Here is a 57671-nt window from a genome sequence, read left to right as displayed (position 1 = left end):
GCCCATCTCCGATGCGACCAAGAGAAAAGTTCTGACTGCGCTCGGCGTTGAACTCGACCCGGGAGCGGACCCGCCCGGGAGGCGCCGGAAGCCGACCTCTGCCAAGAGGAAGAATCCCAAATCATACGTACCGAATTTCCTCGAGGCCAGCCGGGTGTGGGGAGTGAGCCTGCAACTGTATGAGCTTCGATCCGCGCGCAACTGGGGGATCGGCGACTTCGAAGACCTTTTGGCGATGGTCGACCTCGCGGGATCACTGGGCGCTGATTTTATTGGGCTCAATCCGCTGCATGCACCCTTTCTCGCCGATCCCGACCGCTGCAGCCCCTATGAGCCGTCGAACCGCCAACAGCTCAACCCGCTCTATATCGCTGTCGACAAGGTGCCGGGCTTTGTGAGCGCTCCCAAACTCGAAAACCGGTTGGAAGAGCTGCGGCGAACCGACCTCGTCGATTATGTGCGGGTAGCGGAAACCAAGCTCGGGGTGCTTCGTGATCTTTGGCAGGCGTGGCGAAACGCGGGAGACGATGATCGGCGTGCTTTCGAAGCTTTTGTCAAGGAACGCGGTGACCCGCTGCGGCGTCATGCACTTTTCGAGACTATCTCGGCATCAATGGCAAAACGCGGCGCCGGCGCCGGCTGGCTTGCCTGGCCGGAGGAATTTCAGCGCCCGGACAGTGCCGCTGTCGCCGACTTTGCCGGGGAGCATGCCGACGAAGTGCGCTTCCACATGTGGCTGCAATGGCTTGCTCACCGGCAGCTGACGCAGGCCGCAGACCGCGCCCGGAATGCCGGTCTTCGGATCGGGCTCTATCTGGACCTCGCCGTCGGCGAGGCCATGGACGGTTCGGCCACCTGGAGCGAGCAGGGCACCTATATCGCGAAAGCGACCATCGGGAGCCCGCCGGACCCGTTCGCCACGCAGGGCCAGGACTGGCATCTGGCCGCCTTCCATCCCTCGGCGATCGCTTGCGGGAAAGAACCTCCCTATCGGCAGATGCTACGTGCCGCAATGCGTTACGCGGGAGCCATTCGGATCGATCACGCCGCCGCACTGAGGCGTCTGTTCCTGGTGCCGCTGGAGAGCCGGCCTGACGGCGGTGCTTACGTCGATTATCCGCAGCAAGACCTCCTGCGGATAATCGCGGAAGCTTCCGCCGAATATCAGTGCCTGGTGATCGGCGAGGATCTGGGGATCCTGCCGGAGGGACTGCAGGACGACCTGGCGCAGGCGCAGATCCTCTCTTACCGTATCCTTTCCTATGAGCGCGACGGGGACAGTTTCAAGCCGGCGCAGGACTATCCGGTCCTGGCGCTGGCATGCATCTCAACCCACGATCACCAGACGCTTGCGGGCTGGTGGCGAGGCGCCGACATCAAGGTTCGCGCCGAGCATGGCATCGTTCCACCCGACGTCACGGAACGACATATCGAAGAGCGGAAACACGAGCGCGCGGACCTGAAGGAAGTGCTGCAACAGGCAGGAATGGCGTCTCCCCAACAATCTCGGCATGACACCAAGGAAAAGCTGGAGAGCCTGGTGATCAGCGCGCACCGCTTCATTGCCAGGACACCGTCGCTCCTGGCCGCTGTCCGCCTGGCCGACCTGACGAGCGAGAAGAAGCCGACAAACGTGCCGGGTACCAGTGATGGCTATCCGAACTGGAAACCGAAGCTCTCGGTTTCGATCGAGGCTCTGAAGGAGGTGCCGCTTCTTCAGGCGATTGCCGAGGTGATGCGGGAAGAGCGCCCCCGCGGTTGATCTTTCAATTACCTTCGCCCCACGCCAAAGCCCCTGCCGCTGCGGCAGAACCGCATTCCTTATGCTTGTGCCTCCGATCGCTTTGTATCCAGGCTTGGGCGTGGTCCGCAGCGTGCCTCGCGGCTCGTCGAGGTGATCCTGCTACTGCGCTGGATTAGCGGAGTTTTTCAACTTCGACGCATTTTGGGCGCCGCTCGGATCGGGGCAAAACGGCCTCGGCTGATGCGTGAGGCAGCGCGTGCCCGACCAGTAGTCTTTTCGGAATCGTGCACTAGATTAAACGGCATTTCCAGGCAGGGGGTTGCGGTGAGTAGACAGGGTCATGATGTTCAGCGTAGCGGTCCGGAATCAGGGGACCTGTCGGAGATAGATGTCGGGGCGATGGCGGCAGAGGATTCTCGTGCCTTGCTGGAAGCGCTCCTGGCGATGAAACGGGGAGACTTTTCGGTCCGGATGCGGTCCGATCTGACTGGCGTCACCGGAAAAATTGCGGACACGTTGAATGATATCATCGCCGCCAACCAGAAGATGGCAGCCCAGCTGGAAAATGTCGGCCAGGTGGTCGGACGCGATGGCCGCACCAGCACACGCGTCAGATTTGGACTGTCCGATGGCGCCTGGGCGGACATGGAAGGATCGATCAATACCCTGATCGACGATTTGTTGTGGCCGACGACAGCCGTTACCCGGACGATCACCGCGGTCGCCAAAGGCGACCTCCTGCAGACGGTGCCGCTGGATGTCGACGGGAGACCCCTGAAAGGCGAATTCCTGCGTTCGGCCGAGATCGTCAACACGATGATCAAGCAGCTCAGCGTATTCACATCCGAAGTGACGCGTGTCGCCCGTGAGGTGGGCACGGACGGCAAGCTGGGTGGCCAGGCTCAGGTCCCGGAAGTGACCGGCGTCTGGAAAGACTTGACCGAGAGCGTCAACTCGATGGCTTCGAACCTGACCGCTCAGGTCCGCAATATCGCCGACGTCACCATCGCAGTCGCTAACGGCGACCTTTCCAAAAAGATCACCGTCGATGTTCGCGGCGAGATCCTGCAGCTGAAGGAAGCCATCAACACGATGGTCGACCAGCTCCGCTCCTTTGCGTCGGAAGTGACGCGCGTGGCCCGGGAGGTCGGGACGGAAGGAAAGCTCGGCGGCCAGGCGCTCGTCCCGGGTGTCGCGGGCACATGGAAAGACCTGACCGACTCGGTCAACGCAATGTGCGGCAACCTGACGGCGCAGGTGCGAAACATCGCCCAGGTCACGACCGCCGTTGCCCGAGGCGACCTTTCACGCAAGATCACCGTCGACGTATCGGGCGAAATCCTCGAACTGAAGGAAACCATCAACACGATGGTGGACCAGCTCAACGGCTTTGCCGGCGAGGTGACGCGTGTCGCCCGCGAGGTCGGCACCGAAGGTCGCCTTGGAGGCCAGGCCCAGGTGCCGGGCGTCGCCGGAACCTGGAAGGACTTGACCGACAACGTCAACTCCATGGCGTCCAACCTGACGGCGCAGGTGCGCAACATCGCCGAAGTGTCGACGGCGATCGCCAATGGCGACTTGTCGAAGAAGATCACGGTTACGGTCTCGGGTGAAATCCTGGAACTGAAGGAAACCATCAACACGATGGTCGATCAGTTGAACGCCTTCGCGTCCGAAGTGACGCGTGTCGCCCGTGAAGTGGGAACGGAAGGTCGGCTTGGCGGTCAGGCAAACGTACGGGGTGTCGCCGGCACCTGGAAGGACCTGACCGAAAACGTCAACTCCATGGCCGGGAATCTCACGGCGCAGGTGCGCAACATCGCCGAGGTATCCACGGCGATCGCCAACGGCGACTTGTCCAAGAAGATCACCGTCGACGTGAAGGGCGAAATCCTGGAGCTGAAGGAAACCATCAACACGATGGTCGATCAGCTCAACGCATTCGCCTCGGAAGTGACGCGCGTGGCGCGCGAAGTGGGGACGGAAGGCCGGCTTGGCGGCCAGGCGAATGTGCGCGGTGTCGCGGGAACGTGGAAGGACCTGACCGACTCGGTCAACTCCATGGCGTCAAATCTCACGGGCCAGGTGCGAAACATCGCCGAAGTTGCGACCGCCGTCGCCCAGGGCGACCTGTCGAAGAAGATCACCGTGACGGTTTCCGGCGAAATCTTGGAACTGAAGGAAACCATCAACACGATGGTCGACCAGCTCAACGGTTTCGCCGGGGAAGTGACGCGTGTCGCCCGCGAGGTCGGGACGGAAGGGCGGCTCGGCGGACAGGCGAACGTTCTGGGCGTTGCCGGGACCTGGAAGGATTTGACGGACAGCGTCAACTCCATGGCGGGCAATCTGACGGCTCAGGTCCGCAACATCGCGGAAGTATCGACCGCGATCGCCAATGGTGATTTGTCGCGCAAGATCACCGTCGACGTGAAGGGTGAAATTCTGCAGCTCAAGGAAACCCTCAACACGATGGTGGACCAACTCAACCGGTTCGCCTCGGAAGTGACGCGCGTGGCGCGTGAAGTGGGCACCGAAGGCAAGCTCGGCGGTCAGGCGCAGGTTCCGGGTGTCGCAGGCACCTGGAAGGATTTGACCGAGAACGTCAACTCGATGGCGTCCAACCTCACCGGTCAGGTGCGAAACATTGCGGAAGTAACGACCGCTGTGGCGCGAGGAGACCTGTCGCGCAAGATCACCGTCGACGTGAAGGGGGAAATCCTGGAGCTGAAAAATACCATCAACACGATGGTGGACCAGCTCAACGCATTCGCCGGCGAAGTGACGCGCGTGGCACGCGAGGTCGGCACCGAAGGCAAGCTCGGCGGACAGGCCCAGGTTTCCGGTGTTGCCGGCACCTGGAAGGACCTGACCGACAGCGTCAACTCGATGGCCGGCAACCTGACGGCCCAGGTCCGCAATATTGCCGAGGTCGCAACCGCGATCGCCAATGGCGACTTGTCGCGCAAGATCACCGTCGACGTGCGCGGCGAGATCCTGCTCCTGAAGGACACCCTCAACACGATGGTGGACCAGCTTCGGTCGTTTGCGGGCGAAGTCACCCGTGTGGCGCGCGAGGTCGGCACAGACGGCCGGCTCGGCGGCCAGGCCGTTGTGCCGGGCGTTGCCGGTACCTGGAAGGACCTGACCGACAACGTCAACCTGCTTGCCGCAAACCTGACCACGCAGGTCCGCAACATCGCCGAAGTAACGACCGCCGTCGCGCGAGGCGACCTGTCGCGCAAGATCACCGTCGACGTAAAGGGCGAAATTCTCGAGCTGAAGAACACCATCAACACGATGGTGGACCAGCTCAACGCCTTTGCAGGCGAAGTGACGCGCGTGGCGCGCGAGGTCGGCACCGAAGGCAAGCTCGGCGGCCAGGCGCAGGTGCCCGGGGTCGCCGGGACTTGGAAGGATCTAACCGATACGGTCAACGTCATGGCCGCCAACCTGACCGAACAGGTGCGCGGTATCGTCAAGGTGGTGACGGCCGTCGCCAACGGCGACCTCAAGCAGAACCTCACCGTGGCGTCCAAGGGCGAGGTCGCAGCACTCGCGGAAACCATCAACAACATGACCAATACGCTCGCGACCTTCGCCGACCAGGTCACGACGGTTGCTCGCGAAGTGGGCGTCGAAGGCCGGCTCGGCGGGCAGGCGAACGTGCCGGGTACCGCCGGTACCTGGAAAGACCTGACGGGTAACGTCAATCTGCTGGCCGCCAACCTGACCACCCAGGTGCGAGCCATCGCGGAGGTCGCGACGGCGGTGACCAAGGGCGACCTGACGCGGTCGATCCAGGTGGAAGCGCGCGGCGAAGTCGCCGAGCTCAAGGACAACATCAATACGATGATCGGCAACCTGCGCCTGACGACGGAACAGAACACCGAACAGGACTGGCTGAAGACGAACCTGGCGAAATTCACGAACATGCTCCAGGGACAGCGAGACCTGACCCTGGTCGGCAAGATGCTGCTTTCGGAACTCGCGCCTCTCGTCGGGGCTCACCAAGGCGTGATCTATCAGGTGGATGCCGCGGATGGCCAGGCGACGCTGTCGCTGCTGTCAAGCTATGCGGGCGGGGTCGATGCCGGACATCCGCAGCGTCTGGAATTCGGCCAGGGGCTGGTCGGCCAGTGCGCCATTGATGCCCGCCGGATTCTCGTGACCAATCTTCCCGACAATGTCGTTCCTATCAGCTCGGGGGTTTTCGCGACCCTTCCGAAGAGCGCCATCGTTCTGCCAGTCCACTTCGAAGGGCAAGTCAAGGCGGTGATCGAACTTGCGTCGGCAGGTGAGTTCACCGAACTTCAGCTTTCCTTCCTGGATCAGTTGACGACGTCGATCGGCATCGTTCTCAACTCGATTGAAGCGACCATGCAGACGGAAGGCCTGCTGAAACAGTCCCAACAGCTTGCGACCGAGCTTCAGACGCAGCAGAGAGAGTTGCAACAGACCAACGAACAGCTCGAGCAGAAGGCGCAACAGCTCGAAGAACGAAACGTCGAGGTCGAGGCGAAGAACCAGGAAATCGAGCAGGCCCGTCGCGCGCTGGAAGAGAAGGCGACCGAACTTGCGCTGACGTCGAAATACAAGTCCGAGTTCCTCGCCAACATGTCGCACGAGCTGCGGACGCCGCTCAACTCGATCCTCATTCTCGGCCAGCAGCTGGGAGAAAATCCGGACGGCAACCTGTCCGGCAAGCAGGTGGAGTTCGCAAAGACGATCCACGGGGCCGGAACCGATCTCCTCAACCTGATCAGCGACATCCTCGATCTCTCCAAGATCGAATCCGGGACGGTGTCGGTCGATGCCGAGGAGATATTCATCGCCAATCTCCTGGAGATGATGTCGAGGCCGTTCCGGCACGAGGCGGAAAATCGGGATCTGACCTACATGGTCGAGATCGGCGAGGACGTACCGAGGAGCATCATCACCGACTCCAAGCGGCTGCAGCAGATCCTCAAGAACCTGTTGTCCAACGCATTCAAGTTCACCGCGCAGGGCGGCGTCACGTTGAAGGTCGTTCCGGTGACGGAAGGCTGGTCTTCGGATCATTCGTCTCTCAAACATGCTCCATCCGTGATTGCCTTCGAGGTCACCGATACGGGGATCGGCATACCGCCGGAAAAACAGCGCATCATATTCGAGGCGTTCCAGCAGGCGGATGCTTCGACCAGCCGGAAATACGGAGGCACGGGCCTCGGCCTCGCGATCAGCCGTGAACTTGCCAACCTCCTTGGCGGCGAGATCCAGCTGCGCAGCACGCCCGGCGTCGGCAGCACGTTCGTGCTCTACCTGCCGATGACATATGTGGGTGCCTCCCCCGCCTCGAAGCCGCTGCCGGCACAAACCAACGTCGTGCAACTCGCCGAGGCCGCCGCCGCACGGCGGGCCGACAAATCCGCGGAACAGGTCGAAGACGATCGCGGCGACATAATGCCCGGGGATGCGGTTCTGCTGATTGTCGAGGACGATCCTCACTACGCCCGCGTGCTTGTCGATCTGGCCCATGACAGCGGGTTCAAGGTTCTGGTGGCCACCCGCGGCAGCGAAGCGCTGAATTTCGCGCAGGAATACAAGCCTGCCGCCATCTCCCTCGACATCTTCCTGCCCGACATGCTTGGCTGGACAGTGCTGAGCCAGCTCAAGCAGAGTGCGGCGACGCGGCATATTCCCGTCCAGATCATCAGCCTGGATGAGGACCGCCAGCATGGTCTCACGCGCGGCGCCTTTGCCTTCATGAGCAAGCCCACGACCACGGACAGTCTGGGCAAGGCGTTCCTGCGGCTGAAGAACTATGCCGAACCGCGCCGCAAGCGGCTTTTGCTGGTCGAGGACAGCGAGGCGGAGCGCGTGAGCGTGACCGCTCTGCTCAGCCATGACGACATCGACATCGACAGCGTAGGTTCCGGGGCGGAAGCGTTGGCCGCCCTGAAACAGGATCCGGCCGACTGCGTCGTTCTCGATCTGACCCTGCCCGACATGTCGGGTTTCGAGGTTCTGGAAAAGATGCGGGACGACACCGATATCGCCGAGGTTCCGGTCGTGGTGTTCACCGGGCGCGAGCTCTCGCCGGAGGAGGACGCCCAGCTCCACACGATGGCGCGCAGCGTCGTCGTCAAGGGCGTCGAATCGCCCGAGCGTCTCCTGGATGAAACCGCGCTGTTCCTCCATCGGGTGGTGTCCGATATGCCGCCCGCCAAGCAGGCGTTGCTTGAGGAGCTTCACAGTTCCGACGAGGATCTGATCGGCGAGACCGTTCTGCTGGTGGACGACGATGCTCGCAATATCTTCGCTCTCAGCAGCGTTCTGGAACGCCGCGGGATGAGGGTTCTGACTGCGACGACCGGCAGCGAGGCGATCGATGTCATCCAGAAGGAACAGGCGGTCGCAATCGTCCTGATGGACATCATGATGCCCGGAATGGACGGTTACGAAACGATGCAGGTGATCCGCTCGGATCCCAAATTCCGCCGCCTGCCTATCCTGGCGCTGACCGCAAAGGCGATGAAGGGAGACCGCGAAAAGTGCCTGGAAGCGGGCGCGTCGGATTATCTGGCAAAACCGGTCAACACGGAGCAATTGCTTTCCGCGCTCCGTATGTGGCTGCATCGCTAGGAACATGGCCATGAACCCTGTGAATATCCTTCTCGTGGATGATCAGCCGGCAAAACTCCTAAGCTATGAGGTCGTGCTTCAGGAACTGGGCGAAAATCTCATAAAGGCCCAGTCCGGCCGGGAGGCGCTGGAACACCTCCTGCGCAACGAGATCGCCGTCATTCTCGTGGATGTCTGCATGCCGGAGCAGGACGGCTTCGAGCTCGTCAGCATGATCCGGGAGCATCCGCGCTATCAGCATACGGCGATCATTTTCGTCTCGGCCGTGATGATGGCGGAGCCGGACCGCTTGCGCGGGTACGCGGCAGGCGCGGTCGACTATGTCTCCGTTCCCATCGTTCCGGATGTTCTGCGTGCCAAGGTCCGGGTATTTGCGGACTTGTACCGGAAGACCAGGGAGCTTGAGCGGCTGAATGCCGACCTAGAGGACAGGGTTCGGGAAAGAACCGCCGAGCTCGAAGCATCCTCGAAGCAGCTGCGTCAGCTCAATGAAGAACTCGAGGAGCGGATCGAACAGCGGACGCGTGAGCGGGAAGAAGCGCTCGCTCAACTGTTCGAGGCGCAAAAGCTCGATACCATCGGCCAGCTGACCGGCGGCGTCGCCCACGACTTCAACAACCTGCTGATGGCGGTGCTGGGCAGCTTGAACCTCCTGAAGAAACGGCTTCCCGCCGACGACAAGAGCGAGCGCTTGGTCGCCAATGCTATTCAGGCGGCAGAGCGCGGCGCCGCCTTGACCCAGCGGCTGCTGGCATTCGCGCGCCGCCAGGAATTGAAGCCGCAGGCCGTCGATTTTGCCGAGCTTTTCGAGAACATTCAGGACCTCCTGAACAAGGCGTTGGGACCTGGCGTCGATATCAGAAAACATATCCCGCCACGGCTTCCGCCTCTGTTGGTCGACAGCAATCAGCTTGAGCTTGCGCTCCTCAATCTGTTTGTGAACGCGCGGGACGCCATGCCGGGGGGCGGGACGGTCATGGTGTCCGCAGAGGAGAAAGACGTCTCGCGGCCCGGCGGTCTGACTGCCGGTCGCTACGTGCGGATATCGGTTTCCGATACCGGTGAAGGCATGGACGAAGCGACCGTGACGCGCGCTGCCGAACCATTCTTCACGACGAAGGGGCCGGGAAAGGGAACGGGTCTCGGCCTTTCCATGGTCCACGGCCTTGCGGCGCAATCAGGCGGCATTCTGGACCTGTCGAGCATCAAGGGGGAGGGGACGACGGTGTCTCTGTGGTTGCCGGTGGCCGAAAACATCGCGGCGGCCCCGCCGGCACCGGAAACCATACCGCAGGACCCTGCCCCCAGCCTGCCGCACGCACTGAACGTGCTCGTGGTTGATGACGATCCGCTCGTCAGCCTGGGAACGTCGGCAATGCTGGAGGATCTCGGCCATCTCACCACGGAGGCGTCCTCGGCGGCCGCCGCACTTGAGATCCTCGGCTCGCCTCAGAGGTTCGACCTGGTCATCACGGATCATTCCATGCCGGGCATGACGGGCGCGGAACTGGCGCGGTTGATCATTTCGGCCTATCCGGGTCTGCCGGTAATCCTCGCTTCGGGATATGCCGAACTGCCAGAAGATCACGGGCTCTCGGAACTCTTGCGGATGACAAAACCGTTCACCCAGGAACAGCTGCAGACGGCAGTCCACCGCGCGGTCGCCGAGCGGGCTACAGCCGCCTGAACCGGCGGCCGATAATCGCCGGTCATCAAGGCCTCGTCGATCAGCCAGGCAGCCAGCCCGCGTCCAGGGGATGATCGGCCGAAAGCGGCAAGCGCACGACCTTTCCTTCCCTAGCGGATGCGTAGATTGCCGTCACCAGTTCGATCGAGTGATGGCTTTCCTGGAGCGATGGGAGATAGAGATCCTGTTTGCCTGTGAGCCGGGCATGGACATCGGCGAATAGTCCCGGAAACCGTGGAAGAACCTCCGGCAAGTCTCGAGTTGCCGCATCGATCTCTGCCTGTCGCGAAGGGTTGGTGGCTTCGAATTTCCACGGACCGGCCCCTATCTGATAGGGTTCGGTGCCCGACGTGATGGTGACATGCTCGAAACACATCCTCAGCCGCGAACTGTTTCCGGCCGCGCCCAAGGTGACCGAGGACGTGATCAAGCCACCTTTCTCGGTGCGCATGGAAAGCGCTGCGCAATCTTCCGTCTCGATGGGATTGACGCGTGTGTCGAGGAATGCGGCGACCTCCACGACATCTCCGACGAGATGAGTCATCAGGTTGTGGATGTGACATGCATGGCTGACAAGCACCCCGCCGAGTTCACCTTTCCAGGTGCCCCGCCAGCGCTCGGCATAATAGGCTGCTCCCCGTTGCCAATGCGTCTCCAGCGCTACCACATAAGGCCTGCCGAGCAGCCCGCGGACCTTCAGTTCATGTGCAGCCCGGTAGCCGGCGCCATAGCGATACTGGAACACAGGAAAGACCTGCCGCCCCGTTCGTGCGGAACGGTCGGCAATCTGGCGCACCTGCGCGATTGAACCGGCCAGAGGTTTCTCGCAGACGACGTGCTTTCCTGCTTCGAGGGCCGCAAGCGTCATGGCCGCATGCAGTTGAGGCGGCAGGCAGATATCGACCAGATCCACCAGAGGGTCGGCGAAAACCTCTTTTATATCGGGAACAGCCCGACTGCCCGGCGCCTGTTGCGCCGCCTCTTCGGCTCGAGGAAGATTGAGGTCGCAGACGTAACGGACGTCGAACAGATCGGCCAATTCCGCATAGGCGGCGATATGGGCCTTGCCTATGCCCGCGCCGATGACGGCGACACGGATGCGCTCGGTCATCGCGCTGCTTTCTCCTCCGCGATGAGTTGCGCCTGCAGCGCCAGCCGGGTGGCGAGGAACGCATGGGACTGGGCCATGGCCGTTTCGGTTCGCCTTTCCACATCGGCCGCCAGTCGGGCGAAGAAGGGTTTTCCGGCACCTTTGGCTTCGAACCGCTGCACGCCCGTCCTGTCGGCCACGAACACATGGTCCTGGCCGTCGTGGCCGGCGATATCGATGTATTTGCGAAGTTCGATGTAACCTTCCGTCCCCAGAATGGTGATCCTGCCATCGCCCCAGACGGGAAGGCCCGCCGGCGTCAGCCAGTCGACCCGGGCATAACCGCGCCCGCCATTGCCCTCCAGCAGAACCTCGCCGAAATCCTGAAATGCCGGCCGATCCGGATTTGCGACATTGGCCACATGGGCGGAAACCACGCTCGCCTCGGTCGATCCGGTGAAATGCAGGAACTGGTCGAATTGGTGGGCGCAGATATCGGCGAGAATCCCACCGCAGCGTGCCCTGTCCCAGAACCATGCCGGCCTGAGATGGGCATTCATGCGATGCGGCCCGAGACCAACCGTCTGAACCACCTTGCCGATCCGGCCCTGCGCAATCAACTGATCCGCAAGGGTGGCGCTCTCGACGGAGACGCGTTCGGAAAACGACACGACCCAGCGTTGCCCGGTTTCGCCGACGGTGCGTTGGATGTCCGCCAACTGTTCCAGGCTGGTACAGCCGGGTTTGTCGACTAGAACATCCTTGCCGTGCGACATCGCCGCCACCGCGACATCGGCGCGCTCGCTGTTGATCCCGGACGACAGGACAAGAACGATGCTTTCATCGTCGAGGATGGCCTGCATCGACCGGGCCGGCAGATCCGGATAGGTTTCCTGGAATGTCTTGCGAACGGCTTCCGGGGTCTCCTCGCCCGTTGTCCACGCAACGAGTGTGGCGCCGGCATCCAGCATGCCGTTGATCATGCCGTAGATGTGCCCATGGTCTATGCCGATGACGCCGATGCGAAGGTTAAAAGCCATGGGACTACCTGTTAAGGTGGATGCCGCGCGCGCGAAGCATGGATTGGATGTTCACCAACGAGCCTGTGTCTATCGACGCGTTGGCGGCGATGCCGGTGAGGATGGACCAGGCGCCAGCGACATGGTCGGAAGCTCGGCCATAAGGGTCGGGCTGCATGCTTTCGGGATCAAAGATATAACCCAGCATGACCGGATCCGCGCCGCCGTGATCCCCCGTCGCTTTCGGAACCGCGAGCTGGCGCGCAGGCTCGCCGGCCAGATGGAGCTCCGTCGTGATTGCATCTTCGTCCGCATGGGCACGTTTACCGCCGAACACCCCGTGGACCTCGACATGGCGATGGGTAATGTCGCCCTTAGTGCCCTGGAACTTGATCTCCAGTCCTTCCCAGGGCGAATAGGCCGTCAGCGTGTAATTGGCAGTGACGCCCGAGGCGTAGCGGATATGCGCCTGCATCGTATCCTCGATGCCGATCTCTTCGTCGAACACGCAGAGATCGCGGAAATAACCGTCTTCGTGCTCGGCCTCCACATAGAGTTTGCGCAGGTTCTCGTCGGCCGCGAGGTCGAGGCGGAAATCGCATTTATGGGCGACGGGACAGTCGCTGCAGCGTGGGCCGCGGCCGGCGAGACCGAGCTCCACCGCCATTTCGGGGCGATAGAAGACACGGCGGCCGGAGGCCAGGACTTCCGTCGGCACCGTTCCCAGCCACCAGTTGAGAAGATCGAAATGGTGGGTCGATTTGTGGACCAGCAGCCCGCCGGAATTCTCCTTCTGGCGGTGCCAGCGGCGGAAGTAATCGGCGCCGTGAACCCGGTCGAGATGCCAGCGGAAATCGACCGCCGTCACCGTGCCGATCGCTCCCGATGAGATTAGTTCCTTGATCTGGGTGCGTGCCGGCGAATAGCGATAGTTGAAAGTCACGGTGACCTTTCGGCCGGTACGCGCCTGGGCATCGACGATCTGCTTGAGGCGGCCGAGATCGATCGTCAGCGGCTTTTCGCAGATGACATCGCAGCCGGCCTCGAAGGCGCGAACGATGTAGTCGGCATGCAGGAAATCCGGCGTCGCGACAACGACCGTATCCGGCCTCTGTTCTGCGATCAGGCGGTCGAAATCCGCGGCGAGGTAAGTTGCGACACCGTTCGTCCCAGGCTTCGAGGCCGCCTGCGCCGCTTCGCCGAGGCGATGCGCGTTGCTATCGCAGAGAGCGACGATCTCATGTTTATCAGCGTAATCTTCGACAACGGAATTGCGGAACATCTGATGCCGCGAGCCGCATCCAACAATGGCGATCTTCACTGTGCTTGGCTTTCGTTCTGGATAATTTCGAGGCGTTGACCCCTGCTATCGAAATAGTGGAGGTCGGAGAGGTCGAACCCGATGGTGACCGGGTCACCGATCCGATAGGGCTTGCGCCCATTGTCGCAGGCCAGCAGCACCTGGCCCGACGGCAGGGTGATGTGCAGCAGGGTTTCGCTGCCCAGATATTCCACCAGCCGGATCGTGCCTTGGCCCGTAACGTCGCCGTCGCCGACCCGCAGCGATGAAGGCCGGACGCATAAAGTCAGCGCTTGATCCTCGGCCGGAAGTTCGGGGATGGCGAAGTCGGGCATGCCTTCCACCGACACCACGGTCTTGCCGGCCCCGCGCGTCGTTCTTGCCTTGAGCATGTTGATCTTCGGCGAGCCGATGAAACCTGCAACGAACAGGTTCTGCGGCCGGGTATAGAGTTCCTGCGGCGTGCCGAGCTGCTCGATCTTGCCGCCGCGCAAGACCACGATCCGGCTTGCCATGGTCATCGCTTCCACCTGGTCATGGGTCACGTAGATCATGGTGGTGCCGAGGCGCGCGTAAAGCGAGGCAAGTTCCGCACGCATCTGCACGCGCAGTTCCGCATCGAGGTTGGAAAGCGGCTCGTCGAACAGGAAAAGCTGCGGCTCGCGCACGATCGCCCTGCCGATGGCGACGCGCTGCTTCTGGCCGCCGGAAAGCTGGCGCGGCTTGCGGTCCATAAGCTGCTCGATCTGCAGGATGCGCGCGGCCTCGGCCACCCGGCTTTCCACCTCGGTGCGCGAGACCTTGAAGTTCTGGAGACCGAACGCGAGGTTCTTCCGCACGCTCATATGGGGATAGAGGGCGTAGCTCTGAAACACCATGGAAAGTTCGCGCTTGGAGGCGGGCAGGTCGTTGACGACCTTTCCGCCGATCGAGATCGTTCCTTCGCTGATGTCTTCGAGGCCTGCGATCATGCGCAGGAGCGTCGACTTTCCGCAGCCCGACGGCCCGACGAGAACGAGGAACTCGCCGTCATGGATGTCCAGATTCAGTCCCTGGATGATGGACAGCGCTCCATAGCGCTTGCCGACGTTTCGAAGCGTCAATCCTGCCATGCGTCTTGTTCCCTATTTCATTCCGGAGGTGGCGATGCCGCGCACGATGAGTTTCTGGAACAGGCCGAAGAAGATGACGACCGGGACCAGCGAAAGGACCGACATCGCGAACATCTGGCCATAGGCGGATTGCCCCTCCTGATCGAGGAAGAGGCGAAGCGCCAGCGGCACGGTATAGCTCTTGATGTCGTTGAGGTAGATGAGCGGGGCGAGGAAGTCCTCCCAAACCCAGATCAGCGAAAAGATCGCCGCCGTGCCCATGGCCGGCAGCGAAAGCGGCAGTATGATCGCCCAGTAGATCTTGAAGGGCGAACAGCCGTCGATCATGGCGGCCTCGTCCAGCTCGCGCGGCAGCTGCCGAAAGAACTGCACCATCAGAAAGATGAAGAAGCCATCGGAGGCAAGGAAGCGCGGCACGACCAGCGGCAGATAGGTATCGACCCAGCCGAGGTTCAGGAACTGGACATATTGCGGGATGAGGACCACGTGATAGGGGATCATCAGGGTCATCATCATCAACGCGAAGAAGAAGCTGCGTCCGGTGAAGTTCAGCCGTGCGAAGGCGTAGGCCGCGAACGAACAGGAGATGAGGTTGCCGATCACCGACAGGATGGTGACGATCGCCGAGTTCACATAGAAGACCGTGAAGGATATCGGCAGGGCGTACCAGCCCTTCGTATAGTTCTCGAAATGAAATTCGGATGGCCAGAGTGTCAGGCTGCCGAAAATCTCGTTTTCCGGCTTCAGGGAGGATGCCAGCAGCCAGAACAGCGGATAGAGCATGACGCATGACACGACGATCAGGAAGATATGCTTCAGGATCCGGCCGTTGCGCTCACGCCTGTCGCGTTTCAGCCGCAGCTCGTGAGCGACGCGCGCGGCCTCATCCATCTGGATGGCAAGTTCCAGATCAGTCGCGCTCGTTTTCATAATGCACCCAATATTTCGACGTGAAGAAGGCGATCGCGGTGAAGGCGGCTATGATGACCAGCAGGAACCAGGCAAGCGCCGATGCATAGCCCATGCGGAAGAACTTGAAGGCCTCGTTGAACAGATAGACCGTATAAAACAGTAGGCTGTCTGCCGGTGCGCCGGTGCCGTTGGAGATGATGAAGGCGCTGGAAAAGGTCTTGAAGGACTCGATGGTCTGCAGAACCAGATTGAAGAAAATCACCGGGGCAAGAAGCGGTAACGTGATGCGGGTAAACTGCCGCCAGCGCGGCGTCCCGTCGATTTCCGCCGCTTCGTAGAGATCGCGCGGAATGCCCCGCAGGCCGGCCAGAAAGATGAGCATCGGCGAACCGAACTGCCACATGGCCAGCACGACCAGTGTATAGAGCGAGGTATCGGGATCGGTTATCCAAGAGGCGCCCTGGATTCCGACCATCGCCAGTACCTGATTGACCACGCCATCGGCCGCGAAAAGCTGGCGCCACAATATCGCGATGGCGATGGAAGCGCCGAGCAGGGACGGCAGGTAGAAGATCGCCCGGTAAACGCCGATCGTCCGCAAGCCCTTGTCGAGGAGCATGGCCACGCCGAGCGCCATGATCAGGCGGGCGGGCACAGCCAGGGCAACATAGGAAAAAGTCACTTCCAGTGCTTTCCAGAAGCGCCGGTCGCGCGTGAACATGTATTCGTAATTGCCCCAGCCGATCCATCGGGGGGCGCTCACCATGTCGTAGCGGGTGAAGGAGAGATAAAGCGACGCAAGGATCGGGCCCAGGGCGAGCAGGAAGAACCCGATCAGCCATGGAAGAAGAAACACGTAGGCCGGGGCGTTGCGGGCAAAAAAACGTCTCATCGAAACGACCTTGTTGTCGGAAGAGAGGCCCCCGCCGCGGGAGTGACGGGGGCCTCGATATTCCAGCGCCTGTTACTGGGCGCGTTCGATGATAGCCTGGGCGTCCTCGATGAAGGTGCCCGCGGCTTTTGCAACCTCCACCTTGCCGAGGACGACGTCGGTGCCGATCCGCATGAATGCGTCCCGCACTTCGCCGGCGCCCTTGGGGGCGGGAAGCGGCAGCGGGCCCACCTTGCTCTGGATCGCCGTGAAGTAATCGACGGAGAGCTTCTCGACCTCGGTGAGCTTCGGGGCGAGAGCCGCGCGGATCTTGGGCGAGCAGGGGATGCCGCGTTCCAGGCCGAGAATGCCGGTGATCTCGGGATCGTTGACCCAGGCATTCATGTAGGCGATGGCGGCCTCCGTGTCCTTGGCGTCGCGGCTGAGGGACAGGAACATCGAGGGCTTGATGAACTGGCCGGGCTTGCCGCCCGCCTTGTGGGGCACCATGGCGGCGCCGATCTTGTCCTTCGATACGGCCTGAATGCCGACGAGCTGGTTGGACCAGTAGTGGGACATGGCGGTGTCGCCTACGGCAATGCCCGATTCGGCAATCGGCGGGTCGAGAATGACGGTCTTGTTCTTGTCCCGAACGACCCCCGCCTTGCGCAGATCGGCCCACATCTGCCACCAGCTGCTCACGTCCGCGGCTGTCGCCGCGACCTTGCCGTCCGGGCTGTAGAATTCCCGGCCGTTCTGGCGGACCCAGGATTCGAAGGTTTCGATCATCAGGGACAGGTCGTCCGATCCCTTCATCTTGCCCCCGGACTTGGAGGTGATCTTTTCGCAGACCTTGGCGAAGTCGTCCCAGGTCCAGTTGATGAGGTCCGCATCGATGCCGGCTTCCTGGAAGGCGCGGGTATTGTGGACCATGACCTGGCTGTTCGAGCCGATGTTGAGGGCATAAAGCTTTCCGTCGACCCTGCCGCCATCAAGCGGGCCTTTGTCGAAGTCGGCGATCATCAGGTTCTTGCCGGCGAATTCGTCGAGCGGCTTCAGCGCGCCGCGATTGACGTATTCGAACAGGAAGCGGTAGTCCATTTGCACGAGGTCGGCCATGTTGCGGCCTGCCGTCTGGGTCGCCATCTTGGTCCAGTAGTCGCCCCAGCCGATCGTTTCGCCGGAGACCTTGATGCCGGCATTCTTCTTCTGGAACGCGTCGATAACGGCAAAGGTGCGCTTGTCGCGCTCTGGATTGCCCCACCAATAATGCCGGATCGAGCGGTCCGCAGCGAATGCCGGCATGGCCGGAAGCGCAGACGCGGCCGCTGCCGCGCCCATCGTGCCCAATAATGCTCGTCTTGTCAGTTCGGTCATTTCGTCCTCCTCCTCCTTCTGCCCCGGAGCGTCTTACCGGCGCCGGGCACGTTGTTGTTGTTCATGACTTGGCCGAATGCCGGCTCCTCCCGCCGGACACGCTCCAATCTTCCTTGACGCAAGCCCGCTAGATGAAGCTGCGCAAAAGTTCGGTCAGGCAAAGCATCGCCATCGCTTGCCCGTAAGGCATGGAGGTCAGCTTGATCTGCCGATAGAAATCGAGATCGCTGCCCATCGCCGTGCCGAAAGATACCTGCCGGAGCTCTCCCTCGGGGCTGATATTGTCGATCACGCCCTTCATGGCTTGTTCGGCTGTTTCCAGATACTCGATGCCCAGATACCGCTTGCGCACGCCCTTCATCAGGCCATAGGCAAAGCCGGCTGTCGCCGAGGCCTCCAGATAGCTCGACGGATCATCGATCAGCGTGTGCCACAGGCCAGACGGATGCTGGTGCAGCTTCAGCGCGGCTGCCTGCCGGCCGAGCAGCGACACCAGATGGCGGCGGATGGGATCGTTTTCGGCAAGATCGAGGAGCTCGATGAATTCCGGAATGGCGATTGTGATCCAGCTATTGCCGCGTGCCCATCGGGCGCGGGCAAAATTGTGATCCCCGTCAAACGTCCAGCCGTGGAACCAGAGGCCGGTCTGCGTGTCGGAGAGATACTGGGCATGGACCAGGAACTGGTATTTTGCCTCTTCCACGAATTCCGGGCGTTTGAGCACCAGGCCGATCTTGGCAAGCGGCAACACGCTCATCATCAGCGTGTCGTCCCACATCTGCTGATCGTTGACGCTGTTGTAGACGATATGCTGCAGCCCGCCTTCGCGGGTGCGCGGCATTTCGTACATCACCCATTCGGCCCATGTTTCCAGATAGGGCCGCCATCTGGGGTCGCCCGTGAGTTCGTAGAGATGGGCAAGTGTCAGGAACGGTGCGACGGTGTTGATGTTCTTTGTAGGCGTTCCTTCAGCAAGCCGTGCCTCGAACCATCCCGTGATGATATCCATCACCTTCCGGTTGCCAGTCTGCTGCCAATATTTGAGAAGGCCGAACAGAGCGACGCCATGGGTCCATTCCCAGCCTGCCCAGCCTTTGGTGTCGATAACGCGGCCGTCGTCGAGGCGCAGCAGGAATTCCCCGGTGCGATCCTCGATATGGACGAGGTTGTCGGTCAGCCGATCGATGAGATCGCATACATCGCTGCGCTGAATAAAAGGTCGCTTTTGCCGCAGCAGCGGATGCATGCCAGACGTCCTCCACAAATATTCGGAATGTTGTTCCGGATTTTAGGAAATCACACTCCCGATGGCTTTTCAACCGTGTTTTTCTGTTGCACTCTGCGGGTCGGTCGAAGCCTTCCGGAGGCTCCTTCCGTATCTTGACACAGGTTTTTCTAAATTCCAGAATGTGATTTCGAAAAAAATAGAACAAGCAATATGTCAGAGCTGAACCCAAAAACCGAAAATGTCGCGGCTGTCCTCAAGGTCTTCGCGGTGATGGAAGCGTTGGTCGAGGGAAAGAAGGTAAGTCTCGCCGATCTTGCCCAGCGAGCCATGACGTCGAAAACGACTGCGCATCGCCTGCTGCAGACCATGGTTGAACTCGGTTATGTGGAGCAGGATGCGGAGACGGAAAAATACGGCCTGACGCTGAAACTCTTCAGCCTCGGCGCCCGGTCGCTGACGGAGCAAACGGACCTGCTGCGCGTGGCGGATGTCGCAATGGGAAAGCTGTCCAGAGTGACCGGCGAATCTGTCAATCTCGGTATTCTCGACGATCGCGACCAGAAGGTCGTTTACATCCACAAATACGATTCCGCCTACAGTCTCTCGATGAAATCGACGCTCGGGCTGCGCAACCCGCTGCACAGCACGTCGCTTGGCAAGGCGCTTCTTGCGTGGCGGGATGACGACGAGATCCGTGAGCGGATCAACAAGATGGAGCTGACGAAGCTCGCACCGCGCACCATCACCGATCCGCAGGAATTGTTTGCGCAGTTGCAGTTGGCCCGCAGCCGCGGTTTTGCCGAGGAGGTGGAGGAGAGCGAGGCGGGCGTGCGATGCATGGCGGCGCCGATCTTCAACTATCTCGGAAAACCGATCGCTGCGATGTCGATTTCCTTCCCGATGTTCCGTTTCGATGAAAGCCGGAAATCCGAGTATATCGACCTGCTGCGCACGGCAGGGCTCACGGCTTCCGCCGGGCTCGGGTATCAGGCGGCAAAAAACGAGATGCTGCCCTGAACGCTCCTGCGCCGCTTCCGGAAACCGGGGCTTGGCGCGGCGGAGCGTCATGTGCCAGCGACTTCAAAGTCGCACCGGTGCAGCCCGGCGAAAAGTGAGGGTCCGCAACCGCCGGAATGTCGCCCGTCACGTGCGTCGAGCCATGCCAATCCCGCAATGATTCCCGGAACATTCCGACCCTCCGTCGGTTCGTGCTGATATCGCTGATCATCGACGTTGGCGATCGTCGTCACATTTTCGGAGGATTCCATGGCAGAGAGAGATATTTCCCCAGGACCGGACGGCGCCAATCCGTCCGGCTACCCGTCATTGAGTGAAAATCCGTCTTCCGGTTTTGAACCGCGGGGCGCCTCCGACGGTGCAAAGGAAGCGCCGACCGGCCTGAAGCAAAAAATGTCGGAAGATGCGAGCGCGGCCCGGCAGTTGGCCAAGGACGGGATCTCCCAGGCGGCGGACAAGGCAAAGGAGACGGCCAATGAGCAGAAGAACATCATTGCGAAGCAGCTGAGGGGCGTCGCCTCGGCCGTCGAGAAGGCAGGCAGCGAATTGCAAGGCGGTGATCAACGCGCGGTCGGGGATATGGCCAGGCGCATGGGGTCCAGCATGAGGAAGTTCGCTGACGACATCAAAGATCGAGACCTCGGGCAGGTCGCCGGCCTGGCGGAAGATTTCGGGCGCAAGCAGCCGGCTGCCTTCCTCGGGATTGCAGCTCTCGCCGGGTTTGCGGCCAGCCGGTTCTTGGCGGCGTCGGGCAGCCGCGGAACCCGGAATACGGGCAAAGAGGAGGGCCGCTCCAATGGCTAATTCAACCGACAATCGCCCGCTTGCCGAACTCATCACAGGCCTTGTGAGCGACGTCTCCATCCTCTTCCGCAAGGAAATCCATCTCGCAAAGGCGGAAGCTTCCGAAAAAATGTCGGGTGCGCTTACGGGCCTGGAAGCTTTTGCGGCAGGTCTTGTTTTTGCCCTGGCGGCGATCGGGGTTCTGCTTGCGGCCCTGGTAAGAGGACTGACCGCATTTCTCGTCGCCCGCGGGTTTGCCGAGCCGACCGCCGACTCCATTTCCTCGGTCGTTGTCGGGGTTGTTGTCGCGCTCGCAGCGTGGGGACTGATTTCCCGCGGTCTGGCCGCCCTGCGCGGTGAAAACCTAAAAATGGATCGGACCTCAGCGTCCCTTCGCCGCGACGTCCAGATTGTTAAGGAGAGAACGTGATGGCCCATACATCCGAACGTCGCACCGCTGCGGAGATCGAGCGCGAGATCGAAGAAGACCGCAGCCGGATCGAAGACAAGCTCAACGCAATCCAGCAGCGGATGTCTCCGGGCCAGATCCTGGACGAAGCGCTTGGCTACATGAAATCAAGCGGAGGCGCAGAGTATTTCGCTAACCTCGGAAGTTCGGTGAAGACGAACCCGATACCCGTGGCGCTCATGGGAATCAGTCTGGCCTGGTTAATGGCCAATCCCGGTAGTGGCAGGCCATCTTTAGGCGCCGGCCGTCAGGATGAGGATACTTATCCTCTGGCGACCGTGGAGGGCAGTCTTCGCCGGATCGGGCCACCTCAGGCGGAGGGAGAACACCGCTACAGCCATTTCGCCGACTCGTCCGGCAAACGTTTTAAGGCGCTTACGGACAAGACGGGACGTCGTGCCGGCCATTTCCTGGATGAGAGCGGAAAGATGTATCGCGGGTTTGCGGATGCAGCTGGCCAGCAGATCCATGATATTCGAGACGAGGCCGGCAAGCTCTTCGAGGAGGCTTCCGGCTGGACGGCCCGGGCATGGAGTCACATCGGCCAGGCGGCACAGTCAATGGGTAAGTCTGCGACGGGTGCTGCAAGCAGCACATGGGATGAGGCGGCCCATCTCAATGCCAATCTCATGCAGACGTTCCGCGATCCCGCTGATCGGCGGCGCACTGGCATTCGCGGCGGGAGCGGCCATCGGCGCAGCATTTCCATCGACCCGTGCCGAGGACGAGATGTTGGGCGAGGCGTCGGATGACGTCCGGGAGCGGCTCTCGGAAAAGACTGCCCAGACGCTCGACCAGGCAGAGAACGTTGCCGCGGATGTCTACCGGAAAGCAGCGTCAGTGGCCTCTGACGTACATGAAGTCGCGCGTCAGCGGATCGTTGAGGAAGCGGGCACTTACCAGACGGATGACGCAAAGAACTTTCCGAACAGCCGGCCACACTAAGCCTTCCAGACGGAAAGCCAATGTCATCTGGATGAAGGAAGCGAGAGGCCAGGCCACGGCTTGGCCTCTGCGTGAGTCCGCTGGCAACGCGATCCAGCCTTCAGGGGGCATGTCGCAACGGGCTGATCATCTTTTCGTCGCTTGAAACGCTTGGGCCTGATGCCGATATATTGAATACGATCGCGGGCTTGAGTGCCCCTGCGGCTGGATCGTGAAACCTCAAAGCACCTCCGAGAGCCTTGCTGCCCGGATGGTCAGATGCGTCCACCTTTTCATCGAGATGGCTTGATCTGCGTTCGCTATTGCGAAGCATTTGCTTGCCTGCTCGCGGTTCATAAAATGACAATTCACGTTCCCACACCCCTTACGTTCGAAGCCAAGCTTAAAGAGGAGCACAAAGCCCGCCGGCAACGGTTTGCAGATGCTGTGAAACGCGCACGGCTGAGAGAAAACAACGGCCAGGACGTCGATGCCATTCCAGAATGGAAAGGCGCGGAGATCCATTTCGACTCCCACATGCGCGCCTACCAGCTCCATCTTGCAAACCAGATGGTGCGCCCCGAGGTCCTGTATCTCAAGAAGCGCGCGGTCGATCTTGACGTCCCTTACCACGACCTTGTGGGTCGATCGGCTCTGAAAAAGGTGGTGGAAACACGCCGGTTGTTGATGTGGGAACTGCGGGAAGTGTTCGGCCTCTCATTTCTTGAGATTGGCAGGGCCTTCGGCTGGCGGGACTCTTCTACGGCCATGAGTGCCGTGAAAACTGTCGAGGCTCGGATGAGGAGATGAGATCCCCCCTTGAAGACAATTCATGCCCGTTCGATCAAGGCAGTCAACGCTTGTGATGCCCGCCGGAATTTGGTGAGCCTATCGCTCTGGCCTACTCCAAAAATTGCAGATCTTTCAGCTGAATTTGCAGCTGACTATCTATCTTGCGGGCTTTCTTTTTGACAAATAGCAATTATTGTCTCCTGAATGTTTCCTGTTCCCGCACCGTCCCCTGGATGAGATATGGGTTATGACGCAGACGTCGAATGATAGCCGCAAGGGCGAGGACGCCAATGATCGCCTCCACGACCCCCAGGAGGCGGTGAAGGCAGCCCAGCCGGGACATGATGCGGCGGCATTTCTGGCAGCGATCATCGAATCATCGGATGATGCAATCATCAGCAAGAGCTTGTCTGGAATCATCACCACCTGGAACAGGGGAGCCGAGCGCGTGTTCGGGTATCTGGCCGAGGAGGTCGTGGGCAAGCCGATTACCATCCTTATCCCCGAAGACCGTCTGGATGAGGAGCCGGCCATCCTGGCGAAGATCCATGCTGGTCAACGGGTCGATCATTTCGAGACGATCCGCAGGCGGAAGGACGGCTCGCCCATCGATATCTCGTTGACGATCTCGCCGATCAGAGATGCAAACGGAAAGATCATCGGCGCTTCGAAGATCGCGCGGGACATTTCTGATCGCAAGCGTGCCGCCGAACACCAGGATCTGCTGCTGCGGGAAATGCACCACCGCGTGAAGAACCTGTTCGCGATCACGGGCAGTCTCATTACTCTTGCGGCTCGTAACACCCAGACATCGGAGGAGCTCGCCGGCAGCATGAAGGAGCGGCTGATGGCACTCTCTCGCGCTCACGAAATGACGTTGCCGAGCTTTACCGGCAACGATGCCTTCCGTGAAAAGTCGGCGACGCTGTTTCAGCTGCTGTCCAGCATCCTTGCTCCCTATGAGGGCAAGGAGGGAGAGCGTTGGCGCCTGCATGGGGGAGACGTGCATGTGACGGCCGACAAGGTGACGAACCTCGCGCTGCTTTTCCATGAGTTTGCGACCAACGCCGCCAAATACGGTTGCCTGTCGGTCCCCGAAGGCCGGCTCGAGGTCACGGTAACACGGCGCGGGGAGATGCTGGAGCTTGTGTGGTCGGAGACGGGCGGACGCGCGTCACGCAGAATTGAAGATCAGCAACCGGGCTTCGGGACTCGCCTGGAACGGACGATCCTTCAGGGATTGAACGGAAATCTCACGCGGGAATGGCAGCCAAGCGGTCTTTCGATCCGATTGAATATTCCCCTGCAGTCCGTCGGCAAGCCCGGTAATTCATAATTGACCGCGAAGCCAGCTTTCCCAGGTTGGTTTCGAAGGTATTTCCTGCTCTGGATGAGACCAGAACCCACCCGCAAAGGCTAAAGGCAAGCTTTCCTCAGTTATTTGAAGTAGAGCAGGCGGCGTGCGAAGGAACGCAGGCGACCGGAATTGTGACATGGATTCCGCTACTGCCTTCAAACAATTGCGTTTTGGCAGCCACTTGAGGCTTGTCCCGCGCGTTCTATATGCCCCTGTCCAACAGATCCGATTGTACAGGGTAAAAATGACAGAACGAAACGTGGAGGCGGAGCTTGATGGTGCTCCGCGTATTTCAACCGGAGTGGCCGGGCTGGATGCTGTGCTTGACGGCGGTCTCGACGAAAACCGACTCTACCTCTATGAGGGCCGTCCCGGCACCGGCAAGACGACGATTGCTCTGCAATTCCTGCTCGAAGGCGTGCGCCAGGGGGAGCGGGTGCTGTATATCACGCTCTCCGAGACGGAACGCGAGCTGGAGCTTGTCGCTACTCGTCACGGCTGGTCGCTTGACGGCGTCAGCGTTTTTGAGCTCGTCCCGCCGGAGACGACCCTCGATCCCGACCGCGAGCTGACTGTCTTCCATCCGGCAGAGATGGAACTCAACGAGACGACGAAACTCATTCTGGATCGCGTCTCCGAGCTCAATCCGAAGCGCGTCGTGGTCGATAGCCTTTCAGAATTGCGCCTGCTCGCTCACAGCCCGCTGCGCTACCGCCGGCAGGTGCTCGCCCTCAAACATTTCTTCGCCAGCCGCCAGTGCACCGTCATTCTTCTTGACGATCTTTCGTCCCAACAGAACGACCTGCAGCTTCATTCCATTTCGCACGGGGTCGTGCTGCTGGAGCAGCTTGCCATAGATTACGGTGGCGAAAGGCGCCGCCTCAGGGTCATCAAGATGCGTGGCATCAAGTTCCGCGGCGGTTACCACGATTTCACCATCGAGACGGGCGGCGTCCACATTTTTCCGCGCCTGGTAGCCGCGGAGCATCATCGGGACTTCGACGAGGAATATACGCCCAGCGGCAACAGGGAGCTCGATGAGATGCTCGGCGGCGGGTTTGAACGAGGCACGAACGCGCTGTTTCTCGGAGCCGCCGGCGTCGGAAAATCCTCGCTCGCTCTAACCTACGCTTTGGCGGCCGCAGACCGAGGCGAACATTCCGTGGTTTATGCCTTCGACGAAGGAAGCGGCACACTGAAAGCCCGCGCCAGAAATCTTGGCTTCGACCTGCAAAGCCGGTTGGAGAGCGGGTTGATCCGCTTGCAGCAGATCGATCCTGCGGAGCTTTCGCCGGGAGAATTCACGGCCAACGTCCAGAAGAGTGTCGAGGTCGACGGCGCACGGATCATCGTCATCGACAGTTTGAACGGCTATATGAACGCCATGCCCGACGAGCGGTTTCTGATCCTGCAGATGCACGAGCTGCTCAGCTATCTCGGTCAGAGAGGGGTGCTGACGATCCTTGTCCTTGCCCAACATGGGCTCATGGGTCCGCTCGAGGCTCCGCTCGACCTGAGCTATCTGAGCGATGCTGTTGTCATGCTGCGCTATTTCGAGATGGACGGCACCGTGCGCCGAGCGATTTCGGTCGTCAAGAAGCGAAGTGGCAGGCACGAACACAGCGTGCGTGAGTTCAGCCTTTCCGACCAAGGTATCAAGCTCGGCCCGCCGACACTTGGCTTCACCGGCGTATTGGCCGGATCGCCTCATTTTTCGGTCACCCCGCTATGAGTAAGGCAGACGAGAGTAACAGTGCCAAGTGAACATCGACTAGGTCCAGTCATTGTCTTTGCTCCGGTCGGCAGAGATGCTGCCGCCTCCGTCGATCTGCTTGGCCGGAGCGGGATCTCCGCAAAGGCCTGTGGCGATCTTGCGGGTCTCGTGGAATCGCTTCGGTCGGGAGCCGCAGCCGTATTTGTTGCTGAAGAGGCTCTGTTTGGCAAAGATGCAAACTTGCTGTTCAAGTGGGTTGCCGAGCAAGGGCCGTGGTCGGACCTTCCTTTCATCCTGTTGACCAGCCGCCAGGAACAGACCGGAATCGAGGTGTGGCGGCGCAGCCTGATCAGCTCTCTGCGCAACGTGGCTCTCCTCGAGCGCCCGGTGCAGACCCTGACCCTGGTCAGCACGATGCAGTCGGCGCTTCGGGCGAGGACCCGGCAGTTGGAGCTGCGCGTGCTCCTGGAAGAGCGCGAGCAGGCTGCCCAGGAACTGGAGAAGCAGGTTGTTTTGCGCACGAAGGAGCTCGAAGCTGCGAACGAGGCCCTGCGCGACCAGATGACGGTACGCGCGCATGTCGAGGAAAAGCTTCGGCAGGCACAGAAGATCGAAGCGATCGGCCAGTTGACTGGGGGCGTGGCTCACGATTTCAACAATCTGCTGATGGTCATTTCCGGCGGGCTGGAAATGCTCGACCGGCAGACGGATCCCGCCAAGCGCAAAAGGCTGATGGATGGAATGCGCCAGGCAGCCGAACGCGGATCGGGCCTGACCCGACAGCTCCTGGCCTTTTCCCGTCGCCAGGAGCTCAAACCGCAGACGGTCGATCTGGCCCGCCAGATCGGAGGGATGCGGGAGCTGCTCGACCGCAGTCTTCGGGGCGATATCCTTGTCACCCTGGAATTCTCGCCGGACCTATGGCCGGTCGAGGTTGATGCAAGCGAACTGGAGCTTGTTGTTCTCAATCTTGCGGTCAACGCGCGCGACGCGATGCCGAAAGGCGGCACGATCGAAATCCGCGGAGAAAATGTTCCGCTTTCGCATCAGGAGGGCGCCACCAGGGATTTCGTCCGGGTTTCCGTCAGCGACAACGGCACGGGAATGACCCGCGAGGTGCAGGCGCGGGTGTTCGAACCCTTCTTTACCACGAAGGACATCGGCAAAGGGTCCGGCCTCGGCCTCGCCCAGGTGCACGGGTTCGTGCAGCAATCCGGCGGGAGGATAGAGATCGAAAGCGAGGTTGGCCGTGGGACCAGGATCGCCCTCCTGTTGCCCCGCTCCTCCAAGGAGCCCGGCCCGGATGAGCGCCACCTGGCGGATATGCACGTGGCGCCACGACGTCCGGCTTCGGCGGGAAGCGTCCTGCTCGTCGAGGATGACGATGAGGTCGCGGCGCTTGTCAGCGAGATGCTGGACGATCTCGGTTACCAGGTCGTGCGTGCCGCGACGGCGGCCGCCGCTCTGGGTGCTCTCGCCAACGGTCGTCAGGTAGACGTGGTGTTCTCGGACATCATGATGCCGGGGGGAATGGATGGCGTGGAGCTGGCAAAGGAAATCCGGTCGCGTCGCGCCGAACTGCCGATCCTGCTGACGAGCGGATATTCCGAGGCTGCCAAACAGGCGGCAGAAGCACAGGGCATCCGGATCCTGCGCAAGCCGTACCAGCTTGCCGAGCTTTCCGAGGCGCTCAGTGGAGCGATATCTAGGCGCGACATCAACTGAGAGAAGTTTCGATTGCGCGGTTGATCCATCCGTACATGAACCTGCGTGTTTTGGCAGCAAGTTGCGTCGGCAGCCGTTCGAAGCCGTGAGGCGCTTCGGGTGCGACGAGGATATCCGAGTCTCCGACCTGTGCCTGCCACCGAGCATGCATGTCCCGACTGTCTTCCGCAATGGGATCCAGAGCTCCGGCTATGAACAGTGCTGGGGGCATGCCGGCAAGATCTGCAAAAAGTGGAGAGACGGTGGGGTTTATGGCCGCATCTGCGGATAGGGGGCGGGTCAGCCTCCGAAGGTTTTTCAAGGCAGACGCGGGATCAACGATCAGCTCGCTTCCGGATGCCTTTAGGCGTCTTGAGCCCGCCATGTTGAAAGCACCGCAAAGAGAAACGAAACCGGCGACCGCTTTCAACGAGCGCCGCGCCGCAAGACGTTGGAGCGCGCAGGCCGCGAGATGCGCTCCGGAAGATTCTCCTTCCACAATGAGCTTGTGCGTCCCGAAGGCAGCAAGATGGTCCAACGCCCAGTCGGCAATATTGACTGCATCCTCGATCGCGCGGTCGAGATTGTCGTCCAGCGCCAGATGGAAGTCGCCACTCGCGGCTGTGACGTTACACGCTCTTGCGATCCCGGCATTCCAGCCGTCGTCGAGCCGGCTGTTGCCAAGCACCCACGCGCCGCCGTGAAAGTGAAGGAACAGGGCAGCGGGGGTCGATGTGGCCTGCAGTATACGTACCGGAACGTCTCGGCCTTCAAAAGGCAGCTTCAATGTCTTGATCTCGATTCCTTTCGTCTGCCTGTCCGGTACGACTCGCTGGCCCAGTTTCAGGAGGCCGTTGATCAGCCGCGCATTGACCCGCCTGCCGGTATGATAGCGAGGCAGCCACGAGAGGACCCGGTTTAGGCGGCGGGCTCCGGCAACGTCGCTTTGGTCAAAAACAGATGCGGGATCGATTTCCATGGCGTCAGTCCGGGCGACCGCCGCCGCTGAGCCAAAGCGCGAGAAGGATGAGGCCGAGGACGATGACCTGGATGAAGATGCGCAACTGCATCAGGTTGTTGGAGACGCTATCGGTCCGCGAGCTGCCCCGATGATAGAAAGCCTTCATCAGCACCATGAACGCGATGGCTGCCGCAATGATTGTTGCAACGAGAGTGGTTGAAGTCACGGCTCTGGGTTCCAGCTACCGAGGTGGATTCGGCCGATACGCGTCGTTGCTGTGTTTGCCCGGCTTGGCGGGATCGATCTCGAAGGACCGTCCCTCCGGAACTGCGACCGCCCGAAAATTTCTGGCGAGCTCATGCAGGCGGCTCCGCATATGTTCACCCTTTACGGGGCGTCCATGTCCACTGATCACTAGATCCGGTTCCAGACCGGCCAGCAAAACAACGGATTGCTCCGCCTCGTCCCAGTCGGGCGTCAAATAACGGGGCGGGCCGTGCATCTCCAATGTCTGCATGATCACCTCGTAGACCGACTCCTGTCCCGTAGTGATGATCGCATCGCCCGCGATCAGGATGCGATCACTTTCCTGCCAGAGTGAGATATGTCCGGGGGCATGTCCCGGCGTGTGCAGCCATTTCCAGCCCGGCATTCCGGGCACGGTCTGATCCGGCGGGAGCGTCTTGAGCCATGGGCTGACATCGACGGGCGAGCGCGGAAAGAGCGGCGACAATAATGCCATTGCTCCGCCTCCGACCAGCGGATCAGCCGGAGGATAAGACGCGCTCCCGTTCAGGTAGGGAAGCTCCAGCGGATGAGCATAGATGGGGACATCCCAATGGCGCGCCAGAGCCTCAAGTGAACCTGCGTGGTCGAAATGTCCGTGCGTTACGATGATCGCGGCAGGGCGCATGTCTCGCCCGAAGCGCCGCTCGGCAACATCGAGGATAGCGCTCTTGGAGGTTGGTAGGCCGGTATCGATCAAGACCCAGTCCTTGCCTTGCGTCGGATCTCCGAAAAAAATGACGTTGACGATGGAGAGATGAAGGTAGGCAAGGTCCTTGGAGATCGTCAGAGCGCCGGACCCGGCTTCCGATGTCGGTGCGAGATCGTCGTCTTTGAGCGCTAGCTGATTTGTCATTGGCAACTCCGGGAGCCGAGTGATACGAACCGCGGGCAACGGGCAAAGTTCCTCCACATTCGTGCGGGGCGAGCTCAAAAAATCTCGCTTTGATCGCAACTTCTGCAATTGTGGGCTGTTTGGAGCGCTCCGACAACAATGGAGAGTTCAATGTTCTACACTGACGGCAAGTTGCAGTATCCGGTGCGTGTTGAGACTGCTGATCCCCTTTTTGCAAGGGCGCTGCAACAGGCGATCGGCGGGGTCGAAGGAGAGATCCGGGTCGCCATGCAGTATTTCTTCCAGGCCTGCGGGGCTCGCGGCAATCCGAAATTTCGCGATCTGCTGATGAACACCGCAGCCGAGGAACTGGGGCATATCGAAATGCTGGCAACTGCGGTTGCAATGAACCTCGAGGGCGCTCCTCTAAGCCTCAAGGAGGAAATTGCAGCGGACCCTGTCGGCGGCGCAGTTCTTGGCGGTATTAACCTGAAGAACCTGCTGTCAGCGGGCTTGTCGGCAATGCCGGTAGACTCGGACGGGGTACCCTTCGACATGTCGCATATCTATGCGAGCGGAAACATCGCCGCAGACATGACCGCCAATGTCGCCGCGGAGTCGACCGGAAGAGTGCTCGCGGTGCGTCTCTACAACATGACGAACGACGCGGGCATGAAGGACATGCTCTCGTTCCTGATCGCCCGCGACACGATGCACCAGAACCAGTGGATGGCGGCTCTGGAAGAGCTGGGCGGCCCCGCCGGGGCCTTCCCCATTCCGAACAGTTTCCCTCAGGAGCAGGAGAAGCAGGAATTCAGCTACAGCTTCCTCGGCTTCCAGGCAGATGGCAGCGATCCTGTTGCCGGCCGATGGTCGCAAGGCACCTCGGTTGACGGAAAGGGCGAGTTTGTCGCAGCGCCGATGACCGCCGCTCTGGGGCAGAAGCCCGTACTCGGCCCTGCCAAACCCAACAGCGGCGCGCAACGCGAACAGATGTAGGAATTGACGGAAGCGCCGGCCTTCGCGGTCGGCGCTTCCGGCCTGATGTAGTTCGCCGCGCCTGCCCATCGCCATGGAAATTCTCAAACTTCAGCCCGCCAAGTGTTGCATCATCCGACATAACCTTCCGTGCGGCCGTATCATGAAGTTCGGTTGCTTTGCACAACTCTGAATAATGAATCCTTTAACTGTTTATCCTAGGATCGCAGAGTTGGAGGAGTAGATGAAGGATTTTCTGGAAAGCAAAGCTGGCAGGCAGTTGGCGCAGGTGACAGCCGTCGCGATGTTGCTGCTCGTCGGTTGTATAACCTACGAAGACCTGCTGCTTGAGCTGGTTCAGTCGATCAGTTCGGGAAAAGCCCACGTAGTCATCATCATACTTCTCGTCGCAGGTCTTGCGAGTTTTGCCTATTCGGCGCTGCGTATTCTCGATATGCGCAACGAAATGCTGAATCGGCGCAACGCCTTTGACGAGGCCGATCACATTGCCACGCACGATCATCTGACGAAACTTCCCAACCGCTATGCGTTCGACAGGCTCGTGCTTTCGCAACTCGATGAAAATCGGCAGGAACCGGACGAGGAAACCGGACCGCGGACGGCGACGGTGTTTTCGATAGATCTCGACGGGTTCAAAAAGGTCAACGATCTTCTCGGTCATCAAGGGGGCGACGCCCTTCTGAAGGAAGTGTCGAGGCGGATCTGCGCGTTGGCCGAATATGAGTGCGTCTTCCGCTTTGGCGGAGATGAATTCGTCGCGGTGGCCCGCAACCTCTCGCCGGAGAAGGAGGAGCTCTTCGCGCAGCTGCTCATCCATTCGGTCTCCCGCCCGGTCCGGATCGGCACCCTGCCGACCGAGGTCGGTGCCAGCGTCGGTTATGCCCGCATCCCGGATCACGGCAGCTCGCTTGAGGAAGTTTGTCATCGGTCGGACGTTGCGCTCTACGAGGCAAAGAGCCGGGGGCACAACCAATATGCTCTGTTCCAGCCCGAAATGCAGGAGAAGGTCTCCGAACGGGCCAAGCTCGAAGGTGAACTTCGCCGCGCCATCGACGACGGCAGGATCGAACCGTTCTATCAGCCGCTGATCAATCTCCGGACGGGAGAACTCTGCGGGTTCGAAGCGCTTGCGCGGTGGAACAAGGGTGGAGTGTTCGTTTCGCCGCAGCAATTCATCGCCGTGGCCGAGGAGACCGGCCTTATTACCACTCTGTTCGAGCAGCTTCTGTCGAAAGCCTGCCGTGATGCGCAGCTCTGGCCGGGACCTTTCTCGCTCTCTTTCAACGTTTCTCCTGTCCAGATCGAAGACCGGCTGCTGGCAAGCCGCATTCTCCATATCCTGCAGCAGACAGGCCTGGCGCCGTCCCGGCTGGAGATCGAGATCACCGAAAACGCCCTGATCAGCGACCCTGATCTTGCCGCCGCCACGATCGAGCAGTTCCACGCCGCCGGCATCCAGGTGGCGCTCGACGATTTCGGGACCGGATATTCCAGCCTGGCCCAGCTGGCGCGGTTCAAGTTCGACAAGATCAAGATCGACAAAAGCTTCGTGTCGAGTTTCACTCACAACGACAAGAACGCCAAGATCATCGACGCCATGCTCGGATTGAGCCGCAGTCTCAACCTCAAGACCACGGTCGAAGGGATCGAGGAGAATTCGCAGCTCGCCTATTTCCTGAGCCAGGGCTGCGATATCGGCCAGGGCTACATTTTCGGCAAGGCAATGCCGCAATCGGAAGCGATTGGCTTCGCACATGACCGGAAGCGGGCACTGAGTGCCTGAGCGAGCCGTGCCCGGGAGGGCACGAGCAAGCGTCCCGGCCCGGAACTGATGGCGATCCGGTCAGCGCAAGGCCAGGATATTTCACTGAAATACCGGCATCAAACCGCAGCCCGGGTCTTCTGCTCAAGCTGGGATCGAAGTGCGAAACCGTTTTGCGGTCGCTTGAGGCCAAGGTTTTCGCGAAGGGTCGTCCCTTCATATTCATGCCGGAAAAGACCACGCTTGCGCAGGATGGGTACCACCTGATCCACGAAGTCCGTCAATCCGGCAGGAAGCACCGGCGGCATGATGTTGAAGGCGTCGGCAGCGCCATTCTCGAACCACAGCTGCATCGCATCCGCAATCTGTTCGGGCGTGCCGACGACCGTGCGATGGCCACGGGCGGTCGCAACGGCCAGATAGAACTGGCGTAGCGTCAAATTGTTTCGCGATACCAGATCGGTGACCAGTTTGAGACGGCTTTTGTTGAGCTCCGTATCCTGGGGCAATGGCGGGGCAGGGTCGTCCAGCGAATAACCGGAGAGATCGACGCCCTTGTAGTGGCGGGCGAGAATATTCCAGGCAATGGAGGGGTGAACGAGCGACTGGATATAATCGTAGTTCTCCTGCGCCTCCTTTTCCGTTCCGCCGAGAACGGGGAATATGCCGGGACTGATCAGAAGGTCGTCCTGACTGCGTCCATAACGGGCGAGCCGTCCCTTGACGTCCGAATAGAACTCCTGGGCATCCTCGAGCGTCTGGTTGGCGGTGAAGATCATTTCTGCCGTTCTCGCGGCAAGCTCGCGGCCGGGTTCGGAGGCGCCGGCCTGCACGATGACCGGGTAGCCCTGCACGGGACGGCCGACATTGAGCGGACCGGTGACGGAGAAGAACTGTCCCTTGTGATCCACGAGATGTATCTTGTCTGGATCGAGATAGATGCCGTTTTCCTTGTCGCGGATGAAGGCATCGTCTTCGTAGCTATCCCACAAACCTTTCACCAGATCGACGAATTCTTCAGCCCGTGCATAGCGGTCGGCATGGGCGGGATGACCGGGGATGGAAAAGTTCTTGGAAACGTCGGCGCTCGTCGTGACCACATTCCAGGCAGCCCGTCCCTTGGAGATATAGTCGAGCGAGGCGAATTTTCGGGCCAGAAGATAGGGGTCCTCGTAGGTGGTGGACGCGGTGGCGACGAAGCCAATACGGCTCGTGGTCTGCGACAGCGCGGCCCATAGGGTCACGGGTTCGAAATGGGCGCCCTGGGAAGAACGGCGGAGCGCTTCCGGGTCCTTTGCCTGCTCCCATCCTGCGGGGCTGTCCGCTACGAACACCAGATCGAACTTGCCGCGCTCCGCCGTCTGCGCGAGTTCCCGGTAGTGATCGATGTTCAGTCCTGCGTCGGCCTGCGCGTCAGGATGGCGCCAGGCGGCGACGTGGTGGCCGGTCGCCATGATGAAGGCTCCGAGCCGTATCTGTCTCTTGTGTTTGGTCATTTGCGTGTCCCCCGTTCGAGGCGTTGAGGTTGAGCTGATCCTTGCCGGTCGCGATGACGCGGTCACAGGGATCCGAAGCTTGGGATTTCAGGCGGCTCGCCGGCCGGGCGTTTCGACCCCCAGTCGGCTTAGAAGCTGGGTGCGGATGCTTGCAAAGCGCGGGTCGCCATGGTCGCGCGGCGCCGGCAGATCGACCCGCAGGTCCTCGATCAGGCGGCCCTCGTCGAGGACGAGGATCCGGTCGGCAAGCGAGATGGCCTCGTCGACGTCATGGGTGACGAGCAATACCGCCGGGCGGTGTCTCGCGCACAATTCCCGCAGCAGGTCGTGCATCTTCAGCCGGGTGAGTGCGTCGAGCGCTCCAAACGGCTCGTCGGCGAGAAGCAGGGACGGCTGGCGGACCAGCGAGCGCGCAAGGGCGACCCTCTGCTGCTCGCCGCCGGAGAGCTGGTTCGGCCAGGCTGCTTCGCGGCCTTGCAGCCCCACCTCGGCCAATGCCTTTCTGCCGGCTTCCTGACCGGCCGCACCCGGCAGGCCGAGCGTGACGTTCTGGATGACGGTGCGCCAGGGCAGAAGGCGGGCATCCTGAAAAACCACCGAGAGGTTATCAGGCGTATCGAGCGTGCCGGTGCCCTCGACGTCGTGGTCGAGGCCGGCAAGGGCTTTGAGAAAGGTGCTCTTGCCGGATCCGCTTCTGCCGAGCAGCGCCACGAATTGACCCTCCTCGATATCGAGATCCACTCCGTCCAGGATCGTCTTGGCGGCGAAGCGGCGTACCAGGTTACTGACATGGACGGTTTTGGTGGCAGACTTCAGTTGGCTAGCGTGCGGCGCCATGAGAGGACCCTCCGTTCGAGCAGGCGGACGAGGCCGTCCGAGACAAGGCCCAGCAGTACGTAGACGACCAGACCGACGAGGATGACATCGGTTTGTCCATAGTTGCGGGCGAGGTCGATCATGTAGCCAAGCCCGCTGGTGGCGTTGATCTGCTCGACCACGACAAGCGAAACCCAGCAAAGGGTGACGGCAAACCGCAGCCCCAGGAGAAATCCGGGCAAGGCGCCGGGCAGCACGACCTGGAGGATGAAATCCTTCTGGCTCATGCCCAAGGTCTCGGCCAGTTCCACATAGCGGCTGTCGATTCCGCGCAGGGCGTTATGCGTGTGAATGTAGATGGGTATGATGACGGCGAGCGCGATCGTCGTGACCTTCATGCCCTCGCCGATGCCGAACCACAGGATCAGCAGGGGGATCAGGGCAAGCGTCGGGATCGCACGCTTGATCTGCACGGGGCCGTCGATCAGCGCTTCGCCGATCCGCGAGAGCCCGGCGATGACGGCAAGGACCGTGCCGATCACCAATCCGATGCCGAGACCGAGCAGCGCACGCGTCGCCGATGTTACGAAATTGTCCTGCAGGCGTCCCTGCTCGATGAGCCGCCCAAAGGCTTCGACGACCGTCCAGGGCGCGGACAGGATCCGGGGATCGATCCATCCAAGTGCCGATCCGGTCACCCATAGCAGAACGAGCAATGCAGGCCCGATCTGTAGTCCGAAGGGTATCGCCGGTCCGGGCCCAAGTCTTCGACGGCGCCGGGACACGCCGGGCCTCGCCACGGACGGAACCGTATGGATAGTTTCACGGCTGGACTGCCGGGGTGTTTTCACCTCGACCGCATCCCAAATGGTTGCCATGTTCAGATCTCCTCTTGGATGCCGTTGGGGTTACTGGCTCTTCGCCAAAGCGGCGGAGGCGATTTTTTCGAACCGGTTGTCGAAGATTTTTTCCACGTCGAAGGGCTTGTAGCCGAGCTCTTCCGCCAGCAGGTTGATGGTCGCCTGATGGCGCTTCTTCACCTCGCTCCAATCGCCGGACACAACCTGTTCCCCGGTCAGCTTGACGAGATATTCGCCGTCATCCCGGCTCAGGCCCTGTTGGCCGACATAATATTCCTTGATCCAGATCTCCGGGTTCCTGTTGACCCATTCGGTCGCGCGCGCCCACAGGCCGACAAATTCGGCGAGAGCGGCGGCTTTGGCGGGATCGTCCAGCACCCATTGCGGAGCATAAAGATGGGCAGGATCATCGCGCAGCCCGTGTTCCAGGAGCGTGGCGCCATCGGCGCCGTATTGCGTGATATAGCGCCGAATGTAGACGCCGCCGAGCGGGGCGATGTCGACCTGCCTGCTCGCCAGCGCCTTCGGATAGACGTCACCGGTGCTGGGCAGTTCGACCAGGGTGACGTCGCTTTTTTTGAGACCGGCAGCATGGATTGCCCGCAGGACGAGCGCGCCCTGGGCCTGACCGGGGCTGAAGGCGATCCGCTTGCCGCGGAAGTCCGCCAGCGTCTTGACGCCGGCACCCGGCGCCACGCCGAAACGATAAATGGGATTGGCGATGGGATCGCGGCGTTCGCGATAGGCGATGTTGCGGACCGGCAGGTTGTTCCAGTTGGCGAAGATCGAAGGGATCTCGGCTACCGATCCGACGTCGAGCGCCTTGGCCCGGAATGCCTCCGAGGTCTGAGGGCCACCGCTGATGTTCGCCCATTTGACCTCGAAGGACAATTCCTTGATCAGGCCGGAGACTTCCAGCGCTTTCTGCGTCACCGGATCGCCGATCGTCAGGACCGTTCCGGGCGGCACTTTTGGAAGAAGAGGCGCGTTCGTCTGAGCTGCGGCCACGCCACCCATGGCGCCGAAGGCCAGCAGGCCGATCAGTGCCAATCTCGCTGTCTTTACCAATGTCATCGTCGATCTTCCCCTTGTCGTTGCAGGATGCGGATATCGATGCACGGAAGGGTGGGATATTTTCTATTAAATAAATAGACTATTTCGTTTAAGAACTCCTTGCCTTGCGAAAAATCCTGCCAAACGTCGGGGATCTATGAGATCAGGAACCCGGCACACCGGGTCCGCGCTTAACACAACGCGGTCAGACGATCAGGCCTTTTGCGGCCTGTACGTTTTCCGAACCGGGGAAAACAACATCGCGCAGATGGCCGGCGTTCGCGCCGAGCAGGTCGGTCGCAACACCCTTTATGATCGCTCTGAGATCAGTGGTTGCCGCAAGGTCGCGGGCGTCGTGCAATTGCGCTTCCTTCAAGCCGGGCCAGTCGGTGATGACCCGTCCTCCGCGGATCGCTCCACCGGCGAGAAAAGCCGTCGTGCCCGTGCCGTGGTCGGTGCCTTCCGTGCCGTTGATGCGCGCGGTACGGCCGAATTCCGTTGCGACGAGGATTGCGGTATCCTTCCAGACGGGGCCGAGTTCCTGCTCGAATGCAGCGAGTGCGTTGTCGAGCCCGGTCAGCAGTTTTGCCAGACGGTCGGTTTCCTGAGCGTGGGTATCCCATCCCTCGAATGCGAGGGCTGCGACACGGGGGCCTTCCGGATGTGCGATCAGCCGCGCAGCACCCCTCGCCATCTGCTCCATGCCGTTCGGATCTCCCGGACCGCCGCGCGCCTTGATGTCGATGCCGGATGCGATCTTTCCGGTGTCTATCCCTTCTTGAAGAAGACGCGCGAGAACCGGGTCCTTCTGTCCGTAGAGATCGGCAAGACGGGGGGCGAGATCGCCGTCCGCCGGTTTCAGGATGGAAGGCGCCCAGCCGAGCACCGGCGCCTTGCCGCGAATGACCAGCGCGGCCGTCGTCCCGACCGACAGTCCCCGCACGCGCTCGGTCGGGCCCGGCGCGACCCGTTCGCCCGCCGGCAGTCCTTCGAGCAATCTATTGAGCCAACCGGTCTCGACGTGACCGGGCGCCGGAAATCCCGATTCCAGAACGTCCTGGCCGTCGAAATGCGAACGTTCCCGATAGGAGGTCGCACTGGCATGCACGACGGCCGCCTGTCCGGCGCGAAAGAGACGTTGAAAATTGCGCATGGAGGGATGCAGCGCGAAGAAACCGTCGAGCGGCAGTGCGGCATTGGCCCCGTCGATCCGCATGGCGCTCTGCTGTCTCAACGCTTCGTAGTCCGGATCGCCGATCGGCGGAACCGCCGTCAGGCCGTCGAGTGCGCCGCGCAGGATGATCGTCACGAAACGCGGGTCTCGCCCGCCGGCGGCATGAGCGAAGCGGGGCATGAAGGCCCAGGCAAAAAGCGCGCCGGAAGCGCCGAGGACTGCACGACGGGTCGGGGAAAGATGCTCGCACAACATGATCAACGCCTCTGAAATTCGGGGGAAAGGAATGCGATGGACAGGCCTTGCGCCTTGGTTTCGGCCCGGGCCACCGCCTGCAGCGTCTCGGGAGAAAGAAGGGGACCCAGCCGGTCCCTGACGAACTCCCGCGGGTCGGTAGCCCCGCCAGCCTGGTGGGCGAAGATGGCGGCGGCGTCGATCCGGGTGGCGAGACCTTCGGACGATGCCCAGCCATCCGTGACATCGGAGAAACCGTTCGGGCCCGAGGGGTTCCAGAGCGGCTGACCGAGCGCGTTCAGGGTGGAGATGATCTGCTCGGGTTTCGGTTTGAGGCCTGTGGCGCGGATCAGCGCCACGACGTAGTCGAGCGGAGGCCGCATCTTGGACAACTCGGGCCCCCAGGCTTCTTCGCTATCGATCAGGGCTTTGTAGACGGCGGACAGGTCGCCATGGGTTTTCGTGTAGGCCGCGGCGACTTTGCGGACGATACCGGCCGGTGGCTGATCGGCCACGAAATGCCGGACGAGTTTGAAGGCGATATGCTTGGCGGTCGCCGGATGGCGGGCGAGGTCGCGCAGCACCGAGTGCCCCTGTTCCTCGCCGTCCTCGGCATAGGTCATTCCCATCACCGAATGGTCGCCCGGTTCGTGCGCATAGGCGTTGAAGACGAAACTACCCATCGGGCCGGGACGTTTTTCATCGCGATAGACGCTCCAGCCGGTAATGATACGGGCAAGCGACGTCACGTCGGCCTGGTCGTACCCGCCATCTACCCCCAGCGTGTGCAGTTCCATGATCTCGCGGGCGAGGTTCTCGTTGAGTCCGCGTTTTCCATTCTTGTTGGCCTGGGAATTCGGCCCGATCGATTGATGGTTGTCGAGGAAATACAGCATGGCCGGATGGCTCTCGACCGCCAGCAGCATGTCTTCGAAGCGGCCGAAGACATGCGGACGGATCGCTTCGCGCTCGAAGGCGCCCGCCATGATATGCACGTCGCCGCCCTTGCCGGTGGCGATTGCGAAATGGTTGGCCCAGAACATCGCGAGCCGTTCGCCGAAACCGATCAATGGCTGGTGTATGGTGCCGTTGAAGCGGGCGTCGGCCTCGGCAATGAGTATCTGCTGGGGAAGGTACGGGCGTTTTGAGGCCGGGGCGGCCTTCTTGTCGGGGTGCTGCGATTGGGCCGGAGCCGCCGTCGCTCCCGCATCCATCATGCCCCCGGCGGGGCGGTTTGCATCTTGGGCGTTGCCAACCGCGGTTGCGACGGGCTGCGGGGCGGGCATCGGCGCAGGCGCAGGACGGTCCCGTTCCGCCTGGACTTCCTTGTTGTACTCGATCAGAGACATGAGCAGGTCGGCGCTGGAACGCAGTGCCGCTCCGACGGGCGTCGGCGTGTAGCATTCCACCACCTCCTGCCGCAGAAGATCGCGAGGGTCATCCTTGATCGCCTGCAGATCGCCTTCGCGCGCGCCGAGGCCAAAGCGCCAGAGTGTCAGGGCAGCGTCAATCTCTTTGGAATTGGCCATAACCGATACGAACTCCGTTTCGTCATCGGCTCTTTAACGGCGGCTGCAGAGAAATCCGTCGTTTCCCAAATGTGGTCATTTCGTGGCAGGGCGTGGAGCCTCGCGGGCCAGCAGCCCTTCTGCAAGCCGCCGCCGCGCGTCGAGGGGCAGTCCCTGTGCGAATTCCACGGCCCGGTCTTCGGTGGCGGCACGCACAGCGAGTTCCGACCGGCGCGCGCGGTCCAGCGCGCTGGCAAGCGCCTTGGCGTCGAGTTCCGGTTCGCCCATCAGGGCGGCAGCCTCGATGCGGGCCTGCCGTGCTTCCAGCGAATTCTGGCGCACCGCGCGGCGCGCATCGTTCATAGTGCGTTGAAAGGCATCCCGATCATCCTTGGACAGCTGCTCGCCGGCCAGCGGCATTCGGGCGACAGCGGCCGGCGGGTCTGTCCTGAGATAGACAATCCCGGCGCCCGCAAGAGCGCAGATGAGGAAGGTGTTGAGTGCAAGCAGCGAAATCACCAGCCTTCTGAAATTGATGTCGCTCATGGTGTCTCCTGCGTCAACTCGCTATCGAACTGCAGTTCGCCGAATGCGGTCATGGTGCCGTTGATGGAAAGGGCAGGGGGAGGCGTGATGACCGCCACGGCAACGGCGCCTGTCAGGCCGCCGGCAAGTCCGATCCCGACCAAACCGGCGCTGATCGCCCAGCGACGGAATCTCTGTCTTCTGGTGCGCCACGTTTCGCCATCGGCCAGGATTCCGGCGGCCAGCCCGGCTGGAGGCACCGGCGGCTGCAACCGGAACAGAATTGCGTCGAGCTGGGCGGCATCTGCAACCAGCGCCCGCCCTTCTTCGGTTTCCATAAAGGAGACGGCGGGATCTCTGATCGCATCGGGCCAACGATGGGGGCTCGATCCATAGGCATCGACCAGAGCCCGAAAGGTTTCCCGATCGACCGGAGCTGTTTTTTTCTCGGTCATGTTTGTTCTCCGTTCAGCATCGCGCGCAACGTGCGGCGTCCTCTTGCCAGCAAGCTCTCGAGCGCATCGACCTTGATCTGCATCACTTCCGCCGCGTCGCGATTGGACATGTCCTGGTAATAAACCAGGATGATCGCCTCTCTTTGACGCGGCGCCAGGCTTTGCAATGCCCGCTGCACCCTTTCCCCGCTCATGTCGTCGAGCAATCCGGCGTCCGGCAGCGGGCCCTGGTCAACCATCTCGGGAGCTTCGGCGACGAGAATTTCCCTTCGGCGGCGAAGCCGGTCGTAGCACAGATTGAGTGCCACCCGGTGTGCCCAGGTGTCAAACTTCGCTCTTCCCTGCCGCCAGCTGCCCGCGTGTTTCCATATCCGCAGAAAGGTCTCCTGGGCGACATCTTCCGCCTCGCCCTTGTCGCCCAGCATGCGGGTTGCGACCAGCAGTATTCTCGGCAGTTTGGCCATGACGATCCTGCGCATCGCGTCGGGGTCACCGGAGGCGATGCCGCCGACCAGGTCCGCATCTGGGTCGTCCATCATGGGTCCGATACTCTAGGGTCGATCAGCACGCAGCAACCGTCCCACGATGCGATCGAAGAATGAAGACATTCATGACAAACCTGTCGAGACACCCAAAAATTTCCGAACCGGTCTTCCAAGCTGGATTACTACGTCCGTTAAACGCACCGCGCTTGAAAATCCGTCTCTTCGAATTTGGATTTTCATCGGAATGGATGAAGATAGTGGCGAGATAGGCCGCCGTATCGGGTCTTTTCAGGCTTGCGTTTCCTGCCTGAAGAGCGAGGTCTAGGCCAGCCGAGTTGGCTATGATTGATCTTCCAACACGGATATCCGAGCAAAGAGGAAGACGCACGCGCATCGGAGCGAATCAGGATGCAACCTGCCGCCCGGTCCTCACCTCGAGCTGCGCGAATTGAAAGCCTGTTCGCGGTAGATGCCGGACCCGCATGGGGTTAGACAGCTGCCAATTGGGGGTAGAGTTGCACATCAACCACACGTGCTCGCCTCCAGGCTGTCATAATGGCTTTTTTGTGCCCGGTTCATATTGCCGTGATGCTTCGACTTGATACTTGTCAAGTAAACGAGGCTTTTCCAAAAGGATACGGGATGCGGAAGCTTGCCACTTGCGTCTTTGTTGCGGTTCTCAGTGCCTGTGCCGCACCGTCCGACGGGCCGACCGCTGGCAGGTTCTATGACGCGACGGATCCCCAGACTGGGCAGAAGATTCCCGTCGTGCGGCTAGCGAATGCGCCGATGGAACCGTTCAACGTTGCGCCGCTCGGCTATTCCGCGACTGATCAAGGTCTCAGCGTCCTGCGCTCCACCGGATTTGCTGATAGCCGGCTGCGCCGCGGCGATGTCATCGAGGTCACCATCCTTGATACCGGCGAGGAAGGCATGTTCTCCTCGACGCAGAGCAAGACGCTGAATCTGGGGCGCTTCACCGTGGATTCCGCCGGTACCGTGACCTTGCCCTTTGTCGGAAGACAGCGTGTGCTGGAATCCTCGCCGGAGGCGCTGCAGGCGCGGATCGCAGCCGGCCTGAAGGGATCTGCAGTGAACCCGCAGGCGGTCGTCACGGTCGTCGACAAGCCGACGACCGGCTTTACCGTCAATGGTGATGTCCGCGCCGCCGGGCGTTTTCCGCTCACCGCGCGCAAGGAACGCGTCCTCGACGCCATCGCGCTTGCAGGCGGCGCCTCCTCGGCGCCGAGCGCCGCGACTGTGACCGTCATTCGCGGCAAGCAGAGGGCCAGCGCGCCGCTCGAACGGGTTCTCAACGAAGATCGCCAGAACATCTACCTCTTGCCCGAGGATCAGGTCTATATCGGCAAGGATGCGCCGTCCTTCACCGCGTTCGGTGCGTTCAAGAGCGTCGGCGAGTTCGAATTCGAGCCCGGCAAGCTCACGCTCATGCAGGCATTCACGCGTGCGGGCGGGCTGCTCGATGACCGGGCCGACGCCAGCAATTTCTATGTCGTGCGCAATCAGCCGGTCTACAGCCAGGCCACTGCGGCAAACGCCGCCAAGAACCCCGGCACGGTGGTCATGACGACCAAGCCGGCGATCTACCGCGTGGACATGAAGGACGTCGCCAACCTGTCGCTGATGCAGCGGTTCAAGATGGCGGACGGCGACATTCTCTATGCCACCAATTCGGGTCTCGTGGATTTCGCCAAGCTCTTCACGATCTATCATAAGAGCGCGCCGACGGCCGCCGCACCGCTGCCCGGCAGCAACTGACCCCTAACGCGGGATTTCCCGGTCAAGGCCGCCCAGCAGATGCAGGGCGGCTTTTGCATTTTCGGGCCGTTCCTGCGGTTCCGGACGCGAAAGTTCGGCAGCGAACCGGCGCAGGCGCTCGATGATCGCGCCGGTTTCCTCACGATGATCGGCGGGGCAATGATCGAGAAGCACCGACAGGATGAGGCCGGCGGCATGGAGATCCGAACGCCCGTCGAGCGCCTCTCCCGCCAATTGTTCCGGGGGCGCGAATTGCCGCCGGCCGGCAAAGGCGATGTCGAGATCCCGATGACGCCGCCCCGTTTCGAGCGCGATGCCGAAATCGCCGATCTTCAGTTGTGAGAGATTGTCGTCCCGATAACGGAGATTGGAGAGCGACAGATCCCCATGGACGTAGCCGGCCGAATGGATCGCATCGAGCCCCCTCAAGATGGCGCCAATGATTTGCGTGATATCGCCGACCGAAAGCGGAGCCTCGAGGACAAGGTCCGCAAGGCTGCGGTCGATCCATTCGAGCACCAGAGCCGGCCGGCCGTCGGCAAGCCGCAGGAGCGTCTCGGTTGCCGCCACGTTCGGATGGCGGATCGCGCCGCCGATCCTTGCCTCGCGAAGCAGCAATCTTCGCGCCACGGGATCGTCCGCCTGGCTGAGGCGAAGCGTCTTGATGGCATGCAGCTTATCGAGGTCGCGATGGCGCGCGCGATGAATTTCGGTCATCGCGCCCTCGTGGACCAGCGCTTCGAGCACGAAAGTATTGGCGATGATGGTCACGTCATAGCCGGCGAGGCGGTCTTCGCCACGGTCGAGGGCGTTGCGGACCTGATCGAGAAGAGAATTGCGCTTTTGTGGATCGCGAGCGCCATCTCCGGCGGCAGCGAGAGCGTGCCAGAGGGCTGCGAAACTGCGCGCGACTTCCTCGAAATCCGTGTCCCCGGAATGATCAACCACGATCGGCCTTTACGTCGATCACCATGACGCTGAGGTTTTCCCTGCAATTGGCGATCAGGGCTTCCTGCGTCAGCACGGCGGAAACTTCGTCGAGCTCCGTTGAGAGCAGGATTTCCGCTATGCCGCGTTCGGACAGGGTCTGAGGCAGGGGATTGCTGCAGAGCATGAACCGGTCATCGGGCTGCAACCGGTCGGAAACAACTTCGGGGACCAATTGGCCCCTCAGGCCGATCCCTCTTGCAAGCGAGCGCCTGAAGCCGATTTCAGTGTGGTCGCGCGTGAGGCAACGCATCATGCCGTCGCGCAGCAGATAGCAGCGGGCATCTCCTGCCCAGAGAACCGCAAAACTGCCATGCAGAGATGCCAGGACGACGACGCTGGCCGAGGGCGCGGAGCGATCCGAGGTGAGGTGCCCGGATTGCAGCACGCCATGAGCCTGGCCGAGCTTTCCCTTGATTTCCTGGACAAGCGCTTCGATCGTTTCCCGGGACCGGGCGTCGCCCAGCATGCCGGCGCCGATCCTGCTCGCTTCGACGGCGCCGTTACCATCGCCGACGCCGTCCACGATCGCGAATATCGACGGTATGGTCGAGATGAAGACGCTGTCGGCGTTGAGAGACAGGCGTGTGCCAGGATGGCTGGCATAGCTGTTGAAGAGTTGCAGGCCCCGGGGTGTCTCGGTCGGTATCGTTTTCGGCTCAGTCGCGGCCTGTTGCGGGCGAGGGACGGATCCGGACGGCTCAGCCCCCTTGGCGGCATCCTCGCGCAGCAAAAGCTTCAGAAAATCCGACGGGCCGGGAGCGCCGGTGATGCGGAACCCTTTCATCCGTCGGTCTTCGGGATCGGTCCGCCACCAGAGCGCTCCGGGCGGCGTCAGGCTGCTTTGCTCCACCCCGTCATCGAACTGGCCGGGCCTTGGAGGTCTTAGCCGTTTCAGGCCTGTCGTGAAGGTTTCGATGTCGAAATCGCGACGGGCCGAGGTTTCGGCCAGGCCTTCGGCCGCGATGAACCATGTATCGTCGAGGCAAAGGCAGCGCGGATCTCCGGAAAACCCGTGCAACTGAGCCGCGACGGCAAGCGGGAAATTGCGGCCGACACGGTCGAAGCTCGGCACGATGACGCCGGCCACGGTTGCCGGTCCCCAGAGATCCCGTTCGACGACGAAACGCCAGGACGGCATGGATCTGAAGCGGTGTTCCCATTGGCCGCCGAACTCGCCCTGAATGGCCTGGAGACTGGATTGCAGCCAGGCATCGAGCGCGCCCTGCAGTTTTCGCCCGAGCCCGGTCGAGACGAAATCGCCATGGGTTGGCAATTTGCCGAAGAAGCCGATGCGATCCGCTTCGGGTGAAATCTGGCCTGGCGTCGCGCGTTCGTTCATGACGCGCCGATCAGAATTGCGTAGGGCAGGAGAAGGCATTGAGCGCCTCCAGACGGAACGGGTTGAGGACGGAGCCGAATTGCACGTCGAACTCCGCCGTCCGGCCGTTCTGCCGGAAGCTGGCGCGGAAGAGGTCGTCGCCCTGCATGGTGATATCGGCGCTGTCGAAGAGCCGGAAAGGCGACCAGTCTCCGTTTTCCGTCATTGCCTCCTGCCAGCCTCCCGGCTGGAAGGCGATGCGCGAAGCGTTGCTCGGGCCGGTCGAGGGCCAGGTGATCGATTTCGACTGGATCGGCCCATGGAAATAGACGACGCGTTCTCCTTCTATTTCCAGCATGACTGCATTGGCGCTATCGGTCAGCGAAACGGGTTTGACATTGATGGCGACCGACGGTGTCTCGCTGTTTGCGGAGAAGAAGGCCCGGTTGATCTTGTCGGCATTCTCGAACTGGGCGATTGCCTCGCTCGGAATGCTGGCGGAGCCGAATGTGCCCTTCCAGCCCCAGGGCGAAGAACTGGTATCGACAAAGGTGGCGAGCCGGTCGTTGAAGAAGGTCTTAAACAGGCCCTTGGGACCGAACAGGCGCACGAAATCGCTCATCGCAACATCACGCGGAGATTCCCGGTCGAAAGGATAACGGCCGGTGATCACGCTGGAGCAGAAATTGGCGCCTTCGGCAGTCCATGCGTTGCTGATGCGGGTTCGGGCGGATTTGACCGCCAGCGAGCCGACATCCGCCGCAACCCCGGCCATCCAGGTATCGACCGGCGCCGGCAGCCGCCGCGCCTGCTGCAGCAGATCCTGATTGGCATTGGTCAGCTGGCTGTCGACATCGAAGACCTTGGCGACTTCGGCCGTGGAAGTCGCGGCACGCGACAGCTGCTCGTGTACCTTCTGCAGGACGGGCTTTAGCTGGGCGATCTGCGATTTCGGCGCATCCTGCGCCTGGCCGGTGAGCAACTGGCCGGAGGACAGCGGGTCGGATTGCGGGGGCTCAAGCGCGGCGCGCAGCGGTGCGAACGGGTCCGGCGCATTCGCGGCGCTGGCGAGCGTCGTGGTCGAGGCGGGCAGGCTGTCATTGGCCGCGGAAGCGACCTCGGCACCGGGCCGGCGAAGATCGGTCGCCGCGGCGATGGACTTGGCGATATTCTCCACCGGGTTCGGCTCGCTTGCGAGAATACGGGTTGTCTCGGCTGCGTTTCCGATTGTCTGCGACGGCTTGACCCTGAGATCCGCCGTCAATGCCGACCAGCGCTGTTCGAAACCGTCGAAATAGAGTTGCAACGCGGCCTGCGCGACCGCATCGACCGAGGAGGTTGCCGGGTTTGGCTCGCCGCGCACCCACTGTTCCTCGAGCGCCGTCCTCGCCGCATCGGTGATCTTCGGCAGGACGACCTGGCGGTAGCCCGTGCTGGAAAAGAGACCGGGCACGCCTTCCCGCAACGCAGCCTTGGAGGGGCGTTCGAATGCCTGTTCGCCAAGCGGACCCAGAGCCGCGGCCGGCGTCCAGGCAGGCAGCGCGCGCGACTGGCGGTAGCTCGCGAGAATGTCATAGGCTCGGTTCGGGATGCTCTGGGGACGGATTGTTTCGCGGGCTTTGGCGATCAGGGCGCTGTCGAGTTCGATCGGTGGGAGCGAACCACGCGCCATGGCGCCGGCATGGGCGATCAGCGCCTGCCGCGCCGCCGATCGGCCTTCGCCGGGATAAAGTCTGGTGAACATTTCTTCCGCTTCCAGCGAAACGAAATCCGCATCCATCGGGCCAAGGCCGCCAAGCATGCCGTAGAGCTTCAGGGCGTCGAAGGTCGTTGCGACCTCCCTGCTTTCGGTCATTTCCTTTTGCAGCTGGACGAGCATGCGGGGCAGAAGCAGCGCGTTGAGCGCCCGCTGATAGGCGTCGCGCTGGCGACCGGCCACCTTGCTTTCCTGGTCGAGGCCGAAGCTGACCGGCCATACGCGGGTTCTCGAAAACTCGCCGGTGACGGCGGCGAGATTGTCGAGTGCCGGGAGCACGCGCAGGAAATCGCTATCCGTCACGTCGCGCACAGGCACGCCGCGCGCCAACTGTTCGTAGGCGTCGATGCGTCGCTCCGCACTGGCGAGTGCTGCGGCATTCTGGAAATAGGTGGCAGTCCAGCTGGTGAGCACGACCGCCAGCGCCAGAACCGCGGCGGCATAGGCCGTACGGCGGAAAAACACCTGCCTGCGGGAAAGCCGCTTGTCGCGGGCGACCAGGGACGCCTCGTCGAAAATGACGTCCTTGAAGAGCCGCGACAGGAAATAACTGCGGCGTGCCCGCGTCGCCGAGAGCAGGCTCGTTTCTTCGGCTTGCGTGCCGGAGGCAAAATAGATGCCGCGCAGCATTGGCGGCTCGACCAGTTTCGAGCCGGAGCAAAGCTCCGTCATCACCTCGTGCAGCCGCTCCCTGAGCGCGGCGAGCTCGGCGGGGAAACGGAAGATGCGGCCGCGCAGCTCCGGGTTCGGCTCCTGCTGAAGGCGCTCGATCAGCATGGCGCCGACACGTTCCTGCAACAGGGCGAATTCTTCGAGGAAACGGTCCGGCAGATTGGCGGCCTTGTAGCTCTCCTCCAGGCCGAATGTCGTGCCCCAAACCTGTTCGCGGTCGGACTTGTTGAAACCGTCGAAAAATTCCACGAAGCCGGTCAGGAGGTCGGCTTTGGTCAGCACGAGATAGACCGGAACCCGGGCCTGCAGGTGCTCGTCGAGTTCCGAAAGCCGCTGGCGGATCGCTCTGATCTCCTCGCGTTGCGCTTCCGCATCGCGGGTCAGCAGGTCTCCGATCGAAAGCGTCAGCAGCGCGCCGTTGATCGGCTGCGAACGCCGGTATTTGCGCAAGAGCCCGAGGAAGCCTTCCCAGCCGGCCTTGGCAGTGCCATCAAGATCGTCCTGGGTCGTATAGCGGCCGGCAGTGTCGATCAGGATCGCCTCGTCGGTGAACCACCAATTGCAATTGCGGGTGCCGCCGATGCCCTGGACGGAATTGCTGCCCAGCGCATCGCCCAGCGGGAATTTAAGGCCGGAATTGGTGAGCGCTGTCGTCTTGCCGGAACCGGGCGCGCCGAAGATCACATACCAAGGGAGTTCGTAGATGTAACCGAAACGCTTGCGGGTGATGCGGCGCAGCAGCTGCAAGGCCTCTTTGAGGCGGCCGTGGATTTCGCCAACCTCCGCCTGCTGGCTGGCGGCGGCTTCGCTTGCCGCGTCGCGCTCGATACCTTCGACCAGTTGCTTGTCGCGGCGCCGGTCGCGGATGACCGTGAAGATGAGGTAGCCGAGCCAGATGGCAATGATCACGCCGATCAGAAGCAGGCGGGCATTGACGCTCGCCAGCGGTTTGAAATTGCCGTAGGCGGCGAGGTATCCGTAGAACCAGATGACGACGCAGATCGCCGCCACCCAGATGACGGAGATGAAGCGCCGGCCGAGAAGGCCTGCATAGGCCTCCACATAGGAGCGCAGCGTATAGAAGGAACTCAACGGGTTCATCGTGCCGCTCCTCCAGCTGCTGGCGCGATTTCGGTGTTCGGCCTTTCAGCCCGAACCGGCGGTACCTTGAGGCCGGCGTCGCTCAGCCTTTCCGACGGATCGGTGAGGACCAGGATTTCGGTGCGTCGGTTCATCTCGCGGCCTTCCGGCTTGGCGTTGTCGGCGATCGGATCGCTGTCGGCGCGGCCTTCGGTCAGAATTGCATCCGGCCCGGTAAAGGAGGCCAGGATGTCGCCGACCGCCTTGGCACGCGCCTCCGAGAGATGCCAATTCGACGGGAACTGGACTGTGCGGATCGGCACGTTGTCGGTATAGCCGATCACGACGGCGCGGAATTTTTCCGCAGCCAGCGCACCGCCGATCCGCTGGATAAGATCGTGGAACTTCGAGCTGACCTCGGCGCTGCCGGTATCGAAGAGACCCGAGTTTTTGATCCGCACCAGAAGCCGGCCGTTCGAATCCGACAGTGTCACGAGCTTCTTTTCCACCTCCGGCTCGAGGAAGGCGAGAAGATTGTCGAGGCGGCTCGGCGGAGGAGCCTGTTTCGGCGGGGGCTCGACCGGCGGTGCGGGCTTGACCTCGACGACCGGCTGGGCCGGTTCGGGCAGAGGTTCCGGCACCTTGATCAGGACGCTTGGCGTGTCACGCGGCGGCAGGCTCGCCAGCCGTTGGAATGTTCCGTCCGAGGCGCTGTTCAGCGACAGGGTGAAGAAGAGGTAGCCAAGCGCGAAGATGAGCGCGAGCACGGAGAGCAGCGTCCAGAGCGCGACCGCGGTGCGCAGCGGCTTGTGGCGGGCCGAAACACCTTTCCAATGGGGCGACAGCTCCCGCTCGAAGACGCCATATTGTCCAAGCAGGGTCTTGTACAGGCTGTCGCGGATGCGACCGAGTTCGAGATTACCGCGCGGCGAAACGCGGGTGCGTCCCTCGAAGGCGAGCGACAGGCAGAGATAGATAAGGAGCAGCAGGTCCTTGTTGGCGCCCGGGCTCTGATGAAAATGGTCGAGCAGGTCGAACACCCGGTCGCCGCCGGTCACGTCCATATGGAAGGTGGAGACGAGGCCGGAGCGGGCCCAGCCGGCGCGAACGCCCCAGGGCTTGCTCAGGACCACGTCGTCGACGGTGGCGCAAACGACGTAATGGGCGGCCCGGGCACGGTCCGGACTGATGCGGGCGCTGGCGAGATCGCGTTCGTAACGACCGATCGCTTCGACCGCGACCTTGCGTAGCTGATCCAGGTCCGGCTGCTCCTCGGCGTGCCGCAGCGCATGGGCGAGATTGAGCAACGGAGCCGCCGAACGCACCAGGGTCGGCACTTCGTCGCCGCCGAAACGGAAATCCCTGACCAGTGCTTCCACCGACCATCCGCCCTTGCGGGGAGGCGCCTGCTGCAGGTTCTTGTCCGAGGGGCTGTCGGGGAATTCCAGCACGTCATCCAGCATTTCGGCCATCTTGCGGGCCGATTGCTTTTTCTGGACGCCGTCCTCGGTGAGTTCGACGATGGTTGGCAGGTTCTGCCAGGTGGATGCGGGTTCGTTCTTCATTCTCTAAGGGCCCACAGTTCCATTTCGAGGCCCGGGAAATCGCCTGCGAGATGCATGGCGATGGCGCCCGAGGTGTCGAGTTGCTTCCAGAGCGGATTCTTGGTGTCGAGTTCGAAGTAGATGGTGCCGGACCGGTAAGGCAGTTGGCGCGGCAGGACCGGCAGCGGCCGGACGGGAATACCCGGCAGCGCGACGTTGACGAGATCGGCGATGCGCTCCACGGGGCCGACCTTGATCTGGGCGGGCAGTTTCCGGCGAACGTCCTCGGCCGACATTTCTGCCCTGACCGCCAGCACGAAACCGGCATCCCTGAGTAGCGAGCGGTCGTTGATCGTGCCGACGCGCACGCCATGGCGGCGTTCTGCGAGTTCGATCGCGACGGCGGCCTGTTCGAGAACCGCGGAAAGCGATGCGCGCAGGTCGTCGAAGACGGCTGCGAAGGTCCCCTTCAGGTCCTCATGCCGGTAGGGCGGGAAATCGGTCGCCCGCTTCCGTTCGGTCGTGAAGGTCGCGAGTTCGCCGGCAAGCTGGATGCAGGTCTCGTAAAATTCGATCGGATGGATGCGTGTCGCATTGGAAAGGATATGCTTCAGCATCGGATCGGCGCGATTGAGGATCTGCAGCAGGAAATAATCGCCGACTTCCGCCGTCCCGCGAATGGTCGGATCACCGATCCTTTCGGCGATCGCCTCCGCGCGGTGTCGGACGATGCCGAGCAGTTCGGTCATCAGCTCGGTCAGACGCGCCTCGGCGGCGCAGTTGAGACTTGGCGCGATGAATTCCGGGTCGAGTATGACGGCACGGTCGGAACGCACCTCGATGATGCGGGCGAGGCCGACGAGCTCGTAGCCGCTGAGTTCGTCGCCGGTCTTGAGATAACGCATGCTGAGCCGGCCGACATCGATCGGCGCCATGAAATCGGTTTCGACATTGGCGTCCGGGGCCTCGTAATGCGAGGCGACGAGGCGGACGCTGTTCAGCTTTGCGCCGCCGTTCAGCGCCACATCGGCCTTGCCGGGCTGGCGGGCCGGAAGCGCGAGATAGACGACCGCGTTCTTGGTGTTCTCGTCAAGGTCGAGCGGCGGGGGCAGGTCGGCATCGATCGGAGCCTCGAAAGGCGTGCCGTCCGGCATCATGCCGCGCAGGTTCGAAAGAGCGAACTGGCCGATCGCCAGCGCGCTGCGGTCTATGCCGATTTCGGACAGGCCCCACGGATAAGGAGAGAGGCCGCGCGTGGTGGTGCGGACCAGCCTTTCCGTCCAGCGGTCCGCCTGCTGGAAATGTTGTACGCGAAGGAACATGCCTTCGCTCCAGGCCACCCGGTTCTCATTCCTCATGTCTGCCGCTTCCTTCCCGTTCTTTCGGCATGGGCTCGCGATGTCCGCCGTCCACCGCCCGCATCATCGCGTCGCGGAAGATCTCGCGGACCGATTGCGCCCTGCCGTTCTTTTCGAATTGCGCCTTATAGGCCTGCCAATAGTCGCGATTGCGCCCCCAGGAGGGGGCGAAGCGCAGGCTGCGGGACCCGGCATCGATCCGCGCTTCCAGAATGCGCGGCTCCATCTGGCGCCCGGCTTCCCGCACCAGCTCTTCCAGCGCGGCGTTCAGCCTCATCTGCCGGTCAAGCAGGGCCTCGGCTCTGATCACGAGCGCCTCCTCGCGGCTGCGGCCGAAGATATCCGGCTCGGAAAGGGCGTGCGGCGGCTCCATCTCGAAGACGGCAAAAGCGTTATCCAGAGCTTCATCGAACCGGCCGAGCAAAGGCTCCAGCCTCTCCGCAAGCTCGCCCGACCGGCCGATCGACAGGCGTGGGAAATCATCGAGCAACGGCTCCGGCGGAGGGACGTTGTCGTTGACGGTTTCCAAAGTCTCCACGGCGCGGACCCGCAGAGCCGGTGCGGACACATGAGTGGCTGATCCATGTTCCAGATGGCTGCCGTAGTCGGACCCTTCGTCCGCATTCCAGTCGTCCGGAAGGAATTTTGTGGCGGAGCGGATTTCGGGCGGACCGTTCCAGCCGATCTCGACATTGCGGGACGGGCTGGAGCCTTCCTTTCCGGTCGCGACCGGTACCGACCAATCCTCCGCGACGCGCTCGCCGAGAATGCCTGCGGCAGCACGGCCGCCGGGTGCGATGTCTGCCAGGATGGCGGAGATCGTCAGCGGTTCGTCGCTGAGCAGGAGGCCGGCCTCGGGGTCATCCAGGTCTTCATCACGTTGGCCGGAGATGCGGACCGTGAAGGCCAGGTTTCCGACCTCGACCATCGACTGGTCCGCTAGCCTTGCCGTTTCTCCTTCGTGGACGATATGGCCATCCACCTTCGATCCGTTGGCGCTCTGATCGCGCAATACGAAACCTTCGCGGTCCCTCTCGATCGTGCAATGGAATTTCGACACCGAACGCTGGTCCTCCGGCAGCCTCCAATCGCAATCCGGCGCTCGCCCCAGCGTGCGCCGACCGCGTTCGAAGAACCATTTCCGGCTGGCCAGCGACGCACCCTCGCTGTCGATCTGGCGCAATTCAAGCCGCATGTCCGCCTCCTCCTTCGATCTGCCGCAGGCGTTCGACGATCACCGCATCGCCGCTGTCCTTCCCGGCGGGCGCAACGCGGGCCCAGCTGTTCCAGCCGAGGCGCGGCGGGTCACCGGCCTCTTTGCCGCCCCCTTCGCCGCCTTGGCCGAGCTGGCAGAATGGGATGTCCTCCTTCCTCAGGATGACCTGAATATCGAAGTCGAGAGCCGAGCCGACATAAAGGCGGGTCAGGGCGAAGAGTTCGGTGATGTTGCGGCCGCCGGGCGCAAGCGACAGGTAGTCGGCGTAGCCGAGCGGACCGATGACGACGCGAAAACCGCCGCTGAAATCGCGGATGGCGGCGCCGGCGGTGGCATTGACGCCGAGCTGCACGCCGTGCGGCTGGCCCATTCGACTGCGCTCCTCCTCCGGAATGGCGAGCCAGCGGCCGCGAAAGAGTTGGATTTCGATCGGCAGGCCGCTGAATTCCTCAAGCATCGCGCACAGGTTCGCCGCATTTCGGTTGCGTGCGGCAAAGAAGCCGGAGAAGCGCAACACGAGATCCTCATCGACGCCGCTTCGTTCCGTCAGGCGTTTGGTGCCGAAACCGGTCAGGGCGAGGAGGGTCGTGATGAAGGCATTGTCCTTGCGGCTGCCGCCCCAGCGCAGCCGGCGCGCGATGCGATATTTCTCGCAGGCAACGACGAACAGCTCGGCCATGCGGGCACTGAATAGATCGAAGAAGCTTGCCAGGGCCTTCGACCTGTTGCGCTCTTCGCGAAGGATGATTTCGTTATAGGCTGAGGGCATGGAGCCGAGCGGGCCGATCAACCCGGCAAGCGCGCTCTTCACCGAGGCGCGCATGCCGCTCCGCTTGAAGCCGCTGACGGCGAGCGGCGCGGGAGAGACACCTGTATGGGATGCCACATCCAGTTCGACCCCCGGATATTCGGCGACCGCCGCCTGCGCCACACGGAATGCCGTCACCGGTTCGAAGCGACCGGGGTCGCGTTCGAGCAGGTCGGCAAGGGCGCCGGATGAAACGCCGGATGGCGCGTCAGGTTTGCGGGTCGTCAGGTCCATGGTCGGTTCGCAATCCTTTCGTCAGAGCAATGGCCGCTCGGCGGCGCGTGCCGGCCAGGTGGCGATCGGTTTGGATTGCCCCTTCATCGACACGGTCAGCCGGGTAAAACTGTTGACGGAGGTGTAGAGGCTGAAGAAACGGTCGAGCACCGCGCCGAACAGGAAAGCGGACGGCCGGTCGATCGCGGCCGGATCAAATTCCAGCGCGATCTCGGTGCCGGGCACCATGCCACCGCTGCCGAGCCGTGCTGTCGAATTTTCGGCCTTGATGCGGATCAGCGCATCAACGAGCTGCTTGGTTTCCGGGCTGTCGCGGAAGGCATAGAGCGACAGGATATCCTTCAATGCCGCGCCTTCGTTGTCGAACAGGGAGAGATGGTTGAGCAGCAGGTGTGACACGAGGCGCCAGTTGCGGCCCTCCTGATCGTTCATGCGGACCGAAGGTGTGGGCGGGATCAGCGCTTCGACACCGGCGACCGCCTCGTGGCCCGAGGCCAGTTGCAGGAACGGGTGGCCGCCGCCGAAGGGCAGCTGCTCCGGCAGGTCGCGGTTGAGGCAGAGCGTATCGACGCTCGCCACCGCGTCCATCGGCCCGGCGAAGCGGCGGTTGCGGTCGACGAAAGCGATCTCCATGTCGCTCGTCCCGTCGTCCTCGTCGAAGCGGCGATAGGCCTGCCAATAGGAGGCACTATTGCCTGCCCGCTGCGAGCGGCCGAAGAATGGCTGGCAGAATTCTTCCTGCCCGCGGGAGCCGGTCAGAAGCACGCGGTCGATCGAATAGATTTCGCGCGTCCTCTGGCGACGGGCATCCGGCAGCAGCCGGTATTCCGTGCGGGTGCCGTCGACCGAAATCGGCTCGCAGGTCTGGCGGAAGAGATTGACGACCGGCGTGGCGTTGAGCGTGAAATCGCGTGCCGACACGGCGCGTTCGAGCTTCGCGTCCGTCTCGTCCAGATAGATGAAGATTTCCAGCGTCTCGCCCTTCCAGGCGTCGAGCCCGTGGAGATCGAGGAACAGGAATTTCTGCGGCAGGGCAAAAAACTCGGTCAGCAGCCGGTAGCCGATGAAGCTCGGGGCCGGATAGGGCAGCATCGCCTGTTCCGGTTCGAAGCCCACGGGCTTCAGGTTCCGGGCGGCCAGGAAGATCGGCTCGCGATCGTCTGCATGTTTTGCAAGCGCGATGCCGAGCGTGTGGTTGGCGAGCAGTTCGTGGATCGCCACCGCCTGCTGCCAGGGGGACGGAATATGCAGCCGCAGCCTGCCGACGCCGAGATCGCCGAACGGCTGGCGCGGATCGAGCGCGCGAACCGACAGCCGCAGGCAGCCGGCGACACCGGAATAGGGCGACAGCGGGGCGTTGATCGGCTGGCCGGACAATGCGGCAGCGGCGATCTCGATCGGCGCGACATCGACATCCTGGGTGGTGCGGAACCGGCAGGCTTCGCCCCCGATAGGCTCGGCCAGGATTTCCGTATGGCGCGGCACCGTCTGCACCGAGGCGAGCGTGCCGCTGGGTTTGAAGCGCACGATGCTCATCGAGGGGAGCGGTGCAAGATAGTGCGGATAGAGCGTTTCGAGCAGTCCGTCCGTCAGCTCCGGGAATTCGTCGTCGATCTTCTGGCGGATACGGGCGGCGGAATAGGCGAAACTCTGGATCAGCCGCTCCACATGCGGATCGTCCGCGACGTCGCCGGTCAGGCGCAGGCGACCGGCAATCTTCGGAAACGCATCTGCGAACCGCGCCGCCCGCCGACGCAGCGCCAGCAGCTCGTCATTATAACGGTGGAGGAAACCGTCAGCCATTCGCCGCCTCCACCAGGAAGCGCTGCGTGGACGGATCGATCGTGGATTCGAAGCTGATCGGCGGCATGCCTTCATGCAGGCGAAAGCTCGCCTGGATGCGCATGCGCAGCGCCCGCTCCGTCATCGTCCGGCTCTTCAGGATCGTCACGCGAACATCGGAGAGGCGCGTCTCGAAAAGCGAGATGCGGCGCTCGATCATCTGGGCGAGCCTGAGCTTGGCCTCGTCCGTCACGAGGTTCGCAGATACCATGCCGTCGACCCCGTAACTCACCAGGGCGTCCTTGAGTTCGCCGAGTACGGTCGGTGGTGCGCTCGGGCAACGGCGGGTGTTGAGGAGGGCTTCCAGGTCGCGGCGGATCGCTTCCCGCATGTCGCGCACCTGGTCCACCAGGCTTGTCGGCGCGTCGAAGGCACGGTCAGGCGCCTCGTCGATCAGCCGGTCGAGGATCGAACGGGCCAGAATGCGGTCGCGCGGCCGGTAGCGTTCGAGCGGATCAGCCATGGACGACCTGCTTCCGGCCGGTTGTTGCAACAACGGTTTCAAGGCTTTCGGTATCGTGGAAGGAGACGAGTTCGTCTCCGGCGAGGAAGCATCGCTGGCCGCGGCCGGTGGTGATGCCCGTGGGCTCCTCGACCCAATCGGTTTCCCGGCCCAGAAGCAGCGCCGCATCCGCTGCCGTGTCGTGATAGATCGCCGGCAGCAGTACCGGCGCCACGGCGCCGTCGATCAGCGAGAGCTCGGCCCGCCGGAAGGCGAGGTCGCGCGGCCTTGCGATCGGTTCGACCGTGAGTGCTGCGATCTTGGCGAAGTCGATCCAGAGATAGGCGCCGCCGGTCATGATCACCTCCAGCGCATGCGGCGTCCGGTCGTCGAGATCGCGGAAGTCGGACACTCTCTTCCCGTTCCAGAGGATCGGACGTTCGCCGCGCTGATCCTCTAGGGTGGCGAGCGCTTGCGCTGCGTCGTCGATATCCCCCGTCCGGTGCGCGATGCCGAGGCGGACCGCAAGCTTGTCGAGATTGCTTGGCCCTTGCGGGAATTCCGGCACGGCGCCGCTCCGGAACCAGGCATCGCGCGCCGCCATGCCGCGCAGCTCGTTGCGCAGAAGGGCAAAGCCCATGGTCGCATCGGGTGCGAAGGTGACGGCGAGGCTGCATTGATTGTCGGCGCGCTCGTAATCGCCGGAAAGTACCAACAGGTCGATATAAAGGTGGCGGGCCTCCTGGTCCGACGGGTGGGACTTCAGATGCGCCTTCGCCATGTCGAGTGCGGCGTCGAGCGCATTGCCGCTCAGGGATTTGGCGATGCTTTCGGAAAGCGTCATGCGGACATCCTCTCGGTCATGGCGACGGGGCGGCGAACGATCTGGTCCGGGTTCGCAGTCTCGGCGACGAGGTGGAAGCTCGTGGACACGTCATCGAGCTGGAAATGCGGCTGCAGGCGGACGGTGCAGGAGAAGGTGCCCGGTTTGCCGGGAATTTCCGCGACCGTGATGCCGGCGGAACGAAGGGGGAAGCGGGTGCGCAGCGAAAGATCGGCGTCGTCGTTGCCGAGCGTATAACCGGTCAGCCAGTCATCGAGCTTCCGCTGGATGGAACCGGCATCCGAGAGCTGGCCGATCTCGTCACGCATGATGACCTTCAGATAATGCGAAAAGCGCGAGGCGCAGAGCACGTATTGCAGCATCGCGGCCAGCCGCGCGTTCTGGCGCGCATGCTCGTTGGAATAATGCGGCGGGGCGTGCAGCGACTGATTGGAGTTGAAGATCGCCGAGGCCGAGAGATAGGTGGTCGCGACGGGGATCAGGCCGAGATCGCAGAATTGCTGCTCCTGAACGCTGGTGAGACGAATTTCCACCGGGGGCTGGGCCGAAAGCTCGTTGCTTTCGGTGCCGAAATCGTAGGGGCGCAGTTCCGATGTGCTCAACAAACCGCCGTCGA

44 protein-coding genes and 1 pseudogene (2 of these 45 running past the window's edge) are annotated in these 57671 nt (G+C 62.0%); 14 read left to right on the top strand and 31 right to left on the bottom strand.

What is annotated here, in order from left to right:
* From malQ to J2X76_RS26435, 3 genes are all read left to right on the top strand, one after another.
* A protein-coding gene (gene malQ / locus J2X76_RS26445; protein WP_310220596.1) for a 4-alpha-glucanotransferase crosses the window boundary here: on the top strand, positions 1 to 1762 show its 3' portion. Its footprint begins 80 nt before the window's first position; the window shows 1762 of its 1842 coding nt (coding positions 81-1842); the start codon falls outside the window, past its left edge; it ends in the stop codon at positions 1760 to 1762.
* 381 nt (positions 1763 to 2143) lie between these two features.
* On the top strand, positions 2144 to 8368 hold the full coding sequence (locus tag J2X76_RS26440) for a HAMP domain-containing protein (RefSeq protein ID WP_405030092.1): 6225 nt from the start codon (positions 2144 to 2146) through the stop codon (positions 8366 to 8368).
* 10 nt (positions 8369 to 8378) lie between these two features.
* Positions 8379 to 10055 carry a response regulator gene (locus J2X76_RS26435; RefSeq protein WP_310220533.1) on the top strand — a complete coding sequence of 559 codons (1677 nt, stop codon included), beginning with the start codon at positions 8379 to 8381 and terminating at the stop codon, positions 10053 to 10055.
* 40 nt (positions 10056 to 10095) lie between these two features.
* Here J2X76_RS26435 and J2X76_RS26430 read toward each other — a convergent pair whose 3' ends face one another.
* From J2X76_RS26430 to J2X76_RS26395, 8 genes are all read right to left on the bottom strand, one after another.
* Positions 10096 to 11166, bottom strand: coding sequence for a Gfo/Idh/MocA family oxidoreductase (locus J2X76_RS26430; protein ID WP_310220532.1), 1071 nt, complete (start codon positions 11164 to 11166; stop codon positions 10096 to 10098).
* Positions 11163 to 12185 (bottom strand): Gfo/Idh/MocA family oxidoreductase, encoded by a 1023-nt coding sequence (locus J2X76_RS26425; protein ID WP_310220531.1) that lies wholly within the window; start codon positions 12183 to 12185, stop codon positions 11163 to 11165. The genes J2X76_RS26430 and J2X76_RS26425 overlap by 4 nt, the downstream gene beginning before the upstream one ends.
* 4 nt (positions 12186 to 12189) lie before the next feature.
* Positions 12190 to 13446 (bottom strand): Gfo/Idh/MocA family oxidoreductase, encoded by a 1257-nt coding sequence (locus J2X76_RS26420; protein WP_310220530.1) that lies wholly within the window; start codon positions 13444 to 13446, stop codon positions 12190 to 12192.
* 35 nt (positions 13447 to 13481) lie between these two features.
* Positions 13482 to 14576 (bottom strand): sn-glycerol-3-phosphate ABC transporter ATP-binding protein UgpC, encoded by a 1095-nt coding sequence (locus tag J2X76_RS26415; protein WP_310220529.1) that lies wholly within the window; start codon positions 14574 to 14576, stop codon positions 13482 to 13484.
* Between the two features lie 12 nt (positions 14577 to 14588).
* The gene (locus tag J2X76_RS26410) at positions 14589 to 15467 is read right to left on the bottom strand and encodes a carbohydrate ABC transporter permease (protein WP_405030096.1); all 879 of its coding nucleotides are present in this window, start codon (positions 15465 to 15467) and stop codon (positions 14589 to 14591) included.
* A gap of 19 nt (positions 15468 to 15486) precedes the next feature.
* Complete coding sequence (locus J2X76_RS26405; RefSeq protein WP_113128172.1) at positions 15487 to 16380, bottom strand: carbohydrate ABC transporter permease; 894 nt, start codon at positions 16378 to 16380, stop codon at positions 15487 to 15489.
* A 72-nt stretch (positions 16381 to 16452) separates the two neighbouring features.
* Entirely contained in the window at positions 16453 to 17736 is a 1284-nt protein-coding gene (locus J2X76_RS26400) for an extracellular solute-binding protein (protein ID WP_310220528.1), read from the bottom strand.
* A gap of 127 nt (positions 17737 to 17863) precedes the next feature.
* Positions 17864 to 18982: a glycoside hydrolase family 88 protein gene (locus tag J2X76_RS26395; RefSeq protein WP_310220527.1), complete on the bottom strand. Its 1119-nt coding sequence runs from the start codon at positions 18980 to 18982 to the stop codon at positions 17864 to 17866.
* A 192-nt stretch (positions 18983 to 19174) separates the two neighbouring features.
* On the opposite strand from J2X76_RS26395, the gene kdgR reads away from it, so the two are divergent.
* The 8 genes and pseudogenes from kdgR (at position 19175) to J2X76_RS26355 (ending at position 27745) form a co-directional block, all read left to right on the top strand.
* Entirely contained in the window at positions 19175 to 19981 is an 807-nt protein-coding gene (gene kdgR / locus J2X76_RS26390) for a DNA-binding transcriptional regulator KdgR (protein ID WP_113128169.1), read from the top strand.
* A 249-nt stretch (positions 19982 to 20230) separates the two neighbouring features.
* Positions 20231 to 20785 carry a nutrient deprivation-induced protein gene (locus tag J2X76_RS26385; protein ID WP_310220526.1) on the top strand — a complete coding sequence of 185 codons (555 nt, stop codon included), beginning with the start codon at positions 20231 to 20233 and terminating at the stop codon, positions 20783 to 20785.
* Positions 20778 to 21194 carry a phage holin family protein gene (locus J2X76_RS26380; protein ID WP_310220525.1) on the top strand — a complete coding sequence of 139 codons (417 nt, stop codon included), beginning with the start codon at positions 20778 to 20780 and terminating at the stop codon, positions 21192 to 21194. Before J2X76_RS26385 ends, J2X76_RS26380 begins: the two co-directional genes overlap by 8 nt.
* Positions 21194 to 22178: pseudogene (locus tag J2X76_RS26375) on the top strand (DUF3618 domain-containing protein). The gene J2X76_RS26380 and the pseudogene J2X76_RS26375 overlap by 1 nt, the downstream one beginning before the upstream one ends.
* Before the next feature lie 258 nt (positions 22179 to 22436).
* Positions 22437 to 22967, top strand: coding sequence for a helix-turn-helix domain-containing protein (locus J2X76_RS26370; RefSeq protein WP_310220524.1), 531 nt, complete (start codon positions 22437 to 22439; stop codon positions 22965 to 22967).
* A 229-nt stretch (positions 22968 to 23196) separates the two neighbouring features.
* Positions 23197 to 24285, top strand: coding sequence for a PAS domain S-box protein (locus J2X76_RS26365; protein ID WP_310220523.1), 1089 nt, complete (start codon positions 23197 to 23199; stop codon positions 24283 to 24285).
* Positions 24286 to 24550: 265 nt separating this feature from the next.
* On the top strand, positions 24551 to 26038 hold the full coding sequence (locus J2X76_RS26360) for an ATPase domain-containing protein (RefSeq protein ID WP_310220594.1): 1488 nt from the start codon (positions 24551 to 24553) through the stop codon (positions 26036 to 26038).
* Positions 26039 to 26059: 21 nt separating this feature from the next.
* On the top strand, positions 26060 to 27745 hold the full coding sequence (locus J2X76_RS26355; protein ID WP_310220522.1) for an ATP-binding protein: 1686 nt from the start codon (positions 26060 to 26062) through the stop codon (positions 27743 to 27745).
* Here the strand turns inward: J2X76_RS26355 and J2X76_RS26350 are convergent.
* From J2X76_RS26350 to J2X76_RS26340, 3 genes are read right to left on the bottom strand one after another with little or no spacing between them, the layout of a single operon-like run.
* A complete protein-coding gene (locus J2X76_RS26350) occupies positions 27738 to 28703 on the bottom strand; it encodes an alpha/beta hydrolase fold domain-containing protein (RefSeq protein WP_310220521.1) in 966 nt (321 codons plus the stop codon). The two genes, J2X76_RS26355 and J2X76_RS26350, sit on opposite strands and share 8 nt — an antisense overlap.
* A 4-nt stretch (positions 28704 to 28707) precedes the next feature.
* Positions 28708 to 28911, bottom strand: a complete 204-nt coding sequence (locus J2X76_RS26345) for an HIG1 domain-containing protein (protein ID WP_310220520.1) — start codon at positions 28909 to 28911, stop codon at positions 28708 to 28710.
* Between the two features lie 15 nt (positions 28912 to 28926).
* Complete coding sequence (locus J2X76_RS26340) at positions 28927 to 29826, bottom strand: MBL fold metallo-hydrolase (protein WP_310220519.1); 900 nt, start codon at positions 29824 to 29826, stop codon at positions 28927 to 28929.
* 150 nt (positions 29827 to 29976) lie between these two features.
* Here J2X76_RS26340 and J2X76_RS26335 point away from each other — a divergent pair, with 150 nt between their 5' ends.
* Entirely contained in the window at positions 29977 to 30804 is an 828-nt protein-coding gene (locus J2X76_RS26335) for a manganese catalase family protein (RefSeq protein ID WP_310220518.1), read from the top strand.
* Between the two features lie 223 nt (positions 30805 to 31027).
* Positions 31028 to 32587 (top strand): EAL domain-containing protein, encoded by a 1560-nt coding sequence (locus J2X76_RS26330; protein WP_310220516.1) that lies wholly within the window; start codon positions 31028 to 31030, stop codon positions 32585 to 32587.
* Positions 32588 to 32685: 98 nt separating this feature from the next.
* On the opposite strand, the gene J2X76_RS26325 is transcribed toward J2X76_RS26330, so the two are convergent.
* From J2X76_RS26325 to J2X76_RS26285, 9 genes are all read right to left on the bottom strand, one after another.
* Positions 32686 to 34062 carry an LLM class flavin-dependent oxidoreductase gene (locus tag J2X76_RS26325; protein ID WP_310220515.1) on the bottom strand — a complete coding sequence of 459 codons (1377 nt, stop codon included), beginning with the start codon at positions 34060 to 34062 and terminating at the stop codon, positions 32686 to 32688.
* An 87-nt stretch (positions 34063 to 34149) separates the two neighbouring features.
* Entirely contained in the window at positions 34150 to 34899 is a 750-nt protein-coding gene (locus tag J2X76_RS26320) for an ABC transporter ATP-binding protein (RefSeq protein ID WP_310220514.1), read from the bottom strand.
* Positions 34875 to 35756, bottom strand: coding sequence for an ABC transporter permease (locus J2X76_RS26315; protein WP_113128163.1), 882 nt, complete (start codon positions 35754 to 35756; stop codon positions 34875 to 34877). Before J2X76_RS26315 ends, J2X76_RS26320 begins: the two co-directional genes overlap by 25 nt.
* A gap of 30 nt (positions 35757 to 35786) precedes the next feature.
* Positions 35787 to 36812 carry an ABC transporter substrate-binding protein gene (locus tag J2X76_RS26310; protein ID WP_310220513.1) on the bottom strand — a complete coding sequence of 342 codons (1026 nt, stop codon included), beginning with the start codon at positions 36810 to 36812 and terminating at the stop codon, positions 35787 to 35789.
* Between the two features lie 184 nt (positions 36813 to 36996).
* Positions 36997 to 38220 carry a DUF1501 domain-containing protein gene (locus J2X76_RS26305; protein WP_310220512.1) on the bottom strand — a complete coding sequence of 408 codons (1224 nt, stop codon included), beginning with the start codon at positions 38218 to 38220 and terminating at the stop codon, positions 36997 to 36999.
* Positions 38221 to 38222: 2 nt separating this feature from the next.
* The gene (locus tag J2X76_RS26300) at positions 38223 to 39728 is read right to left on the bottom strand and encodes a DUF1800 family protein (protein ID WP_310220511.1); all 1506 of its coding nucleotides are present in this window, start codon (positions 39726 to 39728) and stop codon (positions 38223 to 38225) included.
* Positions 39729 to 39803: 75 nt separating this feature from the next.
* Positions 39804 to 40253, bottom strand: coding sequence for a periplasmic heavy metal sensor (locus J2X76_RS26295; RefSeq protein ID WP_113128159.1), 450 nt, complete (start codon positions 40251 to 40253; stop codon positions 39804 to 39806).
* Entirely contained in the window at positions 40250 to 40687 is a 438-nt protein-coding gene (locus J2X76_RS26290; RefSeq protein WP_310220510.1) for a hypothetical protein, read from the bottom strand. The genes J2X76_RS26295 and J2X76_RS26290 overlap by 4 nt, the downstream gene beginning before the upstream one ends.
* Positions 40684 to 41226, bottom strand: a complete 543-nt coding sequence (locus J2X76_RS26285) for an RNA polymerase sigma factor (RefSeq protein WP_310220509.1) — start codon at positions 41224 to 41226, stop codon at positions 40684 to 40686. Before J2X76_RS26285 ends, J2X76_RS26290 begins: the two co-directional genes overlap by 4 nt.
* Positions 41227 to 41814: 588 nt before the next feature.
* Between J2X76_RS26285 and J2X76_RS26280 the strand changes: the two genes are divergently transcribed.
* Positions 41815 to 42951: a polysaccharide biosynthesis/export family protein gene (locus tag J2X76_RS26280; protein ID WP_310220508.1), complete on the top strand. Its 1137-nt coding sequence runs from the start codon at positions 41815 to 41817 to the stop codon at positions 42949 to 42951.
* 3 nt (positions 42952 to 42954) lie between these two features.
* On the opposite strand, the gene J2X76_RS26275 is transcribed toward J2X76_RS26280, so the two are convergent.
* The 11 genes in view from J2X76_RS26275 to tssC are tightly spaced (at most 21 nt apart) and all read right to left on the bottom strand, a layout consistent with a single transcriptional unit that may run on beyond the window.
* Complete coding sequence (locus J2X76_RS26275; RefSeq protein WP_310220507.1) at positions 42955 to 43899, bottom strand: serine/threonine-protein kinase; 945 nt, start codon at positions 43897 to 43899, stop codon at positions 42955 to 42957.
* Positions 43892 to 45280, bottom strand: a complete 1389-nt coding sequence (gene tagF, locus J2X76_RS26270; RefSeq protein WP_310220506.1) for a type VI secretion system-associated protein TagF — start codon at positions 45278 to 45280, stop codon at positions 43892 to 43894. Before tagF ends, J2X76_RS26275 begins: the two co-directional genes overlap by 8 nt.
* Before the next feature lie 10 nt (positions 45281 to 45290).
* Positions 45291 to 48788: a type VI secretion system membrane subunit TssM gene (gene tssM / locus J2X76_RS26265; protein WP_310220505.1), complete on the bottom strand. Its 3498-nt coding sequence runs from the start codon at positions 48786 to 48788 to the stop codon at positions 45291 to 45293.
* The gene (gene tssL / locus J2X76_RS26260; RefSeq protein ID WP_310220503.1) at positions 48785 to 50332 is read right to left on the bottom strand and encodes a type VI secretion system protein TssL, long form; all 1548 of its coding nucleotides are present in this window, start codon (positions 50330 to 50332) and stop codon (positions 48785 to 48787) included. Before tssL ends, tssM begins: the two co-directional genes overlap by 4 nt.
* Positions 50329 to 51669, bottom strand: a complete 1341-nt coding sequence (gene tssK / locus J2X76_RS26255; RefSeq protein ID WP_310220501.1) for a type VI secretion system baseplate subunit TssK — start codon at positions 51667 to 51669, stop codon at positions 50329 to 50331. Before tssK ends, tssL begins: the two co-directional genes overlap by 4 nt.
* Positions 51659 to 52864 (bottom strand): FHA domain-containing protein, encoded by a 1206-nt coding sequence (locus J2X76_RS26250; RefSeq protein ID WP_310220500.1) that lies wholly within the window; start codon positions 52862 to 52864, stop codon positions 51659 to 51661. Before J2X76_RS26250 ends, tssK begins: the two co-directional genes overlap by 11 nt.
* Positions 52854 to 53927 (bottom strand): type VI secretion system baseplate subunit TssG, encoded by a 1074-nt coding sequence (gene tssG / locus J2X76_RS26245; RefSeq protein ID WP_310220498.1) that lies wholly within the window; start codon positions 53925 to 53927, stop codon positions 52854 to 52856. Before tssG ends, J2X76_RS26250 begins: the two co-directional genes overlap by 11 nt.
* 21 nt (positions 53928 to 53948) lie before the next feature.
* Positions 53949 to 55730 (bottom strand): type VI secretion system baseplate subunit TssF, encoded by a 1782-nt coding sequence (tssF, locus tag J2X76_RS26240; RefSeq protein ID WP_310220496.1) that lies wholly within the window; start codon positions 55728 to 55730, stop codon positions 53949 to 53951.
* On the bottom strand, positions 55723 to 56232 hold the full coding sequence (gene tssE / locus J2X76_RS26235) for a type VI secretion system baseplate subunit TssE (RefSeq protein WP_310220494.1): 510 nt from the start codon (positions 56230 to 56232) through the stop codon (positions 55723 to 55725). The genes tssF and tssE overlap by 8 nt, the downstream gene beginning before the upstream one ends.
* A complete protein-coding gene (locus tag J2X76_RS26230; protein WP_310220492.1) occupies positions 56225 to 57055 on the bottom strand; it encodes a type VI secretion system accessory protein TagJ in 831 nt (276 codons plus the stop codon). The genes tssE and J2X76_RS26230 overlap by 8 nt, the downstream gene beginning before the upstream one ends.
* Positions 57052 to 57671: the 3' portion of a type VI secretion system contractile sheath large subunit gene (tssC, locus tag J2X76_RS26225; protein ID WP_310220491.1), read on the bottom strand. The gene runs 769 nt beyond the window's last position; 620 of the gene's 1389 nt are visible here — the last part of the coding sequence; the start codon falls outside the window, past its right edge — the gene reads right to left on this strand; the stop codon is at positions 57052 to 57054. The genes J2X76_RS26230 and tssC overlap by 4 nt, the downstream gene beginning before the upstream one ends.

Source organism: Neorhizobium sp. 2083 (assembly GCF_031455615.1).
Taxonomy (GTDB): Bacteria; Pseudomonadota; Alphaproteobacteria; order Rhizobiales; family Rhizobiaceae; genus Neorhizobium.
The sequence above is the reverse complement of the archived record's forward strand: the minus strand, read 5'-3'. Positions and strand labels throughout refer to the sequence as shown.

Bases quoted from the DNA above. Each gene is read 5' to 3' on its own strand.
- J2X76_RS26440 (WP_405030092.1), top strand. From the start codon at position 2,144: ATGGCGGCAGAGGATTCTCGTGCCTTGCTGGAAGCGCTCCTGGCGATG.
- J2X76_RS26435 (WP_310220533.1), top strand. From the start codon at position 8,379: ATGAACCCTGTGAATATCCTTCTCGTGGATGATCAGCCGGCAAAACTC.
- J2X76_RS26430 (WP_310220532.1), bottom strand. From the start codon at position 11,166: ATGACCGAGCGCATCCGTGTCGCCGTCATCGGCGCGGGCATAGGCAAG.
- J2X76_RS26425 (WP_310220531.1), bottom strand. From the start codon at position 12,185: ATGGCTTTTAACCTTCGCATCGGCGTCATCGGCATAGACCATGGGCAC.
- J2X76_RS26420 (WP_310220530.1), bottom strand. From the start codon at position 13,446: ATGTTCCGCAATTCCGTTGTCGAAGATTACGCTGATAAACATGAGATC.
- J2X76_RS26415 (WP_310220529.1), bottom strand. From the start codon at position 14,576: ATGGCAGGATTGACGCTTCGAAACGTCGGCAAGCGCTATGGAGCGCTG.
- J2X76_RS26410 (WP_405030096.1), bottom strand. From the start codon at position 15,467: ATGGATGAGGCCGCGCGCGTCGCTCACGAGCTGCGGCTGAAACGCGAC.
- J2X76_RS26405 (WP_113128172.1), bottom strand. From the start codon at position 16,380: ATGAGACGTTTTTTTGCCCGCAACGCCCCGGCCTACGTGTTTCTTCTT.
- J2X76_RS26400 (WP_310220528.1), bottom strand. From the start codon at position 17,736: ATGACCGAACTGACAAGACGAGCATTATTGGGCACGATGGGCGCGGCA.
- J2X76_RS26395 (WP_310220527.1), bottom strand. From the start codon at position 18,982: ATGCATCCGCTGCTGCGGCAAAAGCGACCTTTTATTCAGCGCAGCGAT.
- kdgR (WP_113128169.1), top strand. From the start codon at position 19,175: ATGTCAGAGCTGAACCCAAAAACCGAAAATGTCGCGGCTGTCCTCAAG.
- J2X76_RS26385 (WP_310220526.1), top strand. From the start codon at position 20,231: ATGGCAGAGAGAGATATTTCCCCAGGACCGGACGGCGCCAATCCGTCC.
- J2X76_RS26380 (WP_310220525.1), top strand. From the start codon at position 20,778: ATGGCTAATTCAACCGACAATCGCCCGCTTGCCGAACTCATCACAGGC.
- J2X76_RS26370 (WP_310220524.1), top strand. From the start codon at position 22,437: ATGCGTCCACCTTTTCATCGAGATGGCTTGATCTGCGTTCGCTATTGC.
- J2X76_RS26365 (WP_310220523.1), top strand. From the start codon at position 23,197: ATGACGCAGACGTCGAATGATAGCCGCAAGGGCGAGGACGCCAATGAT.
- J2X76_RS26360 (WP_310220594.1), top strand. From the start codon at position 24,551: ATGACAGAACGAAACGTGGAGGCGGAGCTTGATGGTGCTCCGCGTATT.
- J2X76_RS26350 (WP_310220521.1), bottom strand. From the start codon at position 28,703: ATGGAAATCGATCCCGCATCTGTTTTTGACCAAAGCGACGTTGCCGGA.
- J2X76_RS26340 (WP_310220519.1), bottom strand. From the start codon at position 29,826: ATGACAAATCAGCTAGCGCTCAAAGACGACGATCTCGCACCGACATCG.
- J2X76_RS26335 (WP_310220518.1), top strand. From the start codon at position 29,977: ATGTTCTACACTGACGGCAAGTTGCAGTATCCGGTGCGTGTTGAGACT.
- J2X76_RS26330 (WP_310220516.1), top strand. From the start codon at position 31,028: ATGAAGGATTTTCTGGAAAGCAAAGCTGGCAGGCAGTTGGCGCAGGTG.
- J2X76_RS26325 (WP_310220515.1), bottom strand. From the start codon at position 34,062: ATGACCAAACACAAGAGACAGATACGGCTCGGAGCCTTCATCATGGCG.
- J2X76_RS26320 (WP_310220514.1), bottom strand. From the start codon at position 34,899: ATGGCGCCGCACGCTAGCCAACTGAAGTCTGCCACCAAAACCGTCCAT.
- J2X76_RS26315 (WP_113128163.1), bottom strand. From the start codon at position 35,756: ATGGCAACCATTTGGGATGCGGTCGAGGTGAAAACACCCCGGCAGTCC.
- J2X76_RS26310 (WP_310220513.1), bottom strand. From the start codon at position 36,812: ATGACATTGGTAAAGACAGCGAGATTGGCACTGATCGGCCTGCTGGCC.
- J2X76_RS26305 (WP_310220512.1), bottom strand. From the start codon at position 38,220: ATGTTGTGCGAGCATCTTTCCCCGACCCGTCGTGCAGTCCTCGGCGCT.
- J2X76_RS26300 (WP_310220511.1), bottom strand. From the start codon at position 39,728: ATGGCCAATTCCAAAGAGATTGACGCTGCCCTGACACTCTGGCGCTTT.
- J2X76_RS26295 (WP_113128159.1), bottom strand. From the start codon at position 40,253: ATGAGCGACATCAATTTCAGAAGGCTGGTGATTTCGCTGCTTGCACTC.
- J2X76_RS26290 (WP_310220510.1), bottom strand. From the start codon at position 40,687: ATGACCGAGAAAAAAACAGCTCCGGTCGATCGGGAAACCTTTCGGGCT.
- J2X76_RS26285 (WP_310220509.1), bottom strand. From the start codon at position 41,226: ATGATGGACGACCCAGATGCGGACCTGGTCGGCGGCATCGCCTCCGGT.
- J2X76_RS26280 (WP_310220508.1), top strand. From the start codon at position 41,815: ATGCGGAAGCTTGCCACTTGCGTCTTTGTTGCGGTTCTCAGTGCCTGT.
- tagF (WP_310220506.1), bottom strand. From the start codon at position 45,280: ATGAACGAACGCGCGACGCCAGGCCAGATTTCACCCGAAGCGGATCGC.
- tssM (WP_310220505.1), bottom strand. From the start codon at position 48,788: ATGAACCCGTTGAGTTCCTTCTATACGCTGCGCTCCTATGTGGAGGCC.
- tssL (WP_310220503.1), bottom strand. From the start codon at position 50,332: ATGAAGAACGAACCCGCATCCACCTGGCAGAACCTGCCAACCATCGTC.
- tssK (WP_310220501.1), bottom strand. From the start codon at position 51,669: ATGAGGAATGAGAACCGGGTGGCCTGGAGCGAAGGCATGTTCCTTCGC.
- J2X76_RS26250 (WP_310220500.1), bottom strand. From the start codon at position 52,864: ATGCGGCTTGAATTGCGCCAGATCGACAGCGAGGGTGCGTCGCTGGCC.
- tssG (WP_310220498.1), bottom strand. From the start codon at position 53,927: ATGGACCTGACGACCCGCAAACCTGACGCGCCATCCGGCGTTTCATCC.
- tssF (WP_310220496.1), bottom strand. From the start codon at position 55,730: ATGGCTGACGGTTTCCTCCACCGTTATAATGACGAGCTGCTGGCGCTG.
- tssE (WP_310220494.1), bottom strand. From the start codon at position 56,232: ATGGCTGATCCGCTCGAACGCTACCGGCCGCGCGACCGCATTCTGGCC.
- J2X76_RS26230 (WP_310220492.1), bottom strand. From the start codon at position 57,055: ATGACGCTTTCCGAAAGCATCGCCAAATCCCTGAGCGGCAATGCGCTC.